The organism is Methylobacterium symbioticum (assembly GCF_902141845.1).
Lineage (GTDB): Bacteria > Pseudomonadota > Alphaproteobacteria > Rhizobiales > Beijerinckiaceae > Methylobacterium > Methylobacterium symbioticum.
On sequence record NZ_CABFPH010000047.1, the window covers coordinates 1 to 42,031 of the forward strand.

Annotated in this window: 45 protein-coding genes; 8 read left to right on the forward strand and 37 right to left on the reverse strand. The window is 72.8% G+C overall.

The annotated features are described in order from the left end of the window. Nucleotides 1-133: 133 nt before the first annotated feature. The 3 genes from MET9862_RS16185 to MET9862_RS16195 all read right to left on the reverse strand — a co-directional run bounded on the left by MET9862_RS16185 (nucleotide 134) and on the right by MET9862_RS16195 (nucleotide 5,756). A complete protein-coding gene (locus MET9862_RS16185; protein ID WP_142583944.1) occupies nucleotides 134-3,370 on the reverse strand; it encodes an efflux RND transporter permease subunit in 3,237 nt (1,078 codons plus the stop codon). Next, the gene (locus MET9862_RS16190; RefSeq protein ID WP_142583945.1) at nucleotides 3,363-4,454 is read right to left on the reverse strand and encodes an efflux RND transporter periplasmic adaptor subunit; all 1,092 of its coding nucleotides are present in this window, start codon (nucleotides 4,452-4,454) and stop codon (nucleotides 3,363-3,365) included. Before MET9862_RS16190 ends, MET9862_RS16185 begins: the two co-directional genes overlap by 8 nt. Before the next feature lie 117 nt (nucleotides 4,455-4,571). Then, on the reverse strand, nucleotides 4,572-5,756 hold the full coding sequence (locus MET9862_RS16195) for a sensor histidine kinase (protein ID WP_142583946.1): 1,185 nt from the start codon (nucleotides 5,754-5,756) through the stop codon (nucleotides 4,572-4,574). A 209-nt stretch (nucleotides 5,757-5,965) separates the two neighbouring features. Here MET9862_RS16195 and MET9862_RS30465 point away from each other — a divergent pair, with 209 nt between their 5' ends. Together MET9862_RS30465 and MET9862_RS16200 are read left to right on the forward strand one after the other, a co-directional pair. After that, nucleotides 5,966-6,100, forward strand: coding sequence for a hypothetical protein (locus MET9862_RS30465; RefSeq protein WP_280178974.1), 135 nt, complete (start codon nucleotides 5,966-5,968; stop codon nucleotides 6,098-6,100). Nucleotides 6,101-6,217: 117 nt separating this feature from the next. Next, complete coding sequence (locus MET9862_RS16200; protein ID WP_142583947.1) at nucleotides 6,218-6,481, forward strand: hypothetical protein; 264 nt, start codon at nucleotides 6,218-6,220, stop codon at nucleotides 6,479-6,481. A gap of 159 nt (nucleotides 6,482-6,640) precedes the next feature. On the opposite strand, the gene MET9862_RS16205 is transcribed toward MET9862_RS16200, so the two are convergent. The 6 genes from MET9862_RS16205 to MET9862_RS16230 all read right to left on the reverse strand — a co-directional run bounded on the left by MET9862_RS16205 (nucleotide 6,641) and on the right by MET9862_RS16230 (nucleotide 13,792). After that, a complete protein-coding gene (locus MET9862_RS16205; RefSeq protein WP_142583948.1) occupies nucleotides 6,641-8,188 on the reverse strand; it encodes a SulP family inorganic anion transporter in 1,548 nt (515 codons plus the stop codon). 11 nt (nucleotides 8,189-8,199) lie between these two features. Further along, entirely contained in the window at nucleotides 8,200-8,898 is a 699-nt protein-coding gene (locus MET9862_RS16210) for a carbonic anhydrase (protein ID WP_142583949.1), read from the reverse strand. Nucleotides 8,899-9,097: 199 nt separating this feature from the next. After that, the gene (locus MET9862_RS16215; protein ID WP_142583950.1) at nucleotides 9,098-9,385 is read right to left on the reverse strand and encodes a hypothetical protein; all 288 of its coding nucleotides are present in this window, start codon (nucleotides 9,383-9,385) and stop codon (nucleotides 9,098-9,100) included. Nucleotides 9,386-9,976: 591 nt separating this feature from the next. Next, a complete protein-coding gene (locus tag MET9862_RS16220) occupies nucleotides 9,977-12,229 on the reverse strand; it encodes a xanthine dehydrogenase family protein molybdopterin-binding subunit (protein WP_142583951.1) in 2,253 nt (750 codons plus the stop codon). Then, on the reverse strand, nucleotides 12,222-13,280 hold the full coding sequence (locus tag MET9862_RS16225) for an FAD binding domain-containing protein (protein WP_142583952.1): 1,059 nt from the start codon (nucleotides 13,278-13,280) through the stop codon (nucleotides 12,222-12,224). Before MET9862_RS16225 ends, MET9862_RS16220 begins: the two co-directional genes overlap by 8 nt. Then, complete coding sequence (locus tag MET9862_RS16230; RefSeq protein ID WP_142583953.1) at nucleotides 13,277-13,792, reverse strand: (2Fe-2S)-binding protein; 516 nt, start codon at nucleotides 13,790-13,792, stop codon at nucleotides 13,277-13,279. The genes MET9862_RS16225 and MET9862_RS16230 overlap by 4 nt, the downstream gene beginning before the upstream one ends. Before the next feature lie 166 nt (nucleotides 13,793-13,958). Between MET9862_RS16230 and MET9862_RS16235 the strand changes: the two genes are divergently transcribed. Then, entirely contained in the window at nucleotides 13,959-15,509 is a 1,551-nt protein-coding gene (locus tag MET9862_RS16235; RefSeq protein WP_142583954.1) for an alkaline phosphatase D family protein, read from the forward strand. Nucleotides 15,510-15,843: 334 nt separating this feature from the next. Here MET9862_RS16235 and MET9862_RS16240 read toward each other — a convergent pair whose 3' ends face one another. From MET9862_RS16240 to MET9862_RS16255, 4 genes are all read right to left on the reverse strand, one after another. Then, the gene (locus tag MET9862_RS16240; protein ID WP_142583955.1) at nucleotides 15,844-16,518 is read right to left on the reverse strand and encodes a DUF1028 domain-containing protein; all 675 of its coding nucleotides are present in this window, start codon (nucleotides 16,516-16,518) and stop codon (nucleotides 15,844-15,846) included. Between the two features lie 15 nt (nucleotides 16,519-16,533). After that, nucleotides 16,534-16,950: a RidA family protein gene (locus tag MET9862_RS16245; RefSeq protein WP_142583956.1), complete on the reverse strand. Its 417-nt coding sequence runs from the start codon at nucleotides 16,948-16,950 to the stop codon at nucleotides 16,534-16,536. A 15-nt stretch (nucleotides 16,951-16,965) separates the two neighbouring features. Beyond that, the gene (locus MET9862_RS16250; protein WP_142583957.1) at nucleotides 16,966-18,168 is read right to left on the reverse strand and encodes a LysR substrate-binding domain-containing protein; all 1,203 of its coding nucleotides are present in this window, start codon (nucleotides 18,166-18,168) and stop codon (nucleotides 16,966-16,968) included. A 266-nt stretch (nucleotides 18,169-18,434) separates the two neighbouring features. Beyond that, nucleotides 18,435-18,869, reverse strand: coding sequence for a YybH family protein (locus tag MET9862_RS16255; protein ID WP_142583958.1), 435 nt, complete (start codon nucleotides 18,867-18,869; stop codon nucleotides 18,435-18,437). Nucleotides 18,870-19,101: 232 nt separating this feature from the next. Between MET9862_RS16255 and MET9862_RS16260 the strand changes: the two genes are divergently transcribed. Beyond that, the gene (locus MET9862_RS16260; RefSeq protein ID WP_244612745.1) at nucleotides 19,102-19,818 is read left to right on the forward strand and encodes a TVP38/TMEM64 family protein; all 717 of its coding nucleotides are present in this window, start codon (nucleotides 19,102-19,104) and stop codon (nucleotides 19,816-19,818) included. Continuing rightward, complete coding sequence (locus MET9862_RS16265) at nucleotides 19,815-21,317, forward strand: phospholipase D-like domain-containing protein (RefSeq protein WP_142583959.1); 1,503 nt, start codon at nucleotides 19,815-19,817, stop codon at nucleotides 21,315-21,317. The genes MET9862_RS16260 and MET9862_RS16265 overlap by 4 nt, the downstream gene beginning before the upstream one ends. 117 nt (nucleotides 21,318-21,434) lie before the next feature. On the opposite strand, the gene MET9862_RS16270 is transcribed toward MET9862_RS16265, so the two are convergent. The 14 genes from MET9862_RS16270 to MET9862_RS16330 form a co-directional block, all read right to left on the reverse strand. Next, nucleotides 21,435-22,217, reverse strand: coding sequence for an endonuclease/exonuclease/phosphatase family protein (locus MET9862_RS16270; protein WP_142583960.1), 783 nt, complete (start codon nucleotides 22,215-22,217; stop codon nucleotides 21,435-21,437). A 447-nt stretch (nucleotides 22,218-22,664) separates the two neighbouring features. Next, on the reverse strand, nucleotides 22,665-22,880 hold the full coding sequence (locus MET9862_RS16275; RefSeq protein ID WP_142583961.1) for a hypothetical protein: 216 nt from the start codon (nucleotides 22,878-22,880) through the stop codon (nucleotides 22,665-22,667). A gap of 247 nt (nucleotides 22,881-23,127) precedes the next feature. Then, a complete protein-coding gene (locus MET9862_RS29435; RefSeq protein WP_185156886.1) occupies nucleotides 23,128-23,304 on the reverse strand; it encodes a hypothetical protein in 177 nt (58 codons plus the stop codon). Between the two features lie 152 nt (nucleotides 23,305-23,456). Further along, complete coding sequence (locus MET9862_RS16280; protein WP_142583962.1) at nucleotides 23,457-24,068, reverse strand: glutathione S-transferase; 612 nt, start codon at nucleotides 24,066-24,068, stop codon at nucleotides 23,457-23,459. Between the two features lie 13 nt (nucleotides 24,069-24,081). Continuing rightward, entirely contained in the window at nucleotides 24,082-24,507 is a 426-nt protein-coding gene (locus MET9862_RS16285) for a GlcG/HbpS family heme-binding protein (RefSeq protein WP_142583963.1), read from the reverse strand. A gap of 51 nt (nucleotides 24,508-24,558) precedes the next feature. Then, a complete protein-coding gene (locus MET9862_RS16290) occupies nucleotides 24,559-25,728 on the reverse strand; it encodes an ABC transporter ATP-binding protein (RefSeq protein ID WP_142583964.1) in 1,170 nt (389 codons plus the stop codon). Then, nucleotides 25,709-26,527, reverse strand: coding sequence for an ABC transporter permease (locus MET9862_RS16295; RefSeq protein ID WP_142583965.1), 819 nt, complete (start codon nucleotides 26,525-26,527; stop codon nucleotides 25,709-25,711). Before MET9862_RS16295 ends, MET9862_RS16290 begins: the two co-directional genes overlap by 20 nt. Continuing rightward, nucleotides 26,527-27,390 (reverse strand): ABC transporter permease, encoded by an 864-nt coding sequence (locus MET9862_RS16300; RefSeq protein WP_142583966.1) that lies wholly within the window; start codon nucleotides 27,388-27,390, stop codon nucleotides 26,527-26,529. Before MET9862_RS16300 ends, MET9862_RS16295 begins: the two co-directional genes overlap by 1 nt. Nucleotides 27,391-27,639: 249 nt before the next feature. Next, nucleotides 27,640-28,674: an ABC transporter substrate-binding protein gene (locus tag MET9862_RS16305; RefSeq protein ID WP_210248110.1), complete on the reverse strand. Its 1,035-nt coding sequence runs from the start codon at nucleotides 28,672-28,674 to the stop codon at nucleotides 27,640-27,642. Nucleotides 28,675-28,897: 223 nt separating this feature from the next. Continuing rightward, on the reverse strand, nucleotides 28,898-30,355 hold the full coding sequence (locus tag MET9862_RS16310; protein WP_142583967.1) for a 4-hydroxyphenylacetate 3-hydroxylase family protein: 1,458 nt from the start codon (nucleotides 30,353-30,355) through the stop codon (nucleotides 28,898-28,900). Nucleotides 30,356-30,760: 405 nt separating this feature from the next. Next, nucleotides 30,761-31,693 (reverse strand): 2-hydroxyacid dehydrogenase, encoded by a 933-nt coding sequence (locus MET9862_RS16315; protein WP_142583968.1) that lies wholly within the window; start codon nucleotides 31,691-31,693, stop codon nucleotides 30,761-30,763. After that, the gene (locus tag MET9862_RS16320; RefSeq protein ID WP_142583969.1) at nucleotides 31,690-32,145 is read right to left on the reverse strand and encodes a type II 3-dehydroquinate dehydratase; all 456 of its coding nucleotides are present in this window, start codon (nucleotides 32,143-32,145) and stop codon (nucleotides 31,690-31,692) included. Before MET9862_RS16320 ends, MET9862_RS16315 begins: the two co-directional genes overlap by 4 nt. Nucleotides 32,146-32,227: 82 nt before the next feature. Further along, nucleotides 32,228-33,178 carry a LysR family transcriptional regulator gene (locus tag MET9862_RS16325; protein ID WP_142583970.1) on the reverse strand — a complete coding sequence of 317 codons (951 nt, stop codon included), beginning with the start codon at nucleotides 33,176-33,178 and terminating at the stop codon, nucleotides 32,228-32,230. 91 nt (nucleotides 33,179-33,269) lie between these two features. Next, a complete protein-coding gene (locus MET9862_RS16330; RefSeq protein ID WP_142583971.1) occupies nucleotides 33,270-33,728 on the reverse strand; it encodes a DsrE family protein in 459 nt (152 codons plus the stop codon). 144 nt (nucleotides 33,729-33,872) lie between these two features. Between MET9862_RS16330 and MET9862_RS16335 the strand changes: the two genes are divergently transcribed. Continuing rightward, on the forward strand, nucleotides 33,873-34,121 hold the full coding sequence (locus tag MET9862_RS16335; protein ID WP_244612746.1) for a hypothetical protein: 249 nt from the start codon (nucleotides 33,873-33,875) through the stop codon (nucleotides 34,119-34,121). A gap of 133 nt (nucleotides 34,122-34,254) precedes the next feature. Here MET9862_RS16335 and MET9862_RS16340 read toward each other — a convergent pair whose 3' ends face one another. From MET9862_RS16340 to MET9862_RS16370, 7 genes are all read right to left on the reverse strand, one after another. Further along, nucleotides 34,255-34,458: a hypothetical protein gene (locus MET9862_RS16340; protein ID WP_142583972.1), complete on the reverse strand. Its 204-nt coding sequence runs from the start codon at nucleotides 34,456-34,458 to the stop codon at nucleotides 34,255-34,257. A gap of 180 nt (nucleotides 34,459-34,638) precedes the next feature. Further along, nucleotides 34,639-35,337 (reverse strand): HAD family hydrolase, encoded by a 699-nt coding sequence (locus MET9862_RS16345; protein ID WP_142583984.1) that lies wholly within the window; start codon nucleotides 35,335-35,337, stop codon nucleotides 34,639-34,641. An 18-nt stretch (nucleotides 35,338-35,355) separates the two neighbouring features. Beyond that, a complete protein-coding gene (locus MET9862_RS16350; protein WP_142583973.1) occupies nucleotides 35,356-35,607 on the reverse strand; it encodes a hypothetical protein in 252 nt (83 codons plus the stop codon). Nucleotides 35,608-35,773: 166 nt separating this feature from the next. Next, on the reverse strand, nucleotides 35,774-36,271 hold the full coding sequence (locus MET9862_RS16355) for a DUF2934 domain-containing protein (RefSeq protein ID WP_142583974.1): 498 nt from the start codon (nucleotides 36,269-36,271) through the stop codon (nucleotides 35,774-35,776). 221 nt (nucleotides 36,272-36,492) lie between these two features. Further along, nucleotides 36,493-36,750 (reverse strand): hypothetical protein, encoded by a 258-nt coding sequence (locus MET9862_RS16360; RefSeq protein WP_142583975.1) that lies wholly within the window; start codon nucleotides 36,748-36,750, stop codon nucleotides 36,493-36,495. Between the two features lie 68 nt (nucleotides 36,751-36,818). Continuing rightward, nucleotides 36,819-37,238: a hypothetical protein gene (locus MET9862_RS16365; protein ID WP_142583976.1), complete on the reverse strand. Its 420-nt coding sequence runs from the start codon at nucleotides 37,236-37,238 to the stop codon at nucleotides 36,819-36,821. Next, a complete protein-coding gene (locus MET9862_RS16370) occupies nucleotides 37,235-37,702 on the reverse strand; it encodes a hypothetical protein (protein ID WP_306438904.1) in 468 nt (155 codons plus the stop codon). Before MET9862_RS16370 ends, MET9862_RS16365 begins: the two co-directional genes overlap by 4 nt. Before the next feature lie 253 nt (nucleotides 37,703-37,955). Here MET9862_RS16370 and MET9862_RS29440 point away from each other — a divergent pair, with 253 nt between their 5' ends. Beyond that, nucleotides 37,956-38,102 (forward strand): hypothetical protein, encoded by a 147-nt coding sequence (locus MET9862_RS29440; RefSeq protein WP_185156887.1) that lies wholly within the window; start codon nucleotides 37,956-37,958, stop codon nucleotides 38,100-38,102. A gap of 144 nt (nucleotides 38,103-38,246) precedes the next feature. Here MET9862_RS29440 and MET9862_RS16375 read toward each other — a convergent pair whose 3' ends face one another. The 3 genes from MET9862_RS16375 to MET9862_RS16390 all read right to left on the reverse strand — a co-directional run bounded on the left by MET9862_RS16375 (nucleotide 38,247) and on the right by MET9862_RS16390 (nucleotide 41,454). Beyond that, nucleotides 38,247-39,575: an NTP/NDP exchange transporter gene (locus tag MET9862_RS16375; RefSeq protein WP_142583977.1), complete on the reverse strand. Its 1,329-nt coding sequence runs from the start codon at nucleotides 39,573-39,575 to the stop codon at nucleotides 38,247-38,249. 258 nt (nucleotides 39,576-39,833) lie between these two features. Then, complete coding sequence (locus tag MET9862_RS16385) at nucleotides 39,834-40,556, reverse strand: NADPH-dependent F420 reductase (protein ID WP_142583979.1); 723 nt, start codon at nucleotides 40,554-40,556, stop codon at nucleotides 39,834-39,836. Continuing rightward, entirely contained in the window at nucleotides 40,546-41,454 is a 909-nt protein-coding gene (locus tag MET9862_RS16390; RefSeq protein ID WP_142583980.1) for an aldo/keto reductase, read from the reverse strand. Before MET9862_RS16390 ends, MET9862_RS16385 begins: the two co-directional genes overlap by 11 nt. A gap of 214 nt (nucleotides 41,455-41,668) precedes the next feature. Between MET9862_RS16390 and MET9862_RS16395 the strand changes: the two genes are divergently transcribed. Continuing rightward, on the forward strand, nucleotides 41,669-42,031 hold a 363-nt coding region (locus tag MET9862_RS16395; protein WP_497756009.1), incomplete at its 3' end, for a glycosyltransferase family protein.

Below are 42,031 nucleotides of genomic sequence, written 5' to 3' on the forward strand. Positions count from 1 at the left end.
CGGCGCCGGGGCCGACAGGGCGGGACAGGCGGGGACGAGCAGGGCCGCGAGGGCGAGACGCAGGGCCGGACGCATGAGAACCGAATCCTCCGGGATCGGGACCCTCATAGCAGGTTCAGGCCCGGCTTGAGCCTCACGCCTGCGGGAGCGCCCCCGCCTTCGTCCCTGTCCCGGTCATCCCTGCCCCGGTCCGGCTCCCCGCCGCGCCCGCCGGGGCCTGCCCGCCCATCACGTCCTGCCCGCCGAAGCGGGCGAAGCGGAGCGCCAGGCCCGGCAGGATCAGGAGGTTCAGCACGGTCGAGGTGACGAGGCCGCCGAGGATCACGATCGCCATCGGCCCCTCGATCTCGCGGCCGGGCTCGCCGGCGCCGAGCGCGAGCGGCATCAGCCCGAGCCCCGTCACCAGCGAGGTCATCAGGATCGGCACCAGCCGGTCGGCGGCCCCCGCGATGGCGGTCGCCCCGTCCCAGGGCCGGCCCTCCGCCACGACGAGATGCTCGTAATGGGCGATCATCATGATGGTGTTGCGCAAGGAGATGCCGAACAGCGTCACGAAGCCGACGATGGAGCCGAGGGAGAGCACGCCGCCGGTCGCCGCCACCGCCGCGACGCCGCCGACGAAGGCGAAGGGCAGGTTCACCAGCACCAGGGCGAGGTTGGCGCCCGAGCCCGTCACCACCGCGAGCAGCAGCACGATGCCGAGCCCGGCGAGGGCCGAGTGGAGGAGGAGATCGCGCCGGGCCTGGGCTTGTGCCTCGGCCGAGCCGGCGAAGGAGACGTAGACGCCCTCGGGCAGGCGCACCTCCTTGGCGATCTTGCGCTTGGCTGCGGCCACGAAGCTGCCGATGTCCCGGCCCACCACGTTGGCGGTCACCGCCTGGACGCGCTGCGCGCCCTGATGCTGCACCTGGTAGCGCCCGGTGGTCTCGTAGATGTCGGCGACCTGGGACAGGCGGATGTAGCGCCCGCCGGGGGTGCGCAGCGGCAAGTCGCCGAGGCCCGAGAGCCGCCCCCGCGCCCGCTCGTCGAGGATGACGATGACGTTGAACACGGCGTTGCCGACATAGGTCTGGCCGACCACGTCGCCCTGATAGGCGGTGCGCACCGATTCCAGCACCTCGATCGCGTCGAGGCCCCAGTGGCGCAGGTCGGCGGGACGCAGGGAGGCGTTCACCTGCGGCATGCCGGCGGGCGAGACCTTCTGCACGTCGCGGGCGCCGCGCACCTCGGCGAGCTCCCGCGCCACCGCCTTGGCCGCGGCATCGATGCGGTCGAGGTCGTTGCCGATCAGGTTGACCACCACCGGGGCGGTGAAGCCCGAGACCGTCTCCTCGATGCGCTCGGTCAGGAAGGTCTTGAGCGAGAAATGGGCGCCCGGGAAGCCGGCGGCGAGCGCCCGGATCCGCGCCTCGACCGTCTTCTGGGCGGCGCCGTCGAGCCCCGGATCGAGGTCGATATGGATCTCGCTGTAATGGGTGCCCGCCGTGTCCTGGCCGGCCTCGGCCCGGCCGATCTGCGAGGCGACCGCCCGGATGCCGGGAATGGCGCGCAGCGCGTCCGTGATCCGCACGCCCATCCGCTGCGATTCCTGCAGGGCGGTGCCGGGCGCGCCGGCCATGTGCAGGATCAAGTGACCCTCCTTCAGGTCGGGCAGGAAGGTGCCCCCCAGGAGCGGCAGCAGCGCGGCGCCGCCGAGGGTGGTGAGGACGGCGAGCGCCATCACGGCGCGGGGATGGCGGCCGATGCGGCCGAGGGGGCCCGCGTAGCGCGCCCGCGCCCAGGCCATCCCCGGCGGCGCGCGCGCCCCGCCCGCCGGCCCGCCGGATCCCCGCCTGCCGAGGAGCAGCAGGCTCAGCGCCGGCGTGACGGTGAGCGCGACGACGAGCGAGGCCACGACCGCGAGGATGTAGGCGAGGGCCAGCGGCCCGAACAGCCGGCCCGCGACCCCCGACAGGGCGAGCACCGGCAGGAAGACGAGGAGCACCGCGAAGGTCGCGTAGGCCACCGCCGTGCGCACCTCCAGGATCGCGTCGAGGACGATGCGGGCGGCGGGCGCAGGATCGCCCGCCGCCCGCCGCTCGCGCAGGCGCCGGACCACGTTCTCGACGCCGATCACCGCGTCGTCCACCACCTCGCCGATGGCGATGGCGAGGCCGCCGAGCGTCATGGTGTTGAGGCTCTCGCCCGCCGCCATCAGGGCGAGCACCGCGGCGACGAGGGAGAGCGGGATCGCCACCGCGCTGATCAGGCTGGTGCGCCAGTCGCCGAGGAAGACGAGGAGCACGATGACGACGAGCGCCCCCCCGACGGCCAGCGCCTGCAGCACGTTGCCGTTGGCGACCGCGATGAAGTTCGCGGGCCGGAACAGGTCGGGCCGCACGGCGATGCCTTCGCGGCCGAGCGCCGGCTTGAGGTCGGCGAGCGCCGCCTCGACGCGGTCGGTGACCTCCAGGGTGTTGGCGCCGATCTGCGCGCCGACCATCAGCAGCACGCCGGGCTTGCCGTCGATCAGGGCCGCGCTGATCGGCGGCTCGGGGGCGGCGCGCACGGTGGCCACATCCGCCAGCACCACGCTCGCCCCGCCCTCGTTCACGAGGACGGTGCGGCCGAGCACCTCCGGATCGAGGGCCTGGCCCTCGCTGCGCAGCACCACGCGCTGGTTGGCCGTGTCGACGAAGCCCGCCCCGCGCACCCCGGTGGCCTTGCGGGCGGCGGCGAGCACGTCGTTGAGGCCGACGCGGAAGCGCACCAGGTCGTTCGGGCGCACCTGCACCTGGAGCGAGCGCACGCCGCCGCCATAGACCGAGACCTGGGCGACGCCGGGCACCGCGAGCAGCCGCTGACGGACGGTCCAGTCGGCAACGGTGCGAAGATCCAGGTCGTCGCGGGTGTCGGAGGTCAGGCCGACGAGGAGCACGGTGCTGGTCGAGGAGGTCAGCGCCGTCATGGCGGGCGGCATCACCCCCTGCGGCAGGCGGCCCGCCAGGGCGACGAGGCGTTCGCCGACGCGCTGGCGCACCCGGTCGATGTCGCTGCCCGCACGGAACACGGCGGTGATCACCGAGAGGCCCTGGATCGAGGAGGAGCGCAGGGTCTCCAGCCCCGGCAGGCCGTTGATCGCGACCTCGATCGCCTGGGTGACCAGAACCTCGACCTGCTCCGGGTCGAGGCCCGGCGCCTCGGTCTGGACCACCACCGTGGGCGGCGCGAATTCGGGGAAGACGTCGTACTTGGCCCGCGCCAGCGCGAACAGGCCGAAGACGAGCAGCGCGCAGGCGAGGGTCAGCACGACCCGCGGCAGGCGCACCGAGAGCCCGACGAGGGCGGCCTGGATACCTGTGGGCCTGCCGCCGGTTCCCCAGTCAGTCATCGTCGTCGCCCGCGACCCGGATCTGGCTCTTCAGCTCCTCGGAGAGCAGCGCCTGCCCGCCCTTCAGCACGATCTCGGTGCCGTCGGGCAGGCCCTCGGCCACGTAGGCGTCGTCCGACATGGGCGGGTCGGAGCGGATCGGGTGGCGGACATAGGCGCCCGCCCCCACCGCCCGGTAGACCCAGGTGCCGCCCTGCCCGTGCACCACCGCATCCTCGGGCACCAGCACGCCGGTCACCGTGCGCTCGGAGGGCAGGAAGGCCAGCGTGCTCATGCCGGGCAGGAGGCCGCTCTCGCCGGAGACGAGGTAGTAGAAGCTCTGGCCCTGGATGCGCGGATCGGTGCGGGTGGCCGGGCTCACGAAGCGCAGGGCCACCCGGTCGCTCTGCGGCGGCACCTCGGCGAAGGCGGCGCCCGGAGCGGCCCCTACGGATTCACCCGGCGGCAGGGTGACCTGCATCAGGAAGTCGGCGCGCTCGATCAGGCGGGTGACGGTGGGCGCGCGCTCGACGATGGCCTTGCCGATCACCGGCCCCCATTCCTGCTGGGCGGTGGCGGCCAGCGTCCGCAGCTGCGATTCCGCCGCCATCAGGGCGGCCTGATCGGTCTGGTAGGTGCCCTCCGCCGTCTCGACCTGCACGGGCGTGGCGTATTGGCCGAGAGTCTTCGCCCGCCGCGCGGCGCTGCCCGAGACCTCGACCCGGGCCCGCGCCTGCTGGAGCTGCGCCTTGGCGCTCAGATAGGCGTTGGTCAGCTCGGTGACCCGGGCGAGGTCGAGGACGAGGCCGTAGGCCTGCAGCTCCTGGCGGTGGGGCAGCGCCCGGCGCACCTCGGTGACGAGGCCGGCTCGGGCGCGCTCCTCGGGGCTGAGGCGCACCACCGTGCGCCCGTCCTCCACCGCCGTGCGCGGAGCCGGCAGCGGCGCCTCGGCGGCGGGCGCCCGGCGCAGATCCGCGAAGAACGGCTCGGTACGGGCGCGCAGCGCCGCGCCCTGTTCCGTGGCGGTGAGGGCGACCATGGCCCCGGCCAGGAGGACGAGGCCCGCAAGCAGGATCGGGCGTCGCCGCCGCTGAACCACCGACATTCCTCCCGCTCGCGACCCGGCCGCTTCGCCCTTCCCTGCATCCGAGGATCGGATGCGGCCATTGCCACTTTTGCCCGGTTTTTGTGTCCTGATCTACCCGTATTCGAGTCGCGTCCCCTACCCTGCCAGCGGCACCGCGAGGTGGAAATGCGCGCCCCGCCCGCCCCGCGGCGTGGTCAGCGTCGCGCCGAGCTGGCGGCTGAGGTTCAGGACCACGCGCATGCCGAGGCTGCGCGAGGCCCGGGCCACGTCGAAATCCTCCGGCAGGCCGACGCCGTCGTCGGCGACGTCGAGGGTCAGGCCCTCCGCCGTGCGCGCGGTGCGCACGCGGATCTCGCCGCCCGCGGGGGAGCCCGCTTCCGGATAGGCGTACTTGATCGCGTTGGTGACGAGCTCGTTGACGAGGAGGCCGATCGGGATCGCCTGGTCGGCGCCGATGCGCAGGGGCGCCACCGTGCAGACGAGGCGGTGGCGCGGCGCGCCGCTCTGCAGGTTGGCGGTCAGCGTCTGGAGGAACGCGGCGAGATCGATCTCGCCGGGCGTCTCGTCCCGGTCCCGGTCGCCCTGCTGCCAGAGCTGGTCGTGCACGCCCGCGATCGCCTCGACGCGGGAGCGCGCGTCGATCAGCGCCGTGCGCACCGCCTCGCCGTCCGGCCCGGCCTCGGCGCTGCGGGCCTGGAGGGCCAGCAGGCTCGCGACGATGGCGAGGCTGTTCTTGACGCGGTGGCTCATCTCGCGGGCGAGCAGGTCCTGCCGGGCGAGCGCCGCGCGCAGCAATTCCTCCGTGCGCTGGCGCTCGATGGCGCCGCCGAGGAGGTTGGCGAAGCCCTGCATGAAGGCGATGTCGGCCTCGCCGAACATGCCCTCGCGGGTGTCGTCCACCTCCAGCACGCCGAAGGCGCCGTCCCGGTTCTCGATCAGCACGTTGATCGCCCGGCGGATGCCGTGATCGGCCATGAGCTGGGGCGTGCGGAAGCGCGTCTCCGCGGCGAGGTGGTTCGAGATCACCGGCCGCCGCGTCTTCAGGGCGAAGCCCGCGGGCGAGGCGAGGTCGGCCCCGACCCGGGCCTTGCCGATCACGTCCGGCGCCCAGCCGACGCCCGCGCGCACGAGCAGCATGTCCTCGCCGCGCAGATATTCGAGCGCCTTGCAGAACTGCGCGCCCATCCCCTCGGCGCAGAGCTCTGCCGCCCGCTGCAGGAGGCCGTCGACATCGTCGCCGCGCAGGGCCTCGACGCCGAACTCGGACAGGATCGCCTGCTGGCGCAGGCGGACGGACAGGTCTGCGGAACAGGAGTCCATGGTGGTCCGGTCTCTAGCAGGAACCGGGCTGGGATGCGATGCACCGGGGTGGCCGGGCCGGTCGGGGCGCCGCGCTCCCGGGGCGGTCCCGGATCTGGAACGGCTCAAATATTCGCGCCGCGATCTGTTTGGGTTTCAGTGTTGCAGATCCGCACTTCCCCGCGGCGCCGGCACGGATAGACCCAATTCGTCGCTCTTGGGAGACATCCGTGACCAACCACCGTTCCACCTCGAAGTCGCTCGCCCTCGCCGTCGTGACGGCCGTCCTCGTGCTCGGCACCGCCGCCTGCGCCACGAACCCGCCGCCGGCCCCCGCGCCGACGCCGGTCCTCAAGAAGGGCTGAGGCTCCGGGCGCCGCGCCTCCGCGAGGGGGCGCGGCCCTTCGCCGCTTCCCGCCCGCCGCGGGAGCCTGTCGCCTCCGGGGGCGGTTGGTCGGGCTGACCACCGCAGGAGGGCAGGCATGGCCGGCGACACCCAGGGACTTTCCGACAAGGCGCTCTCGATCTTCGCCTTCGCGGCCTATCACCGCCTGCTCAGCGGCGGGCGCGTCGCCTCGGTGGTGCGCAAGGACGGCGCCGGCCACGAGGCCGATGCGGAGGGCGTGGCGGAGCTGGAGAGCCGCGGCCTCGCCACCGCCGACGAGACCCGCATCGATCTGGGCGCGGCGGCCGAGGCCTTCACCGAACAGCTCGTCGAGGCCATGCGCCGGGAGGCCGGCCGGTAAATCCGGGATCCCAAAGGGACAAGTCCCTTTGGCGGGGTATCGGGGCGGAGCCCTGATCTTTGATGACCAGGGCTCCGCGCCTCGACCCGCCAAAGGCCTGAGGCCTTTGGGATCCCGGAATGAATGGGGCCCTCCCCCGCGGACGGGGGAGGGTTCGGCTCAGGCGACGGCAACGGCCGCGGCGAGCTTGCGGTGCGGGGTGCCCTCCCCGCCGACCACGGCGACGCGGGTGCCGTCCGCGGCGCGCCGGGTCGCCCAGTCCTCGATCATCTCCAGGCAGGTGTGATCGATATGGGCGAGGCGGTGGGTGGAGAGCCGCACCTCGCCGCCGACCGGCGTCCTCTCCAGCGCCTCGGTGAGGCGGGGCAGCTGGAGGAAGGGCGCCGAGCCGGGGAGGCGCAGCTCCGGCACGCCCGCCCGCTCCGGCGCCGCCGCGTGCTCGATCTTCAGCGGGCCCTTGCGGAGCGCAGGCATCACCTGGATCAGGCTGAGCACGAGGCCGAGCACCACGCCGGAGAGCAGATCGACCAGCACCACGGTGAGCAGGGTGGCGAGCCAGATCCCGGCGGTGACGAGGCCGTAGCGCTCGTGCAGGTGCAGGGCGTGGGCCGGGCTGGCGAGGCGCCAGCCGGTGACCACGAGGATGCCGGCGAGGGCGGCCGTCGGCACCAGGGTCAGCATCCAGGGCAGCAGGAGCAGGAAGGCCAGGATCCAGGTGCCGTGCAGCACCGTGGAGGCCCGGCTCACGGCCCCCGCCTGGACGTTGGCCGAGGAGCGCACGATCACGCCGGTCATCGGCAATCCGCCGATGACCCCGCAGATCAGGTTGCCCACGCCCTGGGCCCCCAGCTCCCGGTTGTACTGCGTGCGCGGCCCGTCATGCATCCGGTCGACGGCGGCGGCCGAGAGCAGGCTCTCGGCGCTGGCGATCACCGCGATGGTGAGCGCCATCACGATCAGCGCCGGCTCGGCGAGCCGCCCCCACAGCTCCGCCGCCGGGAGCCCGATGCTCGACAGGATGGCCTCGGGCACCTCGACGCGCTTCACGTCGAGGGCGCCGAACCCGGCGAGCGCGGTGCCGGCCACGACGCCGATCAGGGCGCCGGGCAGCACCTTCAGCGAGGCCGGCCGGAAGCGCTCCCAGCCGATCATCGCCGCGATGGTGACGAGGCCGACCGCGACCGCGCCGATCCGGTTGCCCTCCCCCGAGACGAAGTTGAAGAAGGCGGCCGGGATCGCCACGAGGTTGTCGAGGCCGCTCGCCTGCGGCATCGCGTCGGTGAGGACGTGGAGCTGCGCCAGCACGATCAGCACGCCGATGCCGGCGAGCATGCCGTGCACCACGGCCGGTGAGATGGCCCGGAACCAGCCGCCGACCCGCAGGAAGCCGAACAGGAGCTGGAACGCGCCGGCGAGCACGAGCACGGGACCCATCATGTCGAGCCCGTGCTGGCGCACGAACTCGAACACGATGACGGCAAGCCCGGCCGCCGGCCCGCTCACCTGGAGCGGCGAGCCCGCGAGCAGGCCGACCACGATGCCGCCGACGATGCCCGTGATCAGGCCCCGTTCCGGCGGCACCCCGGAGGCGATGGCGATGCCCATGCAGAGGGGCAGGGCGACGAGGAAGACGACGACGGAGGCCGGCAGGTCCCGCGCGAGCGTCGTGCGCGCGGAGGCCGGCAGGAGACGGGAGAGAGCCTGCACCGGATCTCTCCTCACTCGGCGGCCACCCGGGCATATTCGGGCGCGGCGACACGGGGCGCGGGCGCCTCCGCCACCGGCAGCCCGTCATCGTGCCCGAGCGGCACGAAGCGGCCGGCCTCGCCGTCATAGGCCAGCAGCGTGCCGGTCTCGATCTCGAAGAACCAGCCGTGCAGGCGCAGTTCTCCCTTGGCGAGCGCCGCGGCGACGCTCGGATGGGTGCGCAGATTCGCGAGCTGGACGATGACGTTCTCGAGCGCCAGCGCCCGGTGGTGCTGCTTCGGGTCCATGTCGGCGGGGTAGGCCTCGCAGACGATGCGCTCGGCGGCCGTCGCATGGCGCAGCCAGGCCGCGACGTTGGGCATCTTCGCCAGCGCCTCGGGGTTCATCAGCCCCTTCATGGCGCCGCAATCGGAATGGCCGCAGACGACGATGTCGCGCACGCCCAGCGCCACCACGGCGTACTCGATCGCCGAGGAGACGCCGCCGTTCTGCTGCGCGAAGGGCGGCACGATGTTGCCCGCGTTGCGGCAGACGAACAATTCGCCCGGCCCCGCCTGGGTGATGTGCTCGGGCGAGACGCGGGAATCCGCGCAGGCGATGATCAGCGCGTTCGGATGCTGCCCGTCGCGGACGAGCTGCTCGTACATCTGCCGCTGGCCCGGGAAGATCTGGGCGCGGAAGGTGGAAATGCCCTGGATGATGGTGTCCACGTGAGAGATCCTCGTGAGTGGCGAGACGGTCTACGGTGAGGCGCGGTGCGTGGGGCCGGGGACGGCCCAAGGGCGGCTTAAGGGCGCCCCCAGAGAGCAGAAGGCGTCGCCGGTCGCCCGCGCCGCGGGGGTGCCGCGGGGCGGGCCCGGATGTCTCGTTTCGCGCGGGAGCGCTCGTTCCGCGCGGGAGCGGATGCGGTCAGCGTCGCGGACGGCTCGTCCCGCCGATCGCCCAGTTCGGGGCCACGATGCGGCGGTCGACGGCGACGGCGGGGCCGTCGCGGTACATCGGCGCGCCGAGGATCTGGCCGGTGCCGCGGCGCTGCGAGTGGAGCGAGCGGGGGTCGTGGTAGGGGTCGCTGACGTAGGAGCTCATATGCGCGCCGCCGGCGGGCATGCGGCTCCCGCTGCCGCCCTCGCCGGCCAGGGCCGCGGCAGGCAGGCCCAGGGCGACGGCCAGGGCGGCGGCGGTGACGATGTGTTTCATGATCTAATCCTTCCTCTTGTGCGGTGTTTGCGCGCAGATCCATGTGTTCTGCGTCGATGAGAGGAAGTTATCTGCAAATAACAATTTCATCTGTGCGTAATGACACGCAGATGTGCTTCTAATTATAATCCATTATCTTTTGCGCTTTCGTGTACGGCCGCACATGGAGCGCTCAAATATTGGATGCAATGGATGAGATCGCGGGCTCGGCCGTTGGCGCGTCGCCTCATCCCCGGGTGTTTCCCGGGACGCGCGTCCGTGCCCAGGGCGGATCGGGCGCGAGACGCGGCGGTGCCGGATGGGACGCGGGGCCCTCTCCACCCAAGTCGGGCCTGCCCGACTCGGGCACGGGGTCGCAGATCTCGGGCAGGCCCGAGATCCGTCGGGAGAGGGGCAGGGTGAGGGTTGAGGACGCTCAGGAATGGGCGGAGCCGCCTCGCCGTCGCGACGGATCCGGACACGTCTCGACCCTCACCCCAGCCCTCTCCCGATCGGGAGAGGGGGGCGCGTCGCGGGTCCCGTGAGCCGTTGGACGCGGAGTCCCTCCTCTCCCCGCAGAGGGGCGAGGGCGTCGGGACGCTGAGATGTCCCTCAGCCGAGCAGCCGGTCGAGGGTGATCGGCAATTCGCGCACGCGCACGCCGGTGGCGTGCCAGACCGCGTTGGCGATGGCGCCGGCGGTGCCGGTGATGCCGATCTCGCCGACGCCCTTCACGCCGAGCGCGTTCACGTGGGGATCGTCCTCGTGCACGAGGATCGCCTCCATTGCCGGCGTGTCGGCGTTCACGGGCACGTGGTACTCGCCGAGATTGTCGTTCAGGAAGCGCCCGGTGCGCGGGTCGAGCGCGGCATGCTCGTGCAGCGCGAAGGACAGGCCCCAGATCATCCCGCCGAAATACTGGCTCTGCACGAGGCGCGGGTTGATGACCCGGCCCGCGGCGAAGGCGCCGACGAGGCGGCTCACCCGGATCTGTCCGAGATCGGGATCGACCTTCACCTCGGCGAAGACCGCCCCGTGGGCGTGCATGGCGTAGCTCTTCTGCGCGGCCGGGTCGGCCGAGGCCTTGCCCGTCCCGGTGATCCGGTCGCGCCCGGCGCGGGCCAGGATTTCGCCCACGCTCTCCGAGCGGCTCTCGTCGTCGCGGCGGATCAGGCGCCCGGCGCGGGCGATCACGCCGGCATTGCCGGCCCCGTAGAGGGGCGAGGCGGAATCGGTCGTGGCGATCTGGGCGAGTTCGGCGATCACGGCCTGCGCCGCCGCGTGGACGGCGCCGCCCGCGGTCGCGGTATGGGCCGAGCCCCCGGCGATGCCCCCGCTCGGCTGGGTCGAGGAGCCCATCTCGACGGTGAGCTGCGCGATGTCGATCCCGAGCCCGTCCGCGGCGATCTGGGCGAGCGCCGTCCAGGCTCCCTGCCCCATGTCCTGGGCGCCGATCACCACCGTGCCGGTGCCGTCGGCGCGCAACTCGGCCCGCGCCTCGGCCTCGAACATCAGGGCCGGGAAGGTCGCGGTGCCAACGCCCCAGCCGACGAGGAGCCCGTCGGCGTCGCGCATCTGCCGCGGCTGAAGCGGACGCTTCTCCCAGCCGAAGCGCGCGGCGCCCTGCGCGTAGCAGGCGCGCAGCGCCTTCGACGAGAAGGGCCGGCCCGAGATCGGCTCGACCTCGGCGTAGTTCACGAGGCGGAATTCCAGCGGATCCATGCCGCAGGCGATCGCCATCTCGTCGATCGCGCTCTCAAGCGCCGCGCTGCCCGTGGCCTCGCCGGGCGCGCGCATGAAGAGCGGCGTGCCGGTATCGACCCGCACGCCGCGGTGGCGCACGGAGAGGTTCGGGGTGGCGTAGAGGGTGTGGCTGACCCCGCCCGCCGGCTCGAAGAAATCGTCGAAGCGGCTCGACGCGGTCAGCGTGTGGTGGTCGAGCGCCGTGAGCTTTCCGTCCGCGTCCGCGCCGAGGCGCAGGGTCTGGCGCGTCTCGGCCCGGTGGCCCATCGGCCCGTACATGTTCTCGCGGCGCGCCACGAGCTTGACCGGGCGGCCGACGAGGCGGGCGGCCATGCAGGCGAGCACCTGCGGCCCGGAGATCGCGCCCTTCGAGCCGAAGCCGCCGCCGAGATAGGGGCTCTCGATGCGGATGTTCTTCGGCGGGATGCCGAACAGCCCGGCGAGCCGGCCGACCGCGGCGGTCAGCCCCTGGCTCGGGGTGTGCAGGGTGAGGCGGTCGCCGTCCCATTCGGCCACCGCCGCGTGCGGCTCCATGGCGTTGTGGTACTGCGCGGGCGTCTCGTAGACCGCCTCGATGCGGGCGGCGGCGTCGGCGAGCCCGGCCTCGACGTCGCCGTGGCCCTCGTCCGGCGGCTGGCCGATGCCGATGCCCGGCGGCGTGAAGGGCGCCTCCGCGTCGAGGCCGATGCGGGGCGTCTCCGTCTCGTAGCGGGGCGCGAGCAGGCGCGCGCCCTCGGTGGCGGCCTCCAGGGTCTCGGCGATGACGACGGCGATCGGCTGGTTGGCGTAGCGGACGGAGGCGTTCTGCAGGAGGTCGAGCCGGAAGGTGAAGGGCCCGTCCTTGGCGTCCGGGTCCTTGGCGAGCGTGGGGGCGTTGTCCGGCGTCATCACCGCGACGACGCCCGGATGGCGCTCCGCCGCCGCCACGTCGAGGCCGGTCACCCGGCCCCGGGCGATGCGGGCGGTGCAGAGCGCGGCGTGCAGCAGCCCCGGCGGCAGGGTGTCGGCGGCGAAGAGCGCCCGCCCCGTCACCTTGAGCGGGCCCTCGCGGCGGGTCAGCGGCGCGCCGATGCTGCCGACATTGCCGGCGCCCTGACGGATGCGGGGTGCGGTCTCAGGCATGGAGCGCTCCGGCGGCGTGCGAGAAGGGGGAGGCCGGCAGCGCCGGCATCCGGGCCGGCGTGCCGGCCTGGGCGAGGGTCAGGGCGCGCACCACGGTGCGGCGGGCGAGCTCGATCTTGAAGGCGTTCTCCGGCCCCGAGGGCTTCGCCCCCGCGACGAGCGCCGCGGCCGCCTTGGAGAAGGCCTCCGCGTCCGGGGTCGCCCCCGTCAGCGCGTCCTCGGCCTCGGCGACCCGCCAGGGCTTCAGGGCGACGCCGCCGAGCGCGAGGCGCGCCGCGCCGATCCGCCCGTTCTCCAGGGTCAGCGCGGCGGCGGCCGAGACCGTGGCGAAGGCGTAGGAGGTGCGGTCGCGGACCTTGAGGTAGCGGGCATGGCCCGAGAAGGCCGCGGCCTCCGGGGGCAGGATCACGGCGGTGACGAGCGCGCCCGGCTCCAGCACGGTCTCGCGCTCCGGGTGGTCGCTGGGCAGGCGGTGGAAGTCGCCGATCGGCACCGTGCGGCGGCCGCCGGCCTCCGCGATCTCGACCTGAGCCCCGAGCGCGGCGAGCGGCACGCAGAGGTCGGAGGGGTGGGTCGCGATGCAGTGCTCGCTCCAGCCCAGCACCGCGTGGATGCGCGTCGCCCCGCCGATCGCCTGGCAGCCGGCGCCGGGCTCGCGCTTGTTGCAGGGGGAGGCCGGGTCGTAGAAATACGCGCAGCGGGTCCGCTGCAGCAGGTTGCCCGCCGTGGTGGCGGCGTTGCGCAGCTGCGCCGAGGCCCCGGCCAGCAGCGCCTCCGCCACCATCGGATAGGTCTTTGCGACATGCGCGTTCCGGGCGAGGTCGCTGTTGCGCACCAGCGCGCCGATCCGCGTCGATCCGTCGGGCTGCGGCTCGACGGCGTCGAGGCCGGGCAGACGGGTGATGTCCACGAGCCGCGACGGCGTCGCGATCCCGCCCTTCATCAGGTCGAGGAGGTTGGTGCCGGCGGCGAGATAGGCGGCTCCGGGCTCGGCGGCGGCGGTGACCGCCTCGGCGATGCTGGCGGCGCGGGTATATGCGAACAGGTTCACGCGGCCTTCTCCCCCGCTTGCGCCTCGGCCCGGGCGGCGGCGACCACCGCCTCGGTGATGCCGGCATAGGCGCCGCACCGGCAGAGATTGCCGCTCATGCCCTCCCGCACCCGCTCCACGTCGGCCGCATCGCCGACCGACTCGCCGGCCTCGCGCATCTCCCGGATCAGGCCGACCGCGCTCATGATCTGGCCGGGGGTGCAGAAGCCGCACTGGAAGCCGTCATGGGCGATGAAGGCCGCCTGGACCGGGTGCAGCGCGTCGCCGTTGGCCAGCCCCTCGACGGTCTCGACCGAGGCGCCGTCGAGGCTCACCGCGAGGGCGAGGCAGGCATTGATCCGGCGCCCGTCGACGAGCACCGTGCAGGCGCCGCACTGGCCGCGGTCGCAGCCCTTCTTCGAGCCGGTGAGGTGGAGGCGCTCGCGCAGGGCGTCGAGCAGGGTGACGCGCGGATCCTCCAGGACGAGGTCGCGCCGCTCACCGTTGACGGTGAGCCGGAGGGGAATGCTCATACGGGCTCCCGGAAGCGCAGTCTGGAATAACTTCAGTTAGATCCGGCCCGGCAGGCGCCCAGGGGGGCTTGCGCCTCCGCATGTGCGCAACGGCACATCGTCATGCCCCTGTCAGAGAGGTGCGCTCTCTGTCGGCCGTCCGAGCGATCCGCGGAGCCCGTGCCCGATGACCCTGCTGACCCGCCGCCATCTCCTCGCGGGCGGAGCCGCCCTGGCCGTGGCCCGCCCCGGGATCAGCCGCGCCGCCGACCGGCCGGCCTTGAGCCACGGCCTGCAATCGGGCGACGTCTCGGGGGATTCCGCGGTGGTCTGGGCCCGGGCCGACCGGCCGGCCCGCGCGGTGATCGAGTGGGCGACCACCGAGCGCTTCCAGGACATCCAGGGTGGCGTCTTCATCGACGCCCTGCCCGAGAGCGACCTCACGGTGAAGGCGGCGCTTCCCGGCCGGCCGCCGGACCAGGAGATCTTCTACCGGGTCCGCCTGCAGAGCCTCGCCGAGCCGGCGCTCCTGGGCGAGCCGCTGGTCGGCCGCTTCCGCAGCGCGCCCGCCAGCCGCCGCGACGTCAGCTTCTGCTGGTCGGGCGACACGGTCGGCCAGGGCTGGGGCATCGACGAATCGCGCGGCGGCATGACGATCTACGCCGCGATCCAGCGCAACCGGCCGGACTTCTTCCTGCATTCCGGCGACACGATCTACGCGGACGGGCCGATCCAGGCCGAGGTCAGGCTTCCCGACGGCAGCCTCTGGCGCAACATCGTCACCGAGGAGAAGGCGGAGCCGGCCGAGACGCTGGCGGAGTTCCGCGGCGCCTACAAGTACAACCTCCTCGACCGCAACCTGCTGGCGATGAACCGCGCGGTGCCGATCCTGGCCCAGTGGGACGACCACGAGGTCACCAACAACTGGTGGCCGGGCGAGCCCCTCACCCGGCCCGAACACCTGCGCAAGCGGTACGAGGCCGGCAACAGCCTCGTGCTGGCCGCCCGCGCGGCCCGCGCCTTCCACGAATACATGCCGATGCGCTTCGCGCCGGCGGAGCCCGGCCGCGTCTACCGGACGATCTCCTACGGGCCGCTGCTCGACGTGTTCCTGCTCGACATGCGCAGCTATCGCGGGCCGAACGGGGCCAATGACGAGACCGAGGAGAGCGCGCGCACGCAGTTCCTCGGCCCGGCGCAGGTGGCGTGGCTGAAGCGCGAACTGAAGGCCTCGCGCGCCACCTGGAAGGCGATCGCCGCCGACATGCCGCTCGGCCTCGTCGTCACCTACGACACCGACCGGAATGTCGGCTCGGAGGCGGTGGCGCAGGGCGACGGGCCGCCGCTCGGCCGGGAACTGGAGATCGCCGGCCTGCTGCGCTTCATCCGCGACGAAGAGATCCGCAACACGGTCTGGTTCACGGCCGACGTGCATTACACGGCCGCCCATTACTATGACCCGAACAAGGCCCGCTTCCAGGATTTCGCGCCGTTCTGGGAGTTCGTCTCCGGGCCGCTGCACGCGGGCACCTTCGGCCCGAACCGGCTCGACGACACGTTCGGGCCCCAGCTGCGCTTCCAGAAGGCGCCCGAGGGCGGGCGCCAGAACCTCTCGCCGGCGGAGGGCTACCAGTTCTTCGGCCACGTCGCGATCGAGGGCGCGACGCGCCGCATGACCGTCACCCTGAAGGATGCCGCCGACACGGCTTTGTGGAGCACGGTGATCGATCCGGCGTGAGGGGCGGTCAGGCGTGAGGTTCTCCCTCCCCCCTCTGCGGGGGAGGGTGGCCCTCGCGTCAGCGAGGGTCGGGAGAGGGGAGCCCGGCTTCAGGCACAGGCGCAGCGTCGATGCCGAGCTCTCTCCTGCCGCGTCGCTCCCCTCTCCCGCCTCGCATCCGCTCGGCACCCTCCCCCGCAGAGGGGGGAGGGTTGAGCCGGTGCGCAATGCGATCCGTTCGGAATGCTCTCAGACCCAATCCGGTTGATCCCTTCGGGATGGCGGATTTGGGCTTCGCTCGGACGCCGCGCGGGCTTGGTGATACGGAGCCCGCTCTGATCAAGCGGAGTCCGTATCACAGATCCCCCGGCACGCCGTAGCTCGGGGCGGCGGCGGGATCGAGGGCGCGGGTGACGTAGGCGTCGAGCTGGGGCTTGTAGAGGTCCCAGAGCGCGGCGAGGGCGGCGATCGGACAGGATTCCGTCCAGTCGACGCGCAGATCCGCCACCGGCCAGGCGACCTCGCGCACCAGCATCAGCCCGGCCGAGTGCACGGGCCCCGCCTCGCCGCCCGCCGCGAGGGCCGCCCGCATCGCCGCGATCAGCCGATCGCCGAGATGGCCCGTCGCGGCGCCGAAGGCATCCACCATCGCCTGCGGCACGCCCGCATCGGCCAGCAGGTTGCCGCCGCAGGCGACGTTCTCGGCGCGCGCCTCCGCCCAGGTGCCGAGCGCCTTCGGGCCGGAATGGATCGCCGAGAGGCCGCCCGCATCCACCGCCAGCACCTGGCGGTACTCCATCGGGCCGCCCGTCTGCCGGAGCACGGCCACCGCCTCCGCCGCGCTCGCCCCCAGCGCCATCAGGTCGAGGGCGCGGCGGCCGAGCCGCGGATCGGTGACGTTCTGGCTCGCCACCGCGCCGACGCCGGCCCGCGCATGGGCGCAGCGCGCGGCCACCGCGGGCGAGGAGGAGGAGACGGCGACCCCGAACATGCCGGTCGACGCGCAGCGCGCCACGATCGAGAAGGTCATCTGCTCAATCCGGGCTCAATCCGGGATCACGGCGATGGCGTCGATCTCGACGAGCCATTCCGGCCGGGCGAGCGCGGAGACCACGATGCCGGTCGAGACCGGGTGCACGCCCTTCAGCCAGCGTCCGACCGTGCGGTAGACGGCCTCGCGGTAGCGCGGATCGACCAGGTAGATCGTGATCTTGCAGACGTGCTCGAGCTTGGCGCCCGCCTCCTCCAGCAGCATCGCGATATTGGCCATGGCCTTGTCGGCCTGGGCCCCGGCATCGCCGATGGCGACGCTCTCGGAGGTGTCGAGGTCCTGGCCGATCTGGCCGCGCACGAACACCATCTGCCCGCGCGCCACCACCGTCTGGCAGAGGTCGTTGTCGAGCGCCTGCTCGGGATAGGTGTCGCGGGTGTTGAAGGGGCGGATGCGCTTGTGCACGGTCATCGGGTCGTGTCTGCCTCAGGGCGTGGGTTCAAGGGTGGGCATCTCGGCGGCCGCGTCCGCGAAGCGGGCGGCGCAGGCCCGGCGGAAGGCCTCCGCGGCCGGGCCGAGCCGTCCCTCGGCCCGGCGGGCGAGGACGAGGCGGCTCGGCGCGACGGCGCGGTCGAGGGGGCGGCTCACCAGCGGGCGCCCGTCATAGGAGAGGCCGGAGGCCGGCCGCGTCGCGAGCAGCGCGTAGCCGAAGCCGTGGGCGACGAGGCCGCGGGCCATCTCGAAGGAGAGGGTCCGCACCCGCACCGTGGGGGCGAGCCCCGCCGCCTCGAACAGCGACAGGAAGTAGCGTCCGCTCGGCGGCGCATCGAGCAGGATCATCGGCTCGGCCGCGAGATCCTCGAGCGCGAGCGCGTCGCGCGCGGCGAGCGGGTGGCCCTCGGCCAGCAGCACGTAGGGCTGCAAGGCGGCGAGCGGATCGGTGGCGAGCCCCTCGCCGAGGTCGAGATCGTAGACCAGGGCGAGGTCGACCTCGCCGGCCTTCAGCCCCTCCACCACCCGGCGCTGGTCGCCCTCGAGGAGCTTCAGGTCGAGCGCGTGGCCGTCCTCGGACAGGCGCCCGAGCAGGCCGGGCAGGAGATGCGGGCCGAAGGTGTGGAAGGCGCCGACCCGCAGGGCCTCGGTGGCGGGGGGCGCCTCGGCGGCGCGGTCGGCGTGGCGGGTCGGGGTGCCGTAGGCGCGGTTGGCGTAGATCAGCGGCGAGCCGGGCTCGGCCCGGTAGAGGTCGGCCACCGCGCCGAAGAAGACGTAATGCGTGCCGATCTCGACCTGGCTCACCAGGCGGCAGTCGAAGGCCACCAGCGGATCGACCACCCGCGGCGCGCCGGTGATCTGGGTGGTCCAGCGCGCGCAGGAGAACTTGTCGCCGTCGGGCGTCCGGTAGCGTCCGGCGAAGCAGTCCGAGATGTAGGATTGATCGTCGCGCAGCACGTTCACGCAGAACACGCCGTTCTCGCGGATCGCCTCCGCCGCCCGGCTCTGGCGGTGCACGCAGACGAGGAGGGTCGGCCGCTCGGTATCGGCCGAGACCGAGGCCATGGCCGAGACGGTGACCCCGAAGCGGCCGGCCGCCCCGTCCGTGGTGACGACGTTCACCGTACAGGCGGCGGCGGCCATGCCGCCGAGGAAGCGGGCGCGCAGATCCGGATCGGGCGGCGTCGGCTGGAGCATGCGGTCCTCCTGGGGATTCGTCCCCGGGTTGGCGCGGTGAGCGCAACCCTAGCGCAGGCGGCGCGGGGACCAAGAAGGCATTTCCGCGGCTCTGGTTCGGAAGATGCGAAGCGGGCCCCCCCTCCCGCACGCGGCGGATGGGAGGGCCCGGACGCGGGGCTCATCCGACATCCGGCTGATCCCGTCGGGATCGCGGATGTCGCTGTCGCTCACGCGCCGCGCGGGCTTGCCGATCCGGGTTCCGCTTGGATCGACCGGACACCGGATCAGTTCCAGGTGTGCAGCACGGAGCGCCACGCGCCGTCGCGGCGCTCCAGCACGTTGACCCAGTTGCCCTCGAAGGTCTTGCGCGCACCCCCCTCCCCGGGGCCGGACATCGCCCAGCGGCCGGTGGCGATGAGCAGGTCGCCCTTCGGCTGGGCCGACTTCACCGTGACCTTGTGGTCGTCCCAGCCCTTGGCCTTGAGGCCGGAGAAGAAGGTCGCGATGCCCGTGCCGCTCTGCGGCTGCCCCTTGGTCACGACGATCGCGTCGGCGGCGTAGAGCTTGGACAGGCGGTCCATGTCGCCGGCATTGTAGACTTCGTCCCATGCATTCGCCGCGGCCTGGGCCTCGTTCAGGGGCTGGTCCGCGGCGGCGGCGTCCGGCCGCAGGACTGCGGCAGCCAGGAACAGGAGAGCGGCGGCTCCGGCGCGTGTCATTGTTTCCTCCGGTCTGATGTGGTTCGCGGTCTCCTCCGCGAACATTGATTCTAGCGCATCCTTGATCGTGCGAAATCCTGCGGGCGTTGCGCGCGGATACAGGTCCGGTCCGATCGAAAGCATCGGGCGCATCCGGTCCGAGGCCGGGGCCGGGTCGCGCCGGGCGGGGCCCGAGGAAACTTGCGGCCGTCTCGCGGCTTTGTGAGCAGGGATCGAGCGGGAAAGGATCGGTGTGGGCAACGGGATCTGGCGCGCGGGCGCCTTGCGCGACGGGCTGGTGGTGGCCGCGGCCGCCGCCGCGACGGTGGCGATCTGGTCTCTCCTGCCGGTCGATGCGTGGCTGCGCGGCTTCGGGGCCTGGGCCACGGGGCTCGGCGTCTACGGGCCGCTCGCCTTCGGGGCGATCTTCCTCGTCGCCACCCTCCTCGTCATCCCCTGCACGCCGCTCACCATCGCGGGCGCCGTCGCCTTCGGCTGGTGGTCGATGCCGATCGTCCTGGCCGCGGCGACGCTCGGCTCGCTGATGGCCTTCCTGGCGGCCCGCTCCCTGCTCCAGGACCGGGTGCGCCGGATCATCGACCGGCGGCCCGGCTGGAAGGCCACTGCGGACGCGGTCGGCGACGGCGACTGGCGTCTGCTCCTGCTGATGCGCCTGAGCCCCTTCGTGCCCTTCAACGCCCAGAACTACGCCCTCGGCCTCACCGATGTCGGCCTCGGCGCCTTCCTGCTCTCGACGGTGCTCGGCATGCTGCCGGGCACGGTGCTCTGCGTCTATCTCGGGGTGATCGGCCGCGCGGCCGGGCAGGAGGGCCCGGTGCACTGGCTCTCCCTCGGCCTCGGCCTCGCCGCCACCTTCGGCCTCGTCGTCCTCACCCGGCGCCGGGTGCGGGCCAAGCTCAGGGCGCGGGGGGAATCCCGCACCCCAACGGAAATCTGCGCCGGGACATGACCATCGCCGTGAACCCAAGGGATGCCCGCGCCCTGGCCTTCCCTGCCGGCCCCGACCCGGTCTGGCGCCGGGAGCGGGCGGAGCGCGTCGCCCTGCTGCATGACGGAGCAGCCTACTTCGCCGCCGCCCGCGCCGCACTCGTCGCGGCGCGCCGCTCGATCCTGCTGATCGGCTGGAGCTTCGATCCGCGCACGCGGCTCTGCCCGGGCGGTGCGGAGAGCGGCGCGGCGGGCGACGAGAGCCTCGGCGACCTGCTCCGGCGCCTCAAGGCCGAGCGGCCCGACCTCGCGATCCGCCTCCTGGTCTGGACCATGCCCTGGCCGCTCTCGGCGCAGTCCGACATGACGCCCGAGCGGATCCGCGCGGCGCTCGGACCCGGCATCGACTACCGGGTCGACGCCACCCTGCCCTACGGCGCCTGCCAGCATCAGAAGATCCTGGTGGTGGACGACCGGGTCGCCTTCAGCGGCGGCAGCGACTTCGAGGCGAACCGCTGGGACACCCCCGCCCACCGCGACCGCGAGACCCGCCGCCGCCTGCCCTCGGGCGAGCCCTACCCGCCCCGCCACGACGTGATGATGCTGGTCGACGGCCCGGCGGCGCGCGCGCTCGGCGACCTCGCGCGGGAGCGCTGGCAGGCCGCGACCGGCGAGACCCTGGCGCCCGTGGCGACGGACGGTCCCGGCGGCCGCGATCCCTGGCCCGGCGCGCTCGCCCCCGATTTCGCGCCGGCCACCGTCGCGATCGCCCGCACCGTGCCGGCCGCGGCGGGCCGGCCGGCCGTGCGCGAATGCGAGGCGCTCTATCTCGCGCAGATCCGCGCCGCCCGCCGCACGATCTACCTGGAGAACCAGTACTTCACCGCGCCGCTGATCGCCCGGGCGCTCGCCGCGCGGCTCGCCGAGCCGGACGGGCCCGAGATCGTCGTGGTGGTGGCCGAGTGCAGCCCCAACGGCTTCGACCGCCTCACCATGGACAGCGCCCGCCGCGGCCTGATCCGCTGGCTCAAACGCCAGGACCGCCACGGCCGCTTCCGCATCCGCGCGCCGCATACCGAGCGCGGCCTGCCGATCCTCGTCCATTCCAAGGTCGCGATCTTCGACGACCGTGTGCTGCGGGTCGGCTCCAGCAACCTGAACAACCGCTCCTTCGGCTACGACAGCGAGTGCGACCTCGTGGTGGAGGCAGGCCCGCAGGATGCGGACACCCGCGCCGCCATCGCCGGCTTGCGCGACCGGCTCATCGCCCACCACGCCGCCTGCCCGGCCGGCGCCTTCGCGGCGGCGGCGGCCGAGCGCGGCCTGTGCGCGGCGCTCGACGATCCGGGCCTCGCCCCGCCGCGCCGGCTCTGCACCGTGGTGCCCTCGCACCGCTCGGCGCTGGCCCGCCTGATCGAGGCCTGGCACATCGGCGACCCGGTCGGGATGGGCGACGCCTGGCGTCCCTGGCGCCGCCCCCGCCTGCTGCGCCGGGCCGCACGGCACCTCCTCCTGGGCTGAATCCGGGGATCCCAAAGGGCCTCAGGCCCTTTGGCGGGGCTGTCGGGGCAGGGCCCTGACATTCCCAGGGCTCCGCCCTGGACCCGCGAAGGGGATGATCCCCTTCGAACCCCGGGATCAGCTCAGGGCGAGGGCGGGCTCGCGTGCCGTCTGCTCCGCCGCGGTCCCGGCGCCGATCTCGATCTCGGCCAGGAGCGGCAGGTGGTCGGAGGCGATCCCCGTGAGGCCGCCGCGGATCACCGCGAGCCGGCCGACGCCGACGCCCGCGCCGACGAAGACATGGTCGAGGCGCAGGACCGGCCAGCGGGTCGGGAAGGTGGCGCGGCCCGCCGTCTCGGCGGCGAGGTGGTGCGCGTCGGTGAGCCGGGCGGCGAGCCGCCGGTAGGCCCGCGACCAGGGTGTGGCGTTGAGGTCGCCGAGCAGGATCAGGGGCGCCCGGCAGGCCGGATGGCCGAGCCAGTCCGGCCCGAGCAGCGCCTCGGCCTGGACGATCCGCTCGCGGCCGGAGAGGCCGAGATGGGTGTTGATCACCTGGAGCCGCTGCACCCCTGCCTCGACCTCGACCCAGAGCGCGCCGCGCGCCTCGAGATGGGGCCGGCGCGGATGGCCCGGCAGCGGCCCGGCCTTCACGAGCCGCGAGGGCAGGCGCGTGAGGATCGCGTCGCCGTAGAGTTCGCCCGCCATCTCCAGCGCCGGGTGGAAATGGTGGCGCATGCCCAGGATCCGGGCGATCTCGGCGGCCTGGTCGAGGCCGCCGGTGCGCACCCGTCCGCAATCGACCTCCTGCAGGGCGACGATGTCCGGCGCGCAGGCCGCCACCACGGCGGCGATGCGCTCGGGCGCGATGCGGCCGTCGAGGCCGCGGGCATGGCGGATGTTGTAGGTGAGGCAGCGGATCACGGGCGAGGGGCTTTGCGGCTCCGGCAGGGTCCGCCGGAAGATAGGGCGCGGCGACAGGAAGCGATCCGCGCCACCGCCCGGTTCGGCCGGCCGGATGCGGGATCAACCAGAACGGGACGTGCCGATCACCAGCAAAAAGCCCGTCCGGCACGGGCCGGACGGGCAGTATCTCGCGTCTTGGGAGCCCCTTGATACCCGGTGGCCCGGCGCCCGCGCATCCCCCGGATGAGGTACGCGGGGCCATCGCTGCCGGATCGGGCCCGCGCCCGGGCGCGGCGGCAGCTATGACAGGTTGTATCGGGCAAGGGCGCTCGGGGCGCGGCGGCTCCCGGAAGGGCGTGTCAGGCCAGATCCGGGCGATCCCTTCGGGATGGCGGAGGTCGACGTCGCGCAGGCGCCGTGCGGGCTTGCCGAGACGGTCGCCGCTTCGAGCATGCGGAGCCCGGATCAGATCCCCTCGTAGAGCGAGACCTCGTCCATGGCCGCTTCCGCGTCGGGGGCCGTGACCGCCGCGGCGCCGAGGAGGACCAGCAGGGCGGCCAGCACCGCCAGGACGGAGAGCAGGGCGGTGAGGGCCGCGGCATGGCGGCGTCCGGCATGGATCAGGGCGCAGCCGAGGGCGAAGGCGCAGATCTGGGCCGCCGGTGCGGACAGGGGGCTCACGGCTGGACCTCCATGGCCAGGTCTCCGGTGCACGCGCTTGCGCCCGCGGCGGGCAGGGGGAACAGGGATGCGCCGCACCGGCGCTGTCGAGGGCCGCGCGCGGATCGCCCGGCCTCTCCGGGATAACGCCTCCCCCGTCCCGGCAACATCCGGATGTCTCGATCGTGATCGCGTCGGGATCCGCCTCGGTGACGGCGTCCCGCGCGCCTGGTCTCCCCTGTCCGGGAACGTCTCCCGGAGGCCCGTCCTACCGGAAGACCGGAAGCCCGAGGCCGATCATCAGCAGGCCGCTGGCCAGCAGCAGCCCGGCGACGCCCTCGTAGCGCTGTCGCGCCCGCTCGCGCCGCTGCGCGTGGAGCGCCATGGCGACCCCGGAGGCGATCCCCGCCACGCTGAGGAACGGCAAGCTCGATACGACGGCCACGATCCCGAATCCTTCCGGTGCCCACGCCGCTCCGGCGCGGGCCCTGTCCCGGATGGTATTCAATACCATGAATGCCTCCGCATGCCCCAACTGGGGTAGGCGACGGCGCGGGAGCGGGTCCGGCCGGCGGGACGACTACGCAGGGCCGCCGCTCAGCCCTGCGGCGGCGCCGTGCCCTGCATCGAGGGGCGCTGGCCGAATTCCGCGTACCAGGCGGCCGCGCCGGGCCGGCCCGCGCGCCAGCCGAGATCGGGGAAGCGGAAATCGAGATAGCCGAGGGCGCAGGCGGTGGCGACCGTGCCGATGTCGAGCCGGTCCCGGACCCGGGGCAGGTCCGCCTCGATCCGGTCGAGGGCGCCCGCGATCTTGGCGAGCTGGCCGGCCTCCCAGGCCTCCCAGCGCAGGGCCTCCGGCCGCATCACGCGCTCGTAGCGGGTGAGCAGCGCCGCATCGAGCAGACCGTCGGCGAGCGCCTGCCGGGCGAGCGCGTCCCAGCGTGCCTCGCCCGCGGGGAACAGGCGCGGACCGGCCGAGCGCGCGTCGAGGTACTCGCAGATCACCCGGCTGTCGAACAGGGCGGCGCCCTCCGCGGTGATCAGGGTCGGGATCTTGCCGAGCGGGTTGTGCGCGACCGTCTCGGGATTGCGCTCGGTCGGGAGCGCGGCCGCCGGCACCCGCTCGATGGCATCGGCCTGGCCGGTCTCGTGGGCGACCACCAGCACCTTGCGGACGTACGGGGAGGTCTGCGCGTAGAGGAGCTTCATGTCGGGATCTCCGTCAGGCGTCGGGCAGGTCCGCGCCGATGGCTTCGAGGCCCGCCCGCGCGCAGGCGATGTCCTGCTTGCCGGTGCCCGAGCCGACGCCGATGCCGCCGACGCAGAGGCCGCCGAACAGGATCGGCAACCCGCCCTCGAGGTTGGTGAGCCGGCCGCCCGCGGCGATGGCGAGCTTCAATTCCAGCTCGGGATCGAGGCGCGCGGTCGGCTGGCGGTGCGAGGCGGCGCTGATCGCCTTCGACAGCGCGGTCTCGCGCGAGAGCAGCCTGGCCCCGTCCATGCGCAGGAAGGCGAGGAGATTGCCGCCCTCGTCCACCACCGCGATGTTCTGGCCGATCCCGAGGGATCCGGCATGGGCGGCGGCGGCCGCGACGGCCTTCAGCGCCGCCTCATGGGTGAGGCGCAAGGCGGGACGGGTCGATTCCATGATGTCCTACTCGGGTTCGATCGATCGGGATGGAGGCTGCCCGGACCCGCCTCACCCCTCCGGCGGGAAGGCGACGAGGCCGGCCTGGGGCACGAGGAGGCCGATCTCGGTGCCCGGGGCGTGGGTGGCGAGCGCCCCCTGCCCCGGCATCCGCACCACCACGCGCCCGTCCGCTCCCGAACCCTCCGCGAGGCCCGGGTCGAGGTCGGCGTGCAGGTCGATATGCGAGCCCTGATAGACGAGGGCGGCGACCCGGGCCGGCAGGGTGCCGGGCTCGCCCGCGGGGCGTACGGTGAGATGATCCGGCCGCACGAACACGTCGACCGCCGCGCCCGGCGCGCAGTCGCGCAGGGTGCCGGCCTCGACCTCGCGGCGCAGGTCGCGGATCGCCACGGTGGCGCGCTCGGCCGTGCAGGATTCGAGGCGCGCGGGCAGCCGGTTCACGTCGCCGATGAAGCCCGCCACGAAGCGGTCCTGCGGGTGGCGGTAGACCTGATCCGGCGTGCCGATCTGGCGGATGCGGCCGGCCGACATCACCACGATGCGGTCGGACATGCTGAGCGCCTCGCCCTGGTCGTGGGTGACGAAGACCGTGGTGACCCCGAGCCGGCGCTGGATCTCCTTCAGTTCCACCTGCATCGCGCCGCGCAGGTTCTTGTCCAGCGCCGAGAAGGGCTCGTCGAGGAGCAGCACCTTCGGCCGGATGACCAGCGCCCGGGCCAGCGCCACGCGCTGCTGCTGGCCGCCGGAGAGCTGGCGGGGCGAGCGGTCGGCGAAGCCGGACAGCTTCACGAGGTCGAGGGCCTGCCCCACCCGCTCGGCGATCTCGCGCTTCCCCACGCCCCGCATGCGCAGGCCGTAGCCGACGTTCTTGGCCACGCTCATATGCGGGAACAGGGCGTAGTTTTGGAAGACGATGCCGATCTGGCGCTCGTAGGGGGGCGTGGCCGTGACGAGGTCGCCGCCGATGAAGATCTCGCCCTCATCCGCCTCCAGGAAGCCCGCCATCAGGTTGAGCAGGGTGGTCTTGCCGCAGCCGGACGGCCCGAGCAGCGTCAGGAACTCGCCCTGCTGCACCTGCAGCCAGGTCTCCTCCAGCGCCGTGACCGTGCCGAAGCGCTTCACGACCCCGTCGAGGCGCACCGCCGGCGCGGGCCGGGGGCTCGGGGAGGCGCCGGGCAGGTTCGCCGGCGGGGAGAGATCAACGGCCTTGCTCAACATTCAGCACCTTGCCGAGCCCGAGGAACGTATTGGCGACGGTGAGCAGGGCGGCCGTCACCGCGATGTAGATCACCGAGACCGCCGCCAGCGTCGGATCCGCGAATTCGCGGACATAGCCGTACATCGCCACCGGCAGGGTCTGGGTCGCCTGCCCCGTCACGAAGAGCGAGGCGGTGAACTCGTTGAAGGAGAGGATCGCCGCGAACAGCCAGCCGCTGACGAGGCCGGGCGCCAGCAGCGGCAGGGTGATGGTGGTGAGCACCCGGCCCGGCCGCGCCCCGAGGCTCGCGGCGGCGAGCTCCAGCCGCTCGTCGATGTTCTGCAGCGAGATGTAGACGCTGCGGATCACGAAGGGCAGCACCACGATGACGTGGGTGACCACCACCACCGCGAAGCCCCGCGCCGCGCCGAGCCCCGTCGCCAGGACCAGGAGCCCGAGGCCGATGGTGAAGTGGGGCACGATGAGCGGCGAGAGCAGCACGCCCTCGAGCGTGTCCTTGAGGCGGAAGGCGTAGCGCTTCAGCGCGATGGCGAAGCCGGTGCCCACGGCGAGCGCGATGGAGGAGGCCCAGGCCGTGACCACGAGGCTGTTCCACAGCCCCGTCTGGAAGTCGCGGTAGGTCAGGGCCCGGGTGAACCAGCGCGTGGAATATTTCGCCGGCGGGAAGCTGAGGATCGCCCGGTCGTTGAAGGCGGCGAGCGTCACCACGAAGGCCGGCAGCACGATGAAGGCCAGGATCAGGGCGACGAGCAGTGTGCCGGAGATCCCGAGGATCCGGGTGCGGAGGCCGCGGCGCATCAATGGCCTCCCATCGCTTCGAGCGGCCGGGCGGCCCGGCGCACCGCCCACATCGTGCCGAGCGCCAGCACGAGCCCGGCGAGGCTCAGGGAGGCGGCGACCGGGAAATTGAAGGAGGACAGGCCGAGCTGGTAGACCAGCGTCGAGACCACGCCGACCTTGCCGCCGCCGATCACCTGCGGCGTCGCGAAGGCGCTGAAGGTCCAGGCGAAGGCGGTGGTGAAGCCCGCCACCACGCCGGGCATGGAGAGCGGCAGGGTCACGGTGAGGAAGGCCCGCACCGGCCCGGCCCCGAGGCTCTGGGCGGCGCGCTCGTAGTCGCGGTCGATATGGGCGAGCGCCGCGGCCAGCATGATCACCATCACCGGCAGCGTCACGTGGACGAGGGCGATGATCACGCCGAGTTCGGTGAACATGAACTGGATCGGCCGCTCGATCAGCCCGAGCTGGCGCAAGCTCGCGTTGACGAAGCCGGTATTGCCGAGCACCACCGTCCAGGCATAGGTCCGCACCACCTCGCCCAGGAAGAGCGGCGTCACCGCCGTGACCAGGATGACGGATTTGAGCGCGACCGAGCGGGTCCGCACCAGCGCGTAGGCGACGGGATAGCCGACGACGAGGGTGATCAGCGCCGTCTCGAAGCAGATCAGCACCGTGTCGCGCAGCGCCCGCAGCACGATCGGGCGGCCGAGATCGGTGAAATTCTCCAGCGTGAGCCCGCCGACGTCGAGGGAGCCCGGCACGTAGGCGTGCAGGCTGTAGCGCAGGATCGCGGCCATGGCGGCGACGATCGCGGCGGCGACTAGCACGGCGGGGGTCACGAACAGGGGCAGGAAGGGCCTGCGGCGGATCGCGGGTCTCATGACTCTTCCGGTTGATCGACACGGGTGGAGCGAAACCCCTCTCCCCGCTTGCGGGGAGAGGCCCGCAGGCACCGCGTCGTGCCTGCGGGAAGCGGAGGCGAAGCCGCAGCGGCGGTGAGGGGGCGGCTCCGGAGGAGGCTCTGTCGTTCAAGCCCCCTCAACCCCCGGCTGCCGCCTCGCCACGCGCCCCGGCGAGGGGGAGCGTGGGCCCACTCCCCGCGAGCGGGGAGTGGGAAGCCTGCCCGAGCCTCAGCGCGCCATGATGTTCTCGGCGAACCACTTGCGCCAGAGCGCCGTCTTCTCGGCCCGGAGCTTCGGGTCGATGTTGATGGCTTGGCTCTTCCACTGCTCGGCCGTGGTGAACACGCCGGGCAACTTGGCGGTCTCCGGGTCGACCTTGGCGTTGGTGACGGTGGGGCTGCCCTTCTTGAGCTGGGCGATCTTGGCCTGCACCTCGGGGTCGAGGGCGATGTTGATGAACTTGTAGGCGAGCTCGGCCTTCTTCGAGCCCTTGTTGATCGCCACCGTGTCGATGCCGAGAACGCCGCCCTCCTTCGGGATCACCACGGTGATCGGCACGTCCTGGCCCTTCATGTAGTAGGCGTTCATGGTCAGCACGACCTGGACCGGGGTCTCGCCGGTGGCGATGAGCTGCTGGCTGTTGGCGTCGTTGGTGTAGAAGGCCCGGAAATTGGGCTTCAGCGCCTCGAGCTTGGCCTGGCCCTTCTCCCAGGTGGCGGGATCGGCGCCCGACAGGATCGCCGAGACGGCGATGATGTGGCTCGGGTCGAAATCCGGCGCGGCGATGCTGTTCTTCAGCTTCGGATCCCAGAGATCGGCCCAGGAGCCGAAGGTCATCCCCTTGGGCGCCAGGTCGGCGCGGTAGCCGATCGTGTAGACGTAGCCCCAGGTGCCGAGATGGGCGGGGCTGACCTTCGCCGGCTCGACGAGGTTCTTCGCATTCGGGATCTTCGACAGGTCGAGGGTCTCGAACAGCCCGTCATTGACGTAGAGCCAGCCGACATGGGCGGTGGTGAAGGTGACGTCGCTCTCCGGCGCGTCCTTGGCGAGCTTGGCCTTGTTCAGCCGGTCGATGGTGCCGCCGGTGATGTACTCGACCTCGGCGCCGGTCTCGGCCTTGAATTTCGAGGCGATGGCCTCGTCGATCAGGTCGCGGAAACTGCCGCCCCAGGTGCTGACGACGAGCTTTTCCGCCGCCTGCCCCGGCGCGACCGAGGCGACCAGGGCCGTGAGGGCAAGGATGGGGGCCAGGTAGCGCTTCACGCTGTCAACTCCTTCGCGAGTGTTTCGCCGCAATGCCCTAGCAAACGCCGTGCCGATTTCTTGAAGTGTCGCGTAGAAATCGGAATCCATTCGGTGCTTGCAGTATGGATATCCTTGTCCTGTTCATGCAATACGGATCGCAGGCCGGATCCCGACCTGCGATCGACTTGCGCACCGGAACCGGCGCGCCGTTTCCCACCGCGGCTCCGCGGAGCCGCGGCGCCTATCGCTCCGCCCCGCCGAGGATCCGGTCGGACAGGCCGGCGGATTTGCGCACGAAGTCGAGCGGCCCCGCGAAGTCGAAGCTGTTGTAGACCGCCGCCAGGTGGTTGAAGTGCGGGGCCTGGGCGAACTGCACGAAGGTCAGCCGGTGGCCGGCATAGTCCGAGTTCAGGAGATCGCGGGCGAAGGCCAGCAGCTTGCGCCGGTCGTCGGCCTGCCACTGGTCGTTGAGGCTGTAGAACTTGTTCAGCCATTGGCCCGAGCCCTCCGCCGCGAAGGCGTCGGCGTTCGGGGTGATGCAGATCTGGCCGCCGCACAATTCGCGGGCGATGTGCATCATCGCGGGCAATTGCGAGCAGGCGAAGACGCGGCCGGCATAGAGCATCGATTGCTGCGGCATCAGCAGGCCGCCGGGGCTGGTCTCCGCCATGGCGATCGAGGCGGTGAGGTGGGCGTTGATGCCCTCGCGGTAGCAGGCCAGATCCGCGAGCTTCTCCCGGACCGATTGCAGCTTGTCGAGGCCGGTCTGCTTGGCGTTCCACATCGCCGCGCCGATCATCATGTCGGCGTTGTAGAGGAGGCGCAGGACGTAGGGAAAGGCGGAGTAGCGGTGCAGCGTCGCCCGCACGTGCTGGGCGGCGCGGGTGTGCCGGTAGAAGAACACGTCCTCCCAGGGGATCAGCACGTCGTCGAACACCACCAGCGCCTCGACCTCGTCGAAGCGGTTGGCGAGCGGATAGTCCGCCGGGCTCGACTTGCCGGCAAAGCCTGAGCGGCAGATGTGCTTCACGCCGGGCGCGCCCATCTTCACGATGCAGCCGACCGCGTAGTCGGACAGCTTCTCGCTGCTCCAGGCGCCGACGGTGGGCTTCAGGAAGGCCTGGTCGGCATAGGCCGAGGCGGTCTCGTACTTGGCGCCGCGGACGATGATGCCGGCATCGGTCTCGCGGGTGACGCGGACCATCATGTCCGGGTCCTGCTCCTGCGGGGGCCGCGAGCGGTCGCCCTTCGGGTCGGTGTTGGCGGAGACGTGGAACACGTCCGTCTCGATCACGGCGCGCACGTGCCGGTCGATGTTGTCGGCAAAGCGCGGGTCGATCTCGGCGAGCACGTCGCGCCCGTCCATCAGCGACCACATCTCGCCGATGGTCTCGTCGCCGACGCGGGTGACGACGCCGCCGATATCCTTCAGGACGAGGTCGATGGCCTTCGTCTTGTCGTGCCAATCCTTCTGCTCGCGGGGCGGGCGGTAGAAGATCGGCTTGCGCTGGTTGTCCTCGACGTAGGTGAGCCGGTCCTGATAGGCCGCCTCGTGCTGCATGTCGTACATGCGCGCCTTGACGTCGATGATCGGCTTGAGCGCCGGGTGCCGCGTGATGTCCCGGACCCGTTCGCCGTCGATCCAGACCTCGCGCCCGTCGCGCAGGCCTGCGCGGTACTCGTCCCCGGTGCGGATCATCTCGAAGCTCCGTGCTGGTCTGATCCGAAATCTGGACCGGCCGGGCGACGCGATAAAATACGATTTCAGGAGGGCTCTGGATCGGGTTTCTTGATGCAGGAGGGCCGATCCACCTGTGCGGGCGCGGACTGGACGAGAAGGCGCGGGTCCCCTCTCCCGTTCGGGAGAGGGACAGGGTGAGGGTCGAGAATTGTCCGGATTGATCGGAACGGCTGCTCGCGGATCCCCTCCCCGCAAGGAGGAGGAGAGGCAGCGCTGACTGACGCGACCTCTCCGTAGAGTTCTCGTCCCTCACCCCAACCCTCTCCCGAACGGGAGAGGGGGCCTATCGCGGATCTGGTGAAGAGTCGGAAACCGGGATCCCGCTTCTGGACCTTCTCCGCGGTGGCCGGGAAGTCCCGCCCCTCAATAGCCCCGCGTCAGGTCCACCTGCTGCTCCGGCGGCTCGCCCCGGCGCACCCGGCGGATGTTCTCGGCCACCTGCCGGGCGGCGGACGCGGGGATCGCCACCGAGGCGAGGTGGGGCGTGACGAGCACGCTCTCCATGCCCCAGAGGGCGTGGCCCTCGGGCAGCGGCTCGGTCTCGAACACGTCGAGCGTCGCGCCGCCGAGACGGCCGGAGGCCAGGGCCGCCACGAGCGCCGGCTCGTCGATGATGGCGCCGCGCGAGACGTTGACGAGCTTGGCGCCCGCGGGCAGCGCCGCGATCTCGGCCGCCCCGAGCAGGCGCCGGGTCTGGGGGGTCAGCGGCAGCATCACCACCAGGATCTCGGTCTCGCGCAGGAACGGGATCAGCGCCTCCTGTCCCGCATGGCAGGCGATGCCGGGCAGGTCCTTCGGCGTGCGCGACCAGCCGGACACCGTGAAGCCCTGGCGCGCCAGCTCCAGGGCGGCGGTGCCGCCGAGCTCGCCGAGGCCGAGCACGCCGACCCGGATCTCGCGGGCCTCGCGCGGGTGGACGTAGTGCCAGCGGCCCTGCCGCTGGGCCGCCTCGAAGGCCGGGATGTCGCGGGCGTAGCGCAGCACCGCGAACAGCACGTACTGCGCCATCATCCGCGCCATCTCGGGATCGGAGAGGCGGGTGACGGGCACGTCCGGCAGGTCGTCGCGGCCGGCCAGCGCATCGGCCCCGGCGCCGAGGATGGTGACGAGCCGAAGGCCCGGATGGCGCGCGAAGAAGCCCGCGGGCGGCTTCCAGACCAGGGCGTAGCGGACGTCGTCCTCCGGCCCGATCGCCTCGGGGGTGCGGACGGCGAGATCCGGCAATTCCGCCTCCAGCGCCGCGCGCCAGGGCTCGACCGGATCGACCGCGCTCGCGAAGACCAGGGTCTCGCTCACTTCGCCCCCTCCCGCACCAGCGTGGCGACCGCCGTGATGGCGAGCTCGTAGCCGAGGCCGCCGAGGCCGGCGATCACGCCGGTGGCCGCCCGCGACACGTAGGAATGGTGGCGGAAGGGCTCGCGCTTCCAGATGTTGCTCATATGGGTCTCGATGATCGGGCCGGGAAAGGCGAGCAGCGCGTCGAGGATCGGCACCGAGCTGTAGGTGAGCCCGGCGGCGTTGATGACGAGGCCGGCCTTCGTCCCCCGCCCCTCCTGGATCCAGTCCACCAGCACGCCCTCGTGGTTCGACTGCCGGAAGTCGAGGGCGACGCCGATCGACGCGGCGTGGCGCTCGCAGCGGGCCTGGAGCGCGGGGAAGCTCTCGCTGCCGTAGGTGCCGCTCGGGTCGAGCCCGTAGAGGTTGGCGTTCGGGCCGTTGAGGAAGAGGATCGGGATGGGGGCGCTCATCGGGGGCTCTCCAGGGGCGGAATCGGTCGAGGCAGGCGCATGCTTCCCTGCCCCCGCGGCCTACGGGGCGCGGGGATGGTCCTCATCCCCGCTTCACCCGCCTGTCGGTGGCGGGGGCGACCATGCCGGGGATGTAGGCATCCGAGATGAAGGCCCGGCAATGGCTCTCGAAGGCCTCGACGAGGCGCGAGCGGTTGAGCTGCTTCAGCCGGGCGAGGCCGATGCGCATCGGGCGGTGCGTGCCGGCCAGCCGCACGCGCACGAGCCGCTTGCCGTCGAGGGCGAGGTCGGAGCGGGGCCGCACGTTGAACAGGGTGTAGCCGTAGCCGTTCGCCACCATGGTGCGCACCACCTCCTGATGGGCGGAGCGCGCGGCGATCACCGGCTGCAGCCCCTCGGCCATGAACAGGGCGAGGAAGTATTCGCGGCTGAGCGGCAGGTCGAGCAGGATCATCGGCTCGCCGACGAGGTCGGCGATGGCGACCGCGGCGCGGCCCGCGAAGGGGTGCCCCTCCCCCACCAGAACGTGCGGCGGCAGGTCGGCGAGCGGCGTGAAGTGGATGTCGTCGGGCACCTGCAGGTCGTAGGTGAGGGCCACCTCGGTCTCGGAGCGGCGAAGACCGGTGATGAGCTGCTCCTGGTCGCCCTCGACGTAGCGGATCCGGGTCGCGGGATAGGCCGTGGTGAAGGCGTGGCTGAGTTCCGGCACCAGCATCGGCGCGAGCGTCACCATGCAGCCGAGCGAGAGCGGGCCGCGCACCTGGCTGCCCGATTCCGAGGCCAGGGTGTAGAGCCCCTCGGCCTGGGCCACGAGCACCTTGGCCTCGCGCAGGATCTCGCGTCCCGCCGGCGTCAGCGACAGCCCCTGCGCGTGGTGGCGGACGAAGAGCTGCACCGAGAGTTCCCGCTCCAGATGCGCGATCGCGGTCGAGATCGAGGGCTGCGAGATGTGGATGCGCTCGGAGGCCAGGGTGATGCTGCCCGTCTCGCCCGCGGCGATGAAGTATTCGAGCTGGCGCAGGGTGAACCGCATCAGCGGTTCTTAGCCGCCCGCCGCGCATCCGGAAACGCGCCGCCGCGTTCTGCACAGGCTTCCACCGGGCCGCCGCTCATGCGCGCGGGGTCTATGGGCGAAGGCAGCTCCAGCCCCGCTCCTGAAGCTCGGCGAGGTGGACCACGCCCGCGGGCACGTCGCGCGCCTCCGGCAGTTGCGGGATCGCGGAAGGCTCCCGGCCCGCCTCGCGGGCGAGCGCCGCCCGCGTATGCTGGCAGGCGGAGAAGGCCACGAAGGGGTGGCGCGCGCCGATCTCGGCGATGCGCGCCCGCACCGGCGAGGTGTCGGCCCGCAGCATCCGGTAGCCCGGACCGAGGGCGGTGAGGTCGATGGCGACGCTCTCGCCCGCGGCGGCGTAGTGGGCCGCGAGGGTCTCGATATGGGTGAGGGCGAGGTTCATCAGCGCCGGATCGTTGACGCCGACCTGGAGCGCGATGCGGTGGCGCGGGACGGCGGTCTCCGCGGCGCGCGCGCTCGTCAGGCCGACGAGGGCGAGCAGGCCGGCGCGGCCGAACAGGCGACGGTTCATCGGCGGATCCTCCCGGCGGTGTCCCGCGAGCATGGACGGGCCGCGGGCCCGCGGGAAGCCCGCCGGCTTCACCCGCGCCCGCCGCGCCCTATCTTCCGCGGCCAAGCCCCGCATCCGGGGCAGCAGCGGGAGGGACGCGGCGGCATGGCCAGGGGTATGGGCAGGGGCGCGGGAAAAGGCGGACTGATCGGTGTCGGTCTGGTGGCTGCGGCGCTGTCGGGCGGCGTCGCGCAGGCGGAGCCGCCGATCCGCAGCCTCCAGGACGCCGCCTGCCGCAACGAGGCCCGCGCCAGGGTGTTCTCGGCCCCCAATCCGCGCGGCCTCGAACCCGAGGCGATCGGCCGGCAGATCTACCATGCCTGCATGCGCCGGGCGAAGGGCCGCCGCCGCTGAGAGGCGATTGGGCGAATCGGTATGCACCTCCTGCAGATCTGTCCAGCGGTCTGCGGGAAGCCCGGCAAGCCGATACGACGAAGCCGGCCCGCTCGCGCGGAACCGGCTCGAATCGCTCGATCCGTGGGTTCGATCAGGCCTGGAGCGGGGCGCCGATCCGGGCGCGCAGCTGAGCCCGCAGGCCCTCGTTGGCGCCGCCTTCCGCATTGACCCGCCCCATCAGCCGCAGGAGCTGGCTGATCGGGGTCGCATGGCTCTGCACCGCCTCAGCGACGAGCTGATGAAGCGGTTTCTCCGGCACGGACCGGCCCTGCACGCCGTCGAACGACTGGGGCATGGTATTTCGCTCTCGAACGATTCCGAACTGAGGGCGGCCCGATACGCCTTTCGCGCGGCGATGGCCAGCCCCTCGCGCAAAATTCGGTAGCCGGCGTGTGAATGCGTCCACACCTCTCCGGTTCCGGCGTTCCGGTCCCGGATCCGGCCGATTCGGACAAGCGCGCGGAGCGGTGATCGCTCAGGCCGGGGGCGTTCGGTCCGGGCCCGGGAGCGGCGACGGCGCCAGCGGCGAGGCATCGAAGCCGTCGAGCAGGTCCTGCGGATCGCGGTAGATCGCGATGCAGCCGGCCGCCGAGAGATCCGCCTCGGGGAAGCCGCCGCAGAGGACGCCGACCGTGGCGAGCCCCGCCTTGCCGGCGGCCTCGGCATCGTAGGGCGTGTCGCCGACCACCACGACCGTGTCGGGCGGCGGATTCCCGAGCTTCTCCAGCACCGCCGCGAAGATGTCGGGATGCGGCTTCGAGCGCTCGGCGTCGTCCGAGCTGGTGGCGACCGCGACGAGATCGGCGATCCCGAGGATCTCCTGATAGTGCTCGACCTCGTCGCGCTTGCCCGAGGAGGCGAGCGCGGGGGTGAGCCCTTCGGCGCGGATCCGCTCGAACAGGGCCCGCACCCCGGGGAACGGCTTCACCCGGGCCAGATAGGCGCGCTTGAACAGGTCGGAGCGGTAGGCCTCGATCTCGGCCCCCTGCCGGGCGAGCCGGTCGGCGGGGACGAAGACCGGCATCAGCTCGTCGCCGCCCTTGCCGATCTGGCTCCGCACCGCCCGCGCCTCGGCCTCGATGCCGAAATGGGCGAAGGCCTCCACCCAGGCCGCCGCGTGCAGGTCGACGCTGTCGAGCAGGGTGCCGTCGATGTCGAAGACGACCGCGCGCATCGCCATGGCGGAGGGGGCTCAGCGCGGGACGAGGTGCAGCCCGTCATCGGGCAGCAGGTTGCGGGCCGGGCCGCCGGTCTGCTGGCCGCGGCCCTGCTGGTAGTAGGGCAACTCCGGCCGGCGGTCGTTGTCGCTGCCGGAATCGTAGGCCCAGGGCGGGTTCCAGGGCACCCGGCCGCCGACCGTGACCGGCACCGGGGCGCCGAGCGGGCCGGCCTGCGCGGGCAGCGGCAGCAGGGCCAGGGCGAGAAGGCAGGCGGGGATCTTCATCGGGGTCTCGCGGCGGGGCCGGCCGGGCGGGTGTCTCGGCGGGAGGGCTGGGGCGGGTCTGCGGTGTCAACGGCCGAGGTTCGGCTCCGTTCCGGGGCCGGAACAGGACAGGGCCCGTCCCCTCTCCGGAGACGGGCCCTGTGCGGCGCGCGGGATGCGCGGTCGTTCAGTGCAGGGCGGCGGCCCGGGCCGGCGTGCGCGCCGCCTTGGCGGCGAGGCTCGCCGCGACCTTCGCCGTGCCCTTCGCGGCCCCCTTGGCGGCCCCCGTGGCGGCACCCTTGGCAGGCGCCTTGGCGGCCTTCGCGGCGATCTCGGCCGCGGGCTTCGGGGCAGCGGCCTTTGTCGCCGCGCTCTTGGTCGCCGCGCTCTTGCTGGTCACGGTCTTGGCAGAACCGGCCTTCGGCGCGGCCTTGGCCTTGGGCGCTGCCTTGGTCGCCACCTTGGGCGCGTCCGTCTCGGCGAGCGTCGCCGCGACCGCGGCGGTCTCGGCCTTCACGCGCGGCGCCGCCTTGCGGGCGTGCTTCGGCAGCGCCGTCTCGGCGGGCCCGACGCGCAATTCGGCCTCGGCGCGCAGCCAGTGCAGGTCGGCGCGGCCGTGAACCCGGCCCTCGCCCTCCCAGATGTAGTAGGCGCGCTCGCGCACCTGATGCTCGGTGATTGCCATGCCGTACCTCCTGGAACCGTCCCCGGGCACGACGATGGGAGGGTAGGGTTAAGCGTGGGTTAATGCCTTGCCGCGCCGCAACAGCGGGCTGGCTTCCGGAGTGCTCTCCGCCGAAGTGGGTACCGGTTCGGCGAAAGAGAGCGCGTCACGACGGAGGCACCGGAGCGCTCCCCGCCGAAGGGGAGCGGTTCGACGGACGCGAGCGCGTCAAAACAACGGCGCTAGCGCCGCGACAGCCGCCGCGCGTTCGCCCGCACCTTGCTGCGGTAGCCGGCCACCACGCCCGCGGCGGTGCCGCCGGTGGCCACCAACAGGGCGGCCTCGCCCGCGGCCGCGATCTTCTCGGTGACCATGCGCTCCATCTCGGCCTGCGCGGCGGTGCCGCCGGTCGCGAGCATGGCGAGCCGCATCCCGATCACCTGCTGGCTCTCGAGGGCGAGCATCGCCGTGTCCATCGTGAGCGTCCACCAGCCGAACATGCACTCTCCCCTTGTGTCGGAAGGCCCGCGCGGGGTCCTCCTCCCCGCGCGTGGCCCGTCCCGCCCGGTCAGTCGAAGTCGAAGCTGCGCTTCGAGCCCGGGCCGCCGAGGCTGATCTTCTTCGGCGCGCCGGCGAGGCTGACCTTCTTCTGGCCGGGCTTCGGCTTCGGCGCCGGCATCGCGGCGGCCTCCGGCGCCGGGCGGGCCGGCTTCAGATGCGCCTGTCCGTGAATCACCGAGCCGATCTCGCCGGCGACCCGGATCAGGTCCTCGCGGCTGCAGGCCCGGGCCACCTTCAGGCCGAGCTGGTGCATGTGGCTCTTGCCGTAGAGATAGGCGGCGAGCTGCGCCCGCTTCAGCGGCGGGATCGCCTCCAGGATCTCGGGCAGGTCGTAGTCGTCGGCCCGGTAGACGGAGCCGAGCAGCTCCATGGAGACCGGGCAGTTGACGTCGGGCTCGGCACCGCTCGTCGGGTGGGACTGGGTCATCGGGTCACCTCGGGCTCGTCGTGAGGCGCCCCCTCGGCGCGGGGGGCGGGGTCTGTCGTGTCGTCCTGCCGCGGCGCCTGGGCCGCGAACGGTCCGGCGGGGGCGGCCGGCGTCTCTATCGCCTTGGCCTCCGTCGCCTTGGGCGCCGGAGGCAGGGGCTTCATGCAGCCGGTGCAGACCGAGGCGATCACGATGCGGGCGCGGGCATTCGCGCGCTCCCACACCGCCTCGCGCGCCGCCCGGGCGCGCCGCGCGGCCTCGGCCTCGGACAGGCCCTCGGCCGCGCCGCCCGCGCCGATCTCGGCCGGACTCGCGCCCTGCGGCCGGATGCGCAGGAACAGCGGTTCCTCCGCCATCGCGGGGCCGAGCGCAAGCAGGGCGAGGAATCCGGCCATCAGGCCGGCCGAGACGGGGGCGGCCCCGCCATCCGGTCGGGGCGCCCTGCGGCGCGGGTCGCGTCTCATGCCCTGGCGGCTCCTCCCTGCCCCTTGCCGGCCCCTTGCCGGCCGTGTCGCCGGCCTGTGCCCAGCCCCTGTGGCGGCCTCTTGCCAAGCCCTTGCCAGCTTCTTGCCAGGCCCCTGCATCCGTCCGGTCCCGCAGATTCCGGGCCCAGGGTGAATCGGAACTTAACGGCCAGCGTGGCCGCCCGCCATTTACCGCTCGTTAACCCTCCGGGTTCAGCCTCGCTCCCATCGACTTTCGGCGGAGGGCGGTTCCATGGCGATCCTCGTGTCCCCGGAGGCGCAGGGCGCGCTGCCGCTCCTCCTCGCCGCCCTCGCCGCGGCGCTCGCCAGCGCCCTGCGCACGCGCCGCGCGGCACTCCGCCCGGTCCCGGCCCGTCCGCGTCAGCGGCCCCCTGCCTGACGGGCGCGGATCCCGTCCGCGCCGATCCCGGCCCAGGATCGGGAATCCTGCCCTGGATCGGGCATCCCGGCCCTCGATCGGCACGGGCATCCGGGCCGAGGCGCAGGCGGCAGCCGCCGCGGCGTCCGGCCCGACGATGGGCCCTCAGATCCCCTCGGCGTAGCCCGTCCCGGCCCGCTCGGCTTCGGCGGCCCGGTCCCGCTTCGCCTGGGCACGGCCGAGCCAGAGGCTGTTGACGAGCCAGGCGGCCGAGAGCGGCACCGCGACGAGGGCCGCCGCGGTGGAGCCGAGCCCGAGCGCCCCGATCCCCGCGAAGGACCAGGCGCCGACCTGATCCCCCAAGCGGTACACCACCGTGTCGATGAAGCTCTTGGCCTTGTAGCGGTCCTCCCGCGGGACCACCGTGAACAGCACCTCGCGCACGGGCCGGCTGATCGCGAAGTTGCCCGCCCGGCGCAGCACCTGGAAGGCGACGATCGCCCAGATCGTCGGGCTCGCGGCAAGCGCTGCGAAGCCGAGCATGCTCACCGCCGGCAGGATGGCGAGCGTCGCCCCGACGCCGATGGCCTGGGTGAGCCGTCCGGTGAGGAAGAGCTGCACGCCGAGCGTCAGCACGTTCACCGCGAGATCGACGCTCGCGAAGAACGCCGTCTGCGCCGCCCGGTCCGGGAAGCTGCGCTTGGCGATGCCCGCCTGCTCGAAATACAGGAAGGTCGAGGTCACCGAGAACAGCAGCAGGAACAGGGCGATGTTGAGGAGGTAGGGCGAGGCCAGCGTGCGCGTGATGCCGGCATACATGCTGCCGCCGATGGCGCCCGCCTGCGCCTCGGCCTCGGCCGGCACCCGGTGCAGCCGCTCCGACAGGCGGGCGAGCCCGCGCATGCTGAACACGGCGGCTTCCAGGAGCACCACGGCGCCGAGCATCAGCCCCCAGCTCGGCACCGAGCGGGCGAGGCCCGCGGTGAGGCTCGACCCCGCGATGGCGCCGACCGTCGCGCCCGCGGCGATGAAGCCGAACAGGCGCTTGCCCTGGCTCGTGGAGAACACGTCGACGATGGTGGCCCAGAAGATCGACACCACGAACAGGTTGAAGATCGACAGCCAGACGAAGAACACCCGCCCGATCCAGACGTCCCAGTCCGGCGGCGCCCCGTAGAGGGCCAGGGCGAAGAGCAGGATGTGGCTCGCGAAGAACCGGTAGGTCAGCGGCACGAAGCGGGCCCGCGGCAGGCTCTTCACCAGCCAGGCGAAGGGCAGGTTCAGCGCCAGCATGCCGACCAGCGTCGCCGTGAACAGCCAGGGCAGGTTCTCGATGCCGCCGGCGACCCCCATCTGGTCGCGGATCGGGCGCAGCACGTAATAGGCGGCCAGCAGCGAGAAGATGTAGGCCCAGGCCCAGGCGAGCACCGGCCCCTCCCCCGGGCGCAATCCGACCAGCCGGGCGAGGACGGAGCGGGGGGCGGGGTCAGGCATGGGGGCAGGCGCGGCCGACACGGGCACCCCCTCGCCCCGCTTGCGGGGAGAGGGCCGCATGCACCCTGTCGTGCATGCGGCGAGCGGTAGCGATGGTGAGGGGGCGGCTCCGGCAGGGGCTCTTCCGTCGAAGCCCCCTCACCCTCGGCTGCCGCCTCGCCGTGCTCCCCGACGAGGGGGAGACACGGCCCTCTCCCCGCAGGCGGGGCGAGGGGCGCACAGCTTGCGAGCGCGCGCTCGGCCGAGCGGCGGCGCCTCTCACTGCGTCAGGCCGAGCTTCTGGCGCAGCTCCGGCGCGGTGACGTCGTGGCCGAAGCCGGGGGCGCCGATCGCGAAACGGTCGGCCTCCTTGAGGCCGCCGGCCACCACCGGGTCGAAGCCGGCATCGCGCACCAGCCCCTCGGCCACCGTCAGCGCGGCGGGATCGTCGCCCAGGATCGGGATCGCCATGCGGCCGCCGGGGCGGTCGGCCCCGCCATTGGCACCGTTCTTGGCGAAGATCCGGTAGTTCGCCGTGCTGAAGGCGCGCACCACCTTGGCGCCGGGGAAGTACTTCGCCGTGGTGGCGCCGAGGCCGCCGGCCTGGACCTCGTCGTAGAGGGCGCCGTCGCGGGCCTTGGTGGCATTGCCGGCATCGAGCACGACCTTGCCGGCCAAAGCGGGGCCGATCGCCTTCGCCAGGTCCGGATAGGCCTTGTAGGGCACCGCCAGGAACACGACGTCGCCGAACCGCGCCGCCTCCTCGGGCGTGCCGGTCCGCGCGTTCGGGCCGGCGGCTTCGGCGACCGCCTTCAGGTCCTCCGGATGGCGCGAGGCGAACATCACCGGGTGCCCGGCCTTGGCCCAGAGCGGGCCGATGGTGCCGCCGATATTGCCGCCGCCGATGACGCCGATCTTGAGCGGCTCGGCCGCGGCCGGGCCGGCCAGGGCAAAGCCGAGGGCGAGCGCGCCGAGCGCGCGGCGGGAGATCTCAGAGCGCATCGATGAAGGTCTCCATCTGGCGGCGCTCGGCCGCGTCGGGCAGGCGCCCGCGGGCGGCGCCGAGATTGTCCTCGACATAGGCCACCTTGGCCATGCCGGGGATCGGGCAGGTCACGGCCGGGTGGCCGAGGACGTATTTCAGGAAGAACTGGGGCCAGGTCTCGCAGCCGAAGGCACGCGCGAAATCCGGCACCGGCTTGCCCTGCACGGCCTTGAACAGCCGGTCGCGCCCGAAGGGCACGTTGACCATCACGGCGACGCCCCTGTCGGCCGCGAGCGGCAGCACGCGCTCGGCCGCCGCGCGGTTGTCGACGGCGTAGTTCACCTGCACGCAGTCGAGGGGCTCGGCCTTCAGCACCGGCTCGAGATCGGCGAACTGCCCGTCGCGCCAGACCGTGACGCCGACATAGCGGATCCGCTTCCTGTCCTTCAGGTCGCGGAGCGTGGCGAGGTTGGTCTTCGTGTCGATCAGGTTGTGGACCGCGATCAGGTCGATCACCGCGACGCCCATCCGCTTGAACGAGCGCTCGATCTCGGCCCGGCCGCCCTCGGCCCCGGAGGCGCTGACCTTGCTCGCCAGGAAGACCTTGGAGCGCAGGTCGCCCGTCGCGAGGATCCTGCCCAGAACGTCCTCGGCGGTGCCGTAGCTCGGGGCGGTGTCGATCACCGAGCCGCCGAGGGCGACGAAGCGGCGCACGGCCGCGTCGAGGGGGGCGACGTTCTCGGGCGTCGGCTCGACCTCGTAGCGGCGCGAGGTGCCGATGCCCATGGCGGGCAGCATCTCCCCGCTCTTCGGGATCGGCCGGCGGATCAGCCCCTCCTCGGCGGCGAGAGGCCCGCGCGGCATCAGGGGCACGAGGCTGCCGGCGGCGAGGAGGGCGCGGCGGGACAGGGACATGCGGGTCCTCCCGGCTCGGGGTTCGGGAGCGCTGAACTAGAGCGCGCTCCGCCGAAGGGGATACCGGTTCGGCGAAGGAGCGCGCGTCATGACAGGAGCGTGCGGCCGAGGCGAAGGGGCTGCGCCGATCGGCGCGGGCGATTGACCCCGGGGCGGTCCCGCCGCAGACGGACGCCTTCGCCCGCGAGAGCCGCGTGTCCGAGAGCCGCGTGTCATGGATCCGAGAGAGGGCGGCGCCGTCGCCGTCGGCATCACCCTGTTCCGTCCGTCCCTCGAGCAGATCGCCCGGGTGGCGGCGCGCGCCCGCGGCGCGGCCGGTCCGGTCCTCGCCTTCGAGAACGGCGGCGTCTCGGCTGAGGCCGCCGCCACGCTCGCCGCTTCGGGCGTGCGCCTGCTCTCGGGGGGCGCCAATCTCGGCATCGCCGCCGCCCTCAACGGTCTGGCCGCCGCCGCGCGGGAGATGGGCGCGCGCCACCTCCTCCTCCTCGACCAGGACGCCCTCCCCGCCCCCGGCATGGTGGGGGCGCTGGCCGCCGCCCGGGCCCGCCTCGCCGCGGACGGGCTCGCCGCCGCCGTG

Bases quoted from the DNA above. Each gene is read 5' to 3' on its own strand.
- MET9862_RS16360 (WP_142583975.1), bottom strand. From the start codon at position 36,750: ATGTTCGGCTGGTGGACGCTCACGATGGACACGGCGATGCTCGCCCTC.
- MET9862_RS16345 (WP_142583984.1), bottom strand. From the start codon at position 35,337: ATGCGCGCGGTCGTCTTCGACATCGACGGCACCCTGCTCGACAGCGTC.
- MET9862_RS16200 (WP_142583947.1), top strand. From the start codon at position 6,218: ATGGCCGGCGACACCCAGGGACTTTCCGACAAGGCGCTCTCGATCTTC.
- MET9862_RS16370 (WP_306438904.1), bottom strand. From the start codon at position 37,702: ATGAGACGCGACCCGCGCCGCAGGGCGCCCCGACCGGATGGCGGGGCC.
- MET9862_RS16190 (WP_142583945.1), bottom strand. From the start codon at position 4,454: ATGTCGGTGGTTCAGCGGCGGCGACGCCCGATCCTGCTTGCGGGCCTC.
- MET9862_RS16310 (WP_142583967.1), bottom strand. From the start codon at position 30,355: ATGATCCGCACCGGGGACGAGTACCGCGCAGGCCTGCGCGACGGGCGC.
- MET9862_RS16385 (WP_142583979.1), bottom strand. From the start codon at position 40,556: ATGCGCTCTGAGATCTCCCGCCGCGCGCTCGGCGCGCTCGCCCTCGGC.
- MET9862_RS16240 (WP_142583955.1), bottom strand. From the start codon at position 16,518: ATGACCTTCTCGATCGTGGCGCGCTGCGCGTCGACCGGCATGTTCGGG.
- MET9862_RS16330 (WP_142583971.1), bottom strand. From the start codon at position 33,728: ATGAACCGTCGCCTGTTCGGCCGCGCCGGCCTGCTCGCCCTCGTCGGC.
- MET9862_RS16285 (WP_142583963.1), bottom strand. From the start codon at position 24,507: ATGGAATCGACCCGTCCCGCCTTGCGCCTCACCCATGAGGCGGCGCTG.
- MET9862_RS16265 (WP_142583959.1), top strand. From the start codon at position 19,815: ATGACCATCGCCGTGAACCCAAGGGATGCCCGCGCCCTGGCCTTCCCT.
- MET9862_RS29440 (WP_185156887.1), top strand. From the start codon at position 37,956: ATGGCGATCCTCGTGTCCCCGGAGGCGCAGGGCGCGCTGCCGCTCCTC.
- MET9862_RS16325 (WP_142583970.1), bottom strand. From the start codon at position 33,178: ATGCGGTTCACCCTGCGCCAGCTCGAATACTTCATCGCCGCGGGCGAG.
- MET9862_RS16215 (WP_142583950.1), bottom strand. From the start codon at position 9,385: ATGAAACACATCGTCACCGCCGCCGCCCTGGCCGTCGCCCTGGGCCTG.
- MET9862_RS16245 (WP_142583956.1), bottom strand. From the start codon at position 16,950: ATGACCGTGCACAAGCGCATCCGCCCCTTCAACACCCGCGACACCTAT.
- MET9862_RS16230 (WP_142583953.1), bottom strand. From the start codon at position 13,792: ATGAGCATTCCCCTCCGGCTCACCGTCAACGGTGAGCGGCGCGACCTC.
- MET9862_RS16390 (WP_142583980.1), bottom strand. From the start codon at position 41,454: ATGTCCCTGTCCCGCCGCGCCCTCCTCGCCGCCGGCAGCCTCGTGCCC.
- MET9862_RS16300 (WP_142583966.1), bottom strand. From the start codon at position 27,390: ATGAGACCCGCGATCCGCCGCAGGCCCTTCCTGCCCCTGTTCGTGACC.
- MET9862_RS16320 (WP_142583969.1), bottom strand. From the start codon at position 32,145: ATGAGCGCCCCCATCCCGATCCTCTTCCTCAACGGCCCGAACGCCAAC.
- MET9862_RS16335 (WP_244612746.1), top strand. From the start codon at position 33,873: ATGGCCAGGGGTATGGGCAGGGGCGCGGGAAAAGGCGGACTGATCGGT.
- MET9862_RS16295 (WP_142583965.1), bottom strand. From the start codon at position 26,527: ATGCGCCGCGGCCTCCGCACCCGGATCCTCGGGATCTCCGGCACACTG.
- MET9862_RS16350 (WP_142583973.1), bottom strand. From the start codon at position 35,607: ATGAAGATCCCCGCCTGCCTTCTCGCCCTGGCCCTGCTGCCGCTGCCC.
- MET9862_RS16290 (WP_142583964.1), bottom strand. From the start codon at position 25,728: ATGTTGAGCAAGGCCGTTGATCTCTCCCCGCCGGCGAACCTGCCCGGC.
- MET9862_RS16375 (WP_142583977.1), bottom strand. From the start codon at position 39,575: ATGCCTGACCCCGCCCCCCGCTCCGTCCTCGCCCGGCTGGTCGGATTG.
- MET9862_RS16195 (WP_142583946.1), bottom strand. From the start codon at position 5,756: ATGGACTCCTGTTCCGCAGACCTGTCCGTCCGCCTGCGCCAGCAGGCG.
- MET9862_RS16220 (WP_142583951.1), bottom strand. From the start codon at position 12,229: ATGCCTGAGACCGCACCCCGCATCCGTCAGGGCGCCGGCAATGTCGGC.
- MET9862_RS16255 (WP_142583958.1), bottom strand. From the start codon at position 18,869: ATGACACGCGCCGGAGCCGCCGCTCTCCTGTTCCTGGCTGCCGCAGTC.
- MET9862_RS16365 (WP_142583976.1), bottom strand. From the start codon at position 37,238: ATGACCCAGTCCCACCCGACGAGCGGTGCCGAGCCCGACGTCAACTGC.
- MET9862_RS16250 (WP_142583957.1), bottom strand. From the start codon at position 18,168: ATGCTCCAGCCGACGCCGCCCGATCCGGATCTGCGCGCCCGCTTCCTC.
- MET9862_RS16185 (WP_142583944.1), bottom strand. From the start codon at position 3,370: ATGACTGACTGGGGAACCGGCGGCAGGCCCACAGGTATCCAGGCCGCC.
- MET9862_RS16280 (WP_142583962.1), bottom strand. From the start codon at position 24,068: ATGAAGCTCCTCTACGCGCAGACCTCCCCGTACGTCCGCAAGGTGCTG.
- MET9862_RS16340 (WP_142583972.1), bottom strand. From the start codon at position 34,458: ATGCCCCAGTCGTTCGACGGCGTGCAGGGCCGGTCCGTGCCGGAGAAA.
- MET9862_RS16355 (WP_142583974.1), bottom strand. From the start codon at position 36,271: ATGGCAATCACCGAGCATCAGGTGCGCGAGCGCGCCTACTACATCTGG.
- MET9862_RS16235 (WP_142583954.1), top strand. From the start codon at position 13,959: ATGACCCTGCTGACCCGCCGCCATCTCCTCGCGGGCGGAGCCGCCCTG.